The organism is Haematomicrobium sanguinis DSM 21259 (genome assembly GCF_000688395.1).
Lineage (GTDB): Bacteria > Actinomycetota > Actinomycetes > Actinomycetales > Micrococcaceae > Haematomicrobium > Haematomicrobium sanguinis.
Map to the genome: position 1 here is coordinate 1 of NZ_JIAG01000015.1, position 57,671 is coordinate 57,671.

Genomic DNA, 57,671 nt, shown 5'->3' on the forward strand with positions numbered 1-57,671 from the left:
GTCCACGAATGCGATCACCTGGGACCAAGGCCAAGAAATGGCTCACCACGCACAATTCACCATCGATACCGGTTGCAAAGTGTACTTCTGCGACCCGCACTCGCCCTGGCAGCGCCCGAGCAACGAGAACACGAACGGGCTCATCCGCGACTTCTACCCCAAAGGCACCAACTTCAACAACATTAGCGACGAGGACATCGCGAACACGGAACACCTCATCAACATCCGACCCCGCCGAATGCACGATTACCTCAGCGCAACCGTCAAACTGGAACAACAAATACAAGCAAACCGTGTTGCACTAGCCCCTTGAAACCGCCTCGGGGAAAGGCGTCAAACGTGGCAAATCGCAATATGAGTTCGCATGCTTTATGTGGAATCTGGAACCGGCGGGCGCTTAGTCGCGCGCTGACACGGTGAGAATGGCGTGTTCGACCGCGTAGATCGGGTCCTTGGCGCCGCCTTTGACCTCGAAGTCTGCTTGAGCGATTGCTTGGATGGAGCGTTTGATACCGGGAGCGGTGAAGCGGCGGGCGTCGCGCTTTGCCTGGTCGACTTGCCATGGTGCCATACCGAGTTGTTTCGCAAGCGCAGCGCTGGGGCCGTGAAAGTCGAAGACGGAGGCGATTTGGCGCATGCGAATAGCCAAGGCCGCGACGATGGGGACGATATCCACCCCCGTGTCGATCGCGTGGCGCAGGTTTGACATTGCTACTGCACGTTGGCCGGTAACCGCGGCGTCTGCGACTTTGAATGCTGTGGCTTCTTGGCGGCCGCCGTAATAGTTGTCGACATGTGCTTTTGTGACGGTGTCGCTGACGTCGGAGAGTAGTTGCTGCACCGCAGCTGCGAGATCTGGGAGTGAAGCACCAACCGCTTGGACCAACGCGAAACCGGCTTCTTGTTCCATGCGGCGGTTCTGGGCCGCGACTTCGAGCCGCACGAATTCGAGTTTCTCGGCGTCTTTTTTGAGCGGTGTTGCGTCAATGACGGGATGGGTCGATTTCTTGATGGAGTCAAGCAGTTTCTTCCCGCGCATACCGCCTCCGTGGCGGATGACCAACACGACACCCTCTTCAGGTTGATCGAGATAGCTTAGTGCGTCCGTGAGGAAATCATCACTCATGCTGGCAGCGTTATCGGCGATGATGAGTTTGTCTGAGGAAAATAGCGAAGGGCTCGTCGCCAGAGAAAGATCGCCTGCCGCGTAGTTAGCAGCGTCAATATTGTGTTCCTCGACGTCGGGAGCACTTGTGCGGACTGCATTGCGTATTTGGGAGATCGCTCGCGAAGCGAGGAAGTCTTCGGTTCCGCTCACGAGCACTATCGGAGCCGGGCCGGCGTCGCGCCATGAGACGCCAGCGCTGACGGTTTTGCCTGCCGACGCGCCACGCTTGGAAGACCCACTCTTTTGTGCCACTACTCTCCTCGGTCGCTTGACGCCAGTACTCATTGGCTTCTGGAGACACCGATGCGACGCCACGGCCCTGCTTATCGTGTCGCATCGGTATTACCTAGCAAGTCTAAGTGAGCGAATCCGGTTCGAGGTCGCGCCGTGTTTATTGGCGTGGTGTGGGTGTGGGCGGTGGTGGGGTTGTGGTGGAGTTGGTTGCGGACGGGGTGTTGGGCGGGGTCGGTCCAGGGTGGCGGGATGAGCCAGGGTGTGTGGTTAGTGATGATGATTTTCCAGTGTTCCCGGTGGATCAGATGATGGTGATAGGAGCACAGGAGTACCCCGTTGTCCAGGTTCGTGGTCCCGCCTCGGGACCAGGGGTTCAGGTGGTGTGCTTCGCACAGGCTCATGGGTGTGGTGCAGTTCGGGAAGATGCAGCCCCGGTCCCTGGCGTAAAGGCCGGCGCGTTGGGCGGGGGTGAAAAGCCGTTTCGCCCGCCCGACATCCAGGGGTTGCCCGTTGCCGCCCATCACGACGGGGATGATGTTCGCCTCGCACGCCATTTTCCGTAACCGGCTGGCCGGGATCGGTCCGGTCCGCTCCAAGAACCCGACCCCGTGAGCGGACTCGAGTGCGCCGGTCAGGTCGTTCTGATCAATGATCGCGATCAGGGTTTGCTGAGAACGCACCATCACCCGAGAATCCAGGCCACCATCGCCACTAACCGACCCGGGCTCCGGCCCCGGACCTGCAGAAACATCGGCGGCCGCATCTGCGGTAGCGGGGCGCGGTGGCGCTGCTGGTTCGGGTTTGTGGGCCCCGGCCGGGTGCGCGAGCGCCCCGCCGTCCAACGCATCAGGCGCCGATTCTCCATGTTCGGCCGCGGCCGGGCCAATGCCGCCCTTCTTGCTGCTGGGCGAAGTGTTGGTACGGGGTGTGGTGGGTGGGTCGGTGAGCGCGAGTGCGCCGTGCCGGGCCGTGGCGATGAGGATGTCGAGGAGTTTTTGCGGGTAGGTCGCTTCCCACCCCTGCCTGGAGCGCTCGACCTGCCCACCGGTAGGTTCCACGCCGAGCATCGCCAACACCTGACCCACAGGCGTGTCCACACCCACACCAGCACCCGCGCTAGCACCAGCACCCGTGCCGGTACTAGCGCCCGTGCCGACGCAAGAACTCGGGCCCGAACCCGGAGGCAAGCTCACATAAATGTTGCTCCGCGGCCACCGCAAACTCATCCACATCCACACCCGATGACTCACCCTCAAACGCGGAACCCATCGATCTATGGGACCGGATACTTTTCACCGCCTCGTGGATCACCACCGCACCATCGATCCCGACCTCACCAGCGGCCACCAGTTTGGCCAACTCCGGTTCTTTCGCGTCCCGAGGCGACCCGTCCATATGCACCCGCGGCGCGGTCACCTCCGCCAACGCCAACCGGTTCGCCGCGTCCCGGCCCCGAATATGCAACGTGTTGACCATCAAGTCCTTCGTGGACTTATATTCCGGACGTAACGGCTCATCCTCCCACCCATACGATCCGCCCCGCGGACTGGAGGCCACATGCTCGCTCTCCAACAACCCGGCCAACCGCACCTGCACCGAACCCAGCACACGGGATAACGCTTCAACCTCTAGCGCGGCATCCAAAATATCCCGCCGCGGCGCCCCCACCCCCACCACACCCAACTCATCCACCAGACCCCGCAACACCGCGGACACGTCCGCCAACCCCGCCACACCCGAAAACACACTCGCCACCCCAACACCAGCCACAGCATCAGCATCGGCATCGGGGGCCGCTATGGGATCGACACCAGCAGGCTCCGGGGCGGCATTGTGGCCGGAAACTGGATGTCGGTGCCGGCTGTTAACGTCGGGACCATGAGCAGAAGAACCGTTACCCGAGGACACTCCCGTCGCCTCGCGCGCACCGTTGCCCGCAGCAACCGGACCGGTGACAGTCGGGGTGTCATCCCCACGAGTGTCACCGGCTTTCCGGTCCGGGCGTTGCGCCCCGAGATTCAGGTCTTCCATACCACTAATACTACTCTCATGTGAGGCACGCCACAACTTATTTCGAATAATTCAACACCATTCTTCAACCACCCGTTTAAGGTTATCCATATTGACCTTTTACGTAATTCATGCTGTGCGCTTATTGGGAATTCCTGCAGTAAACTTGTGCCCTGACAAAGTGACGTCCAAGAAGCCGCTCGGCAGCGATCCGAACCCAGCAGCAGATACGCACCCCGGCGAATCTTCGCACCACTAGCGTGCTCAGCTACCGAAACACGCAACAACTCACGGCTCAAACTAAGCTCACAACACCATCGCCCGCAATACCTAGAATTTCGTCCAAACCTTGCCCGGTCGCCGTCGACTCTAGGTAGCTCCTCCGCGCTCACGTCCAGCATTAGATTCAGCATTACCGAGCTATTTCCAGTTAACCAATTGAGATCCGCCCTGATCGGTCCGCAAAATTCGTGCACCAACCCTTTCAAGCGCAGATAATATTTCCGGGCGCGGATGGCCATAGTCGTTGTTGAGCCCCGCGGAAATCAAAGCGATTCTCGGGCGAATCGCCTCGATCATTTCAGTTCCCGACCCGGCCGACCCGTGATGCGCCACTTTCAACACCTGGATGGTTGTCCAGAAACCCGGACTTTGACTTCGTAGCAACGGCGCCGCAGCCTCCGCTTCTATGTCGCCTGTAAACAGCGCGGACGTGACGCTACCCGGTGGCACTCCAGATACATCGACCCGGACAACTAGCGAAGAATTGTTCTCCACCGAGCCTTCCGGAGACGACCCTCCACCGGACGCGTTTGACGGCAACGCCCGCAGCGGCCAGAGCACGCGCCACGCAATGGCGGCATCTGCCTCACTTCTCCCCTGCATCCCGGCCAAACCTTGCTCCACCGGAATGCCTCGCAACCGCGCCACATTCACGACAGCTTGCAACACCGACTCCGACCCCGAGAACACGACCCGACCCACAGTGAAATTTTCCAGCACGCTCTTCGCGCCACCGATATGATCTGCATGGGCATGCGTCAGAAATAGCACCTCGACCCTCGATACCCCCGCCCGTCGCAAGCACGACGTCATCGTCTCCGGTTCCACTCCCGCATCGAAAACCAGCGCTGAATCATCGCCCGTGCGCACAAAAGCCCCGTCGCCCTGGCCCACATCGCACGCGACGACGTCCGCAGACCGCAGTCCTCCCGGCAGTAATGGAACCAGCGGGGCCAACAACCAGGTGAGCGCAAACGCCCCCAGTGCGGCGATCACAGCGACGCGGGGCCGTGCGAGCCCACTTCGCGCCGTCCGACGAACCCCAATAGATCCCTTGCCAGAGACGCCCCCGCGATGCTTCGCTCCCCGACCCCGCCACGTCCAGCGACTCGTCAGCCGCACAGAAAAATCCCGCGCGAAGCGTGCAAGGTGCGGCCACAGCCCAAATGCCCACACCACAACGGCAGTCACCCCGAGCAGCGCCAACGCAATTCCGCCCCAGCCTTCAATCCATGGAATCTTTGCCAGCGGCCAATCGGCAATCTGACGTGCGACGGCGAAAATCACCTCGGTGCCCCAACCCGCCGGAATAGCAATCACCTGGGCGAACCAACTTGCAGCGCCCTCGGCTTGCGGCACACCGATGGCCGCTAACGCAACGCCAGCTTGCGCCGTCACCATGGCCAATATCCCCAGCACTGTAATACCCGGGACGAATATCCCGACTAACAGATTCGCCACGACGGCGTAGGCACCGACATAGTTCTGCAACCCGAGAAGAATCGGTGTGCACGCGATCTGAGCGGACAGCGGCACCGAGATCGCGACGGCCAACCACCCCGGCATCCACGCACTCAGTCGCCGCGCCAACGCGGGAGCTAGCACAATCAATCCCAGAGTTGCCGCCACCGAGAGCGCGAATCCATACTGTATGGCTAGCCACGGGTCGATCATGAGGAGGACAACCACCGACATGACTAGCGCGTTGAACGCCACTCTCCCCCGGCCATTCATGATGGCCAGTGCCCCCAACGCTCCCATGACCGCCGCCCTCACCACTGAAGGCTCAGGACGCACCAACACCACGAACCCGGCCAGGGCAAGAATCCCAAGCACACTCGCAAGAAATCGCGGTGCCCTCATCAACCGCAGACACAGCCAGACGAAAGCCAAAATATAGGTACAGTTGGCGCCGCTCACCGTCAGCAAATGCGTCAGCCCAGCAATTTTCATGTCCTCGGACAACGCTGGGGAGAGGTCGCGCGTGTCTCCGACCACCATCCCCGGCAGCAATTGACGTGCGCCGCCCCCTAATTTTCCGGCGATGTCTCGCAGCGAATTTCGCCAACCAACCGTCGCCTCCATAAGGGCGTCCGTGTTTGCCACGACCGGCGGCGCCCGCACCCCTACGGAAAACAACGAGCGACTGGGCTGTTCCTGCACCCGAAACACGCCAAAACCCGAAACACGTGTGCCTGGCGCCAACTCACTCCACGTCGGCGGCGTAAACAGTGATACTCGTTCGCGAACAGGCATCTCCCCGACCCGCACCAGCGAGGCTTGAATGACGTACCCGCGAGGAGCCACCGATCCGGGCGCACCACCGCCTGAACCGCCCGAACCATCGCTACCAGCGCCAGCGGGTGCCCCAAACTGCGAGATGGACAGCGCCACGGGATCGCCCTCGATGACCGCAGAAAAGCGGGCCCCGCTGCCCGCTGCCTCCAGCACAGAAGCAGCCACCGCCGCTCGCTGAGCCCCCATAGATCCCAGCGCAATTGCTTGCACGCCCACTAGCAGCGCAGCCACAATGACATGCATCCCGACCGTCCGCATCCACGGCCAACGCGGCACCAAGACACCCGATAGACCGAGCAGCCCGGCGCCCACGACGACCCAGCCAAGCACCCACGCGAACGAATACAGCGCCACGATTGTGGACACCCAAAGCGCCAGCGCTAGTGGAACAAGTCGAAGGTCGCGGATTCGTGTCAGCTCAGAAGAACCTGATGCCACAGCACTATTCCGCGAACCCATCGTCCTCAGACACTCACCCGATCACGAAGCCGCCCCATCAACGCGGGCCCGATCCCAGAGACGTTGTCCAGTTCCTCCACACTGCGAAACCCGCCATTCTCGTCGCGCCACTGCACGATACGTTCGGCCAGCGCGGGCCCGATCCCGGGCAATTCCTGCAAATCGTCACTGGAGGCGCTATTGAGATTCACTACACCGCCGGACCCGCCGGAACTACTACCGCTAGCAGCCCCGGGTCCTGCCGCAATTCCGGGCGGCACATCCTCCCCCACCTGCGGCACGTAAATCTGCTGCCCATCGCTCAGCTTGCTCGCCAGGTTCACTTTGAGCGCGTCGGCCTCCTCGGTAAGCCCACCGGCCGCCTCAACCGCATCCTCTACCCGTGAATCGGAACCCAGCGCATACACACCCGGAGAGGCAACCGCACCCGTCACATACACCTTGATCGCGGATGCAGTACCGGCACTCTCGGATGCGCTGGGACGTGGCAGGGGCGAGCCCGTCGACATTGGCTGCGCGCTCTCGGAACTCACCACGTCACCGAGCGCAACAGGCTCGGCGGCACTCGCCCCCAACCACACGTTCCTAAAAACGAGGGCCAACGCAATCGCTGCCAACACAGCCGCAGCAATGATGAGCGCCGGCTTGAATTTCCAGCGCACGCCCGGCGAGCGAACCCGTTGACGCTCGCGCTCACGAATGTGTTCAATCATCCCTTGAGGCTAAAAGACCTCAATTGCGCACAGCACCCTAAAACATCGCAATTGTGGACAACCCAGTAAAAAACCGTGCCTGTGTAGGAGCATGCCTCGCTAAGACAACGCAGCGCCCCTCTTGGACACCACCACGGCAATCACTCCCGGCCCTGCGTGGGCAGCGAGCACCGCGGGCATCGGCACAAAGCGCACGTCCATGCCGCCGGTGCTCGCCAGCGTCATGCCCAGTTGCCGGGCTTGCTCGGTAGGTTCGCCCGCCTTGCCGAAATAATGTACGACGGCGATGCCGCCTTCCGCGACGTCCTCGCCTAAGGCGAGGGTCGCCAAACGGTTCATCGCCTTACTATTAGAGCGCACCTTTTCGATCGGCACGATATGCCCCTCGACGAGTTTCAACAGCGGTTTGACGTCGAGTAGCTGACCAAAGAATCCGGCGGCAACGCTGATACGGCCGCCCTTGCGCAAGTAATCGAGGCTAGGCACCAGAAACAGAAGCGTCGAATCCGCCGCCACGGTCCGCGCCACCTGGGCCACTTCGGCCGCGCTCTTGCCGCTGTCCGCCGCTTTGAGCGCGGCCAGCACAGCCAAACCCGCACCGGAAGCCACCGAGCGCGTATCAATAATCGTGACTGGCACGGGAGCGGCCTGGGCGGCAAGTTTCGCCGAGTCCACCGTCCCGGAGAGGTCAGAGGATAAATGGATCGACACAATGTCGGTATATCCGGCCTTGGCGAGCTCCCGGTAAGTGCGTTCAAAGGCACCGGGCGAGGGCCGCGACGTTTTGACCGCCCCGCCCTCGGCAAAGGCCATCGCGAGCGGCTCAAGAACATCGTCCTTACCCTCGTCAAAGATGTGTTCGCCAATCATGACCGGCGTCGCGACAACCCGCAGACCCTCGTGGCCAAGAACCCCCGGTTCCAACTCGTCCGAGAGCGCCACAGTACTGTCGGTGACGATCGCCACCTTGGACGCGGCGGCCTCGGTACCGGAATCCTTGACCCGCCCGCGCCCCAGCCACCCGGCCGGGCGCGGCAACCATCGAGAAGTGCGGGGCTGCTTCGCGCTCATGCTGAAATCCTACCGACCCTCTCCGAACGTCATCTCCCTATTCCGGGACAATATTGACGAGTTTGGGTTCGCGCACAATGACCTTGCGGATCCCACGTCCGTCCAGGAATCGCTTAACGCCATCCGAGGCTAGCGCGAGCGCCTCCAACTCGGACGCACTAATCTCAGGGGACACCTCCAGGCGCTCACGCACCTTGCCCTGAATCTGCACCACCGCGGTAATCGTGTCCTCGACCAGCAGGCTCTCATCCACCTCGGGCCACGGCGCACGGGCAATCGAGGGCTCATGCCCCAACAGCTCCCACATATCCTCGGCGGTGTACGGCGCAAAGAGGCTCAACAGAATCGCAATCGCCTCGGCCGCTTCCTGCGCGGCGGGGTCTGATGCGTTGCCGTCATCAATAAACTTGCGGGCGACATTCACCAGTTCCATGGCGCGGGCAATCACCACATTGAACTTGCCGGACTCGACCAACTGCGCCGCATCATGCACGGCCTTATGCGTGGCCGAACGCATCGCACGGTTACCCTCGCCGGCATCCGCCTCGGTAGCCTCGACGTCACGCGCCACACGCCAGGCGCGCGCCAAGAACTTGCCCATGGCCGCGGGCGAGACGTCCGCCCAGTCCACATCATCGGCAGGCGGCGAGGCAAAAACCATCGCCATGCGCACAGAATCGACGCCAAAACGGTCCAATTCTTCGCTCAAATCCACGCCGTTGCCGAGCGACTTGCTCATGGCCTTCCCCTGGTTCAGCACCTGGCCCTGGTTCAGCAACGCCTTGAACGGCTCGGTGAAGTTCACCATGCCCATATCGAAAAGCACCTTGGTGAAGAAGCGCGCATACAGCAAGTGCAAGATCGCGTGCTCCACGCCGCCCACATACTGATCCACCGGCAGCCACTTATTCACTTGGTCCTCGGCGAAGGGCTCCTTGTCATCGCGCGGGGACGCGTACCGCAGGAAGTACCAACTGGAGTCCACAAACGTGTCCATCGTGTCGGTATCCCGTCGGGCTGGGCCACCGCAGATCGGGCAGGTGACATTGACCCAGTCGGTTGCCGACGCCAACGGCGACTCGCCCTTGGGCGCCAACTGCTCGCCGCGCAAATTTGTCGGCAACTCCACCGGCAACTGGTTATCCGGCACCGGAACTTCTCCGTCGATTTCGCAGTGAATGATCGGGATCGGCGCCCCCCAGAACCGCTGCCGGGAGAGCAGCCAGTCGCGCAGGCGGTAATTGACGGTCGCCTCCCCGGTTCCGCGGGATTCCACCAACTCGGTGGCGGCGGCAATGGCATCCTGCTTATTCAGTCCATCCAAAGGACCCGAATTCACCATGACGCCGTCACCAGTGGTCGCCACACCGGACACGGCAGGGTCTTCCTCTCCGGTATCCACCACCATGCGAATCGGCAGGTCAAAGGCGCGCGCAAAGTCCAGGTCGCGCTGATCGTGCGCGGGAACGGACATGATGGCGCCGGTTCCGTAATCGGCCAACACGTAATCCGAGGCCCAGACCGGGATCTCCTCGCCGGATACCGGGTTGATCGCAACCCGCCCCAACGGCACGCCGGTCTTTTCCCGGTCCGAGGACTGCCGGTCAATATCGGAGAGCGTCTTAATGGACTCGCGGTACTCCTCCAGCGCCGCCCGCTGCGAAGGCGCAACCAAATCCATGGCAACCTCCGAGTCTGCGGCCACCACCATAAATGTGGCGCCAAACAACGTGTCCGGGCGAGTTGTAAACACGGTGACGGACGCTTCTGGGCGAGCATCGCCGTCGTTCATCTCACCCACGGCCGGGATCTGGAAGGTCACGTGCGCGCCAACGCTGCGCCCAATCCAGTTCCGCTGCATCAAGAGCACCCGCTCGGGCCACTGACCCTCCAACTGGTCCATGTCATCAAGCAGGCGGTCGGCGTAATCGGTGATCTTGAAGTACCACTGATTCAGGTTCTTTTTGGTGACCATGGTGCCGCAGCGCTCGCACGCGCCATTGACCACTTGCTCGTTGGCGAGCACGGTCTGATCCTTGGGGCACCAGTTGACCGGCGAGTTCTTGCGGTAGGCCAAACCGCGCTCATAAAAACGCTTGAACAGCCACTGTGTCCAACGGTAATACTCGGGGTCCGAAGTTTGCAGGCGGCGGGACCAATCCAGCGAGAGCGCGTAGCGGCGGAAACTCTTCGCCTGAGTCTCAATGTTCGCGTACGTCCATTCACTGGGGTGCGCGTTGCGCTTGATCGCGGCGTTCTCGGCGGGCAGCCCAAAAGAATCCCACCCCACCGGGTGCAACACGTTCTTACCGCGGTGCATCCAGTACCGCGCCACGACGTCCCCCATCGCGTAGGCCTCGGCGTGGCCCATGTGCAGGTCGCCAGATGGGTAGGGGAACATGTCGACCACGGTGAAGCGCTCGCGCTCGGTGTCCTCGTTGTCCGCCACGTACACGTTGAGCGCGTCCCAGACCGCGGGCCATTTCGCTTCCATGCGCGCGGTGTCATATTCGCGGACGTCGGTCTCCGTGTTCAACTCTGTGCTCATCACTGCCCTTTATAAACCGTGGGTGTTCCATCTTCTTCATGCCCCGTGCGCGGTGCCTGGACTCGTGCGCCCGGCAAGCCCTTTTGGGCAAACAAAAACCCCTTGCGCACAAGGGGCGGCCGCGTCACTCGATAGAGCGCCGCGGCTAGCTAAGAAGAAGCAAGAAATGCATGGGAATAACTATAGCTCACCCCCAAGTTTGCATCGGTGAAATCTAGCGATATTCTCCTATTGGCAAACCCGTGTCCGCGCCGGAGAATGCCGCGCCGAGGAGGAGTGCTCCCACGGCCGATTCACCCTCATCCAAGCAGAGCGAGAGGGTCCGTCATTCTGGTAGGTAAACCGTTATGACTACGTTTGATGCAATGGAGCCACGCCCACAAGATTTGGGCGAGCAAACCGTAGATTTGGTCCGTAAATGGCTAGGGATTGCGCCCTATTCCGCTGCGGACCGCCCCAAAGTCAAGGCGTCCAAGTCCGCCGAACTTCTTGCCGAAGTTCTTAAAGATCCCGTGGGTCTGGACTTCACGCTCGGGTTTGTGGACCGGGTCATTCGGCCCGAAGACACCCGGGTGGCCGCGCGCGAACTCGCGCTACTGGCGAAGAAGGCACCGACCTTCCTGCCCTGGTACATGAAACTCGGTGTGAAGCTCGGCGGAGTGCTAGCACCTATCCTTCCTGGAATTGTGGTGCCGATCGCCCGCGCCGTGCTGCGCCAAATGGTGGCGCACCTGATTGTGGATGCGCGCCCCAAACAGCTGGGCAAATCGATCGCGAAGCTGCGCGATGAGTCCAGCCGCCTGAATATCAACCTGCTGGGCGAAGCCGTTCTTGGCAACCAGGAAGCGGATGCCCGCCTGCGCGGCACCCGTGAACTCCTGGAACGCCCCGACGTGGATTACGTATCCATCAAGGTGTCCTCGGTAGTGTCCAAGCTGAACATGTGGGCCTTCGACGAGACGGTGGACAAGGTCGCCGAGCGCCTCACCCCGCTCTATGAGTACGCCGCTCGCGAGGTCGCCGCCGGCCGCCCCAAGTTCATCAACCTGGACATGGAGGAATACCACGACCTCGACCTCACCGTCGCGGTCTTCAAGAAGATCCTGTCCAACCCCGCCCTGTCTGGGCTAGAAGCCGGAATCGTGTTGCAGGCCTACCTGCCCGACGCGCTTGGTGCACTCCAGGATTTGACCGCCTTCGCGACCGAACGCCAAGCTGCCGGCGGCGCCGGAATCAAGGTGCGCGTGGTCAAGGGCGCCAACCTTGCCATGGAAAACGTCGACGCGAAACTGCACGGCTGGGAGCTGGCACCGGTTGCCTCCAAGCAGGACGCCGACACCAACTACAAGCGGGTCTTGGACTGGGCGCTGCGCCCCGACCATGCCGCGGCGGTGCGCATTGGCGTGGCCGGGCACAACCTCTTCGATATTGCATTCGCGCACATTTTGGCCGAGGCCCGCGGGGTCTCGGACCGGGTCGAGTTCGAGATGTTGCTTGGCATGGCCGAGGAACAGGCGCAGGAAATCCGCCGCGATGTGGGAGCCGTGCTGCTCTACACCCCGGTGGTGCGCCCCCAGCAGTTCGACGTCGCCATCAGCTACCTGATTCGCCGCCTGGAGGAGAACGCCAGCCAGGAAAACTTCATGTCCGCGGTCTTCGAGCTGGAGAAAAACCCGACGCTCTTTGATCGGGAGCGCGACCGGTTCTTGAAGTCTTTGGCGGCCCTTGACCTGAGCGTGCCTGGGCCGAACCGCCATCAGGAACCCGTGCGCATGGAGCGTGACGCCTCCGGCCGCTTCGCCAACCAGGAGGATTCCGATCCGTCCTTGCCCGGCGTCCGCGCCTGGGGTGCCGAGATTCTCGGCCGTGTCCCGGGCTCGCAATTGGGCGTGCAGTTGGTTGCCGATTCTCGCCTGGATTCAAAGAACGACGTCGATGCCGCCATCCAGCGCGCCCTTGCCGCCCAGCCGGGCTGGGCAGAATTGGGCGGGGCGGGACGCGCGTCGGTGCTTCGCGCGGCTGCCGAGAAATTGGCCGCTCGACGCGCCGATTTGGTGGAGGTGTCCGCGTCGGAAACCGGCAAGACGATTGCCGAGTCCGATCCGGAAATCTCCGAAGCCATCGACTTTGCCAACTACTACGCGGACCTCGCCGAGGAACTGGATGCGGTTGAAGGCGCACGCTTTGTGCCGTCCAAGCTGACGGTAGCCACTCCCCCGTGGAACTTCCCGGTTGCCATTGCCGCCGGTTCCATGTTGGCGCCGCTGGCCGCTGGCAGCTCTGTGATTGTGAAGCCAGCCCCCCAGGCTAAGCGCTCGGGTGCCGTGGTGGTTGAGGCGCTCTGGGAAGCCGGAATACCGCGCGATGTGTTGCAGTTTGTGGACGTGGAAGAAGGTCCGATCGGCCAGCACCTGATCGCCAATGAGGCGGTTGACTTGGTGATTCTCACCGGTGCGTATGACACGGCCAAACTTTTCAAGTCGTGGCGAGCCGATTTGCCGTTGTTGGCAGAAACGAGCGGCAAGAACGCGATTGTGGTGACCCCGAGCACCGACCTGGACCTCGCCGCAGCCGATGTGGTGAAGTCCGCCTTTGGGCACGCCGGACAGAAGTGCTCGGCCGCGTCCTTAGCGATTCTGGTGGGTTCGGCCGCGTCCTCCGATCGCTTCCGCACCCAACTGGTGGATGCCGCGTCCTCTCTGGTGGTTGCCTACCCCGAGGATGCGACGAGCGAGATGGGGCCGATCATTGAACCGGCCGCCGGCAAGCTCAAGGACGCGTTGACGACCCTTGGCGAGGGCGAATCCTGGCTCGTGGAACCGCGTCAGCTGGATGACACCGGCCGCCTGTGGTCACCTGGCGTGCGCACTGGCGTCAAGCCGGGCAGCTACTTCCATCTGACCGAGTTCTTCGGTCCGGTTCTTGGCATCATGGAAGCGAAAGACCTGGATGAAGCGATTTCCTTCCAGAATGCGACGGATTACGGTCTGACCGCCGGAATCCACACAATGGACTCGAGCGAGCTGGCGACCTGGTTGGAGAAGGTTCAGGCCGGAAACCTGTACGTGAACCGCGGGATCACCGGCGCGATTGTGCGCCGTCAGCCCTTTGGCGGCTGGAAGCGCTCAGCCATTGGCCCGGGCGCCAAGGCCGGTGGCCCTAACTATCTTGTGCACCTGGGTTCCTGGGAACGCGAAGAAATTGCCACCGATCCGGTGGACGTGGCGTTGTCTGCCCCGGTTCGCGGGTTGGTTGATGCGGCGGCAGCTGACCTGTCCGAGTCCGAAGTGGCGTTCTTGGAGCGTTCGGCCGCTAACGATCAGCGCCAGTGGTCAACTCGCTTTGGCATCAACGCGGACGTGTCCGGGCTGGGCGTGGAGCGCAACGAGTTTCGGTATGTGCCGGTTCCGGTGACCCTGCGGCTCAACGCTGCCGGGTCGGTGTCGGACCTGGTCCGAATCGTGGCCGCCGCAATCCGCTCCGGCGCCCACTTTTCGGTGAGCAGCGCGCATGAGGTGGGCAACGCCGTCGTACGTGTGATCGAGGAGGCCGGCGGTTCGGTGACTATCGAGACCGACGATGCCTTTGCCACCCGTGTTGCGGCGGAGAAGCCGTCCCGGGTGCGGGTCATCGGCGGCGGGTACACGGAGCTGTCCGAAGCGGTCAACGGGTCGCCGGATGTGGCGATTTATGCGGGCCCGGTGACCGAGGCGGGACGGATTGAGATGCTGCCGTTCTTCCACGAGCAGGCGATTTCCATCACCGCGCACCGGTTCGGAAACCCGGATAGCATTTCGGATAAGGTGCTCTAGCCGCAGAACATGAAGAGGGGCGGTGCCGATCAGGGATCGGTACCGCCCCTCTTTTGTGTGGGGATTTCTGCGGATAAGACTGATTGCGCCTGCTAGCCGGTGTTAGCTGCCTGCGGGCTTGAGCTTGCTGATCGCAAGGGCGGCGTTGGAATAATCGTCGACCGCCTTGTAGTCGACGTCGCTGCTCCCGTATTCGGGGAAGCCAACCCAATTCTTAGTGCTCAGGAGGAGCTGGGCACCGCCGGAGAAGAATGGGATGGTTGCGGCATCGTCGGCGTAGAACTTCGCGATGATGCCCATTTGCTTCTTGATGCCCTCAACGTCCGAGGGATCAAGTTCCTTGAGGTCCTTCAACGCCTTGTCGCCCTCGACACCGATGTCCCAGTAGCCCTGGTTACCGATGCCGGGAACACCCCGCATGTTGCGGAAGTATGCCTGGTAAGCGTTGTACGGGGAGCCGCCGAAGTTGGTATTGCGAATGGCAAGGTCAAAGTCGCCACCCACCGGATCGGCCTTCTCGCCTTCCTTAGGCTGTGGAGAGACTCGGGTTTCAAAGACCTTGTCATTGAGTTGGGAATTCTTCACCTTGACGCCAAGGACGTTGCTCCACTGTTCTACAAGCATGGGAGCCATGACTTGTTGAGTGGGATCCGAAACGACACTGAGAATTTCGAGAGGGTACTCCTTGCCATCTTTCTCCAAGTTTCCCGATGCGTTGACGGTGAAGCCCGACTTCGCGAGGGAGTCCTTCGCGGACGCCGTGTCCTGAGTCAGTTCCTTGTTGTACGGGTCCGGGGCGAACTCCTGGTAGAGGCTCAGGGTCAACCCGCTAGCCGTAGGAATCTCATATCCGGTCGCTACCGAATCTCGAATCACCTTTGGATCAACCGCATCGCGGAAGGCGCGGCGTAAATCTGCGTTGTCGAAGGGTGCCCGGTTGCACTTGAAAAGCACCCCGTTTGCCGAACCGTCCGGCAGGAACTGGAACTGGTTCTCCTTGGCCATGGGGACGAAGGACTTTTCAATTCCTGGACCGCCGCCGAGGTGCCAATCAACGTCGCCCTTGGTCATGACGGCCTGGACATTGGCGACAGTGCCTTGTGGCACCACCTCGATTTGCTTGAGGTCGCCAAAGTCGCCGCCCCAGTAGTCGTCCCGGATTTCAAACACGACGCGCTGCGGATCAAAACTCTTGAGCTTGACGGGACCGGTGCCAATCGCGTCCTTCTCCAGGAAGGTTTTGCGGCCCTCGCTGTACAGCGGGAACTGCCCGTAAATGTGTTCGGGAAGAATCGGGTAGTACAGGGCGAGGTTGGTGTCCTGCTGAGTGTTCGGGTAGTTGTACTCGCACACCACCGTGTAATCATCTGTCTTGTAGACCGGCTTGGCCAGGAAGTCGCTCTTGAAGATGTCTTCCTTGTTCTGCGGACCCGGTTTTCCAAAGACTTCGTTGTAACTGTAAATCACGTCATCGGCATTGAATTTCTCACCATCATTCCAGGTGACGTCCTGACGCAATTTGTAGGTCGCGGTTTGACCGCCGTTGGAGTACTCGACGCTTTCGGCCAGGCACGGCTTCAAAAGGCTCCTGTCGGTGGAAATCCGCATGAGGGGCTGGAGCACCAGCCCGAGCATGGGTGCCGCACTGACACCTTCCGAGTTGTTGTAAATGTTCCAGTTCTGGAAAAACTGGTTCGAAGCATTGACGCCGGCTGAGAAGGTGAGAATGCCGTTTTTTGCCTTCTCAGTTCCGCTTTGGCCCACGATATTGCCGCAACCGGCCAGGCCCACGGCGCCAATGGCTGCCGTGAACGCCAGAAAGTTCCGGCGAGACACTTGACTCTTCATTCTTTCTCCATTTCAGGTGGCTCATCCGTCAGTGATGAGTTGGTGATGCAAAGGTGCTTTCTTTTTCCCTGTCAGAACCTTTGTAATGCGCCGGGTTTGGCGCCGCGGATATGAGTTGTTTGGTGTATTCGTGTTGGGGGCTGCCAATGATGCGGTCCGTTGGGCCCTCTTCCACCACTTCGCCCTTGTACATGACGACAATGCGGTCTGAAATGTAGCGGGCGCTGGCGATATCGTGGGTGATATAGAGGAGACCCACGCTCTCGTCTTTTCTCATTCGCATGAGAAGATTCAAAATTTCCAAGCGGATGGACGCATCGAGCATGGACGTCGGTTCGTCGGCGATGAGCACCCGGGGCCGCACTGCCAGCGACTTTGCGATCGCGACGCGCTGCCGTTGACCACCAGAAAGGTCGGAGGGAAACCGTTCCAAGAACGATGCAGCTGGTAGCAAATTGACCTTGGTGAGGAGGTCTTCTTGCTGCGCTCGAATGTCTTTGCGGCTTTTGGCTATGCCGTGAATCTGCAACGGACGCGCAAGGATGTGGCTGATGCGCTTGAGTGAATTCAGCGAGTTAAATGGGTCCTGAAAAATCATCTGCACATCTGCGTAGTACGATTTTGGAATTTTTCCCTTATTCGGTACAGATTCTCCGCGGAAGAGGAACTCGCCCTCGGTTGGTTGGTAAATTCTGGAGAAGACTCTGGCGAGCGTTGACTTGCCGGATCCGCTTTCTCCCACGAGAGCCACAATTTCACCTTGGTGAATCGCAACATTGACCTTGTTGAGTGCGCGGACGGGCTCGGTACTGCCAAAGCGGCCCGGAAACTCCAAGGTGAGTTCTTTAGCCTCAAGGACGGGGACTTTAGCGGTCGCGGTAGTATTCTCGATCACGACGCGGCCTCCCTTTCTTCGAAGTTCATGGCAGCGGATTCTTCAGCGAAGTGACACGCCACGAGTTCGCGGTTCTTGAGTTCAAGTTCTGGAGTGATACGAACGCAAATCTCCTGGGCGAGCGGGCACCGCGGAGCAAAAGCGCAACCCGGCGGCAAATTGGCGAGGTCCGGCGTTGTGCCTTCGATCGATTTCAACGCGTGAACGGGTTCGCTTAGCGCCGGGAAAGCGTCGCGTAGTCCCCGTGTGTAAGGATGTTGCGCCCGCTCGTAGAGCGTCTTGGGGGTACCAACTTCCACAATTTTTCCCGCGTACATGATGGCAATACGGTCCGAAATTTCCATCAGCAGTGAAAGGTCATGCGTCACGAAAACAATGGCGAAACCGTATTCCCGCTGCAACTCGAGGATTTGGTTCAAGATGCGCCGTTGCAGAATAACGTCGACCGCGGTGGTCGGCTCATCCATCAGAATCAGCGACGGGCGACATGCCATAGACAGAGCAATCAAGGCGCGTTGTTGCATTCCGCCGGAGAACTCGTGCGGATATCCGTTCAGACGCGCGGGGTCGATTCCCACCAGTTCCATGAGACGGCGCGCTTCGGTGAGCGCCTCATCCTTAGACAGTTCCGAATTGTGTTTTTGCAGAACATCAATGAACTGATCCTTGACCCGCATGACCGGGTTGAGACTCGCCATGGCGCTTTGCATGACAATGGATATTTCGTCCCAGCGGTATTTTTCTAGCTGCTTTTCGTTGAGCGCCGCCAGATCAACCGAGTCAGCATCTCTGTTGCGCGAGCGAAAAAGTATCTGTCCACCCGAAGTCACGGCCGGCGGTCTTTGTAGGCGACCGAGAGCATTGAGCAATGTCGACTTTCCGCTACCCGACTCACCCGCAACACCCACAATCTCGCCGGGATAGATGTCTAGGTTGATGTCTTGGCAACTTGGCACAGTGCGGCCGTCTCGTAAAACGTAATCCACGTAGAGATTGCGCACACTCATGATTGGTTCGCTACCTGTTTCGTGGTTTAGAGGATAGAGGCTCATGTACCCACCTTCACTTCCTGCGCGCGCTTCTCCGGTGTCACCGGATCGTGTTCGACTTTGCGCGAGTATTTGCGCCACAAACGCAGACGCTTGGAATCAAGTTGCGGGTTCACCACTTCATCGATACCGAAGTTGATCAACACGGTTGCGAACCCAATGATTGCAATGCACAAACCAGGAGGAAAGAACCACCACCATGCACCGATAAAGAGAGCGTTTTGAGCCATCGCATAATTCATCATGAGCCCCCAGCTTGCATCTTCGGCACTGCCCATACCTAGAAAAGCAAGGGCGGCTTGCGTCCCGATACCCGCAGCGAAGAGCAACATCAAGTAGGGCGTGAGCACGCCGAAGAGGTGTGGGAACGTCTCGGCGAAAACGATTCGGGCCTTGCTTTCGCCGATGGTAGTCAATGCCGTATTAAAATCGCGGTTGCGCAGCGAAAGGGTTTGCCCGCGAATCACACGTGCCCCGGGAGCCCACTCAAAAATGCCGATGACGATAGCCACAATGAAGATATTCGCGTTTTGAAAGATCGCCGCCAAGATCACAATGATGGGGAACGAGGGTATTGTGCCTACGAGAAGGATGAAGCCGTTAATAACTTGGCCCCACCACCCCTTTGCGTAGCCCGCCAGCATTCCAAAGAGCACCGACAGTCCGAGGCCTATCAGCATGGACACCACGCCTACTGTCATAGAGATTCGGGTGCCCGTAACGAGCCAGGCGAGGACATCTTGACCGCTCGTCGTGGTGCCCAGCCAGTGTTCTGCACTTGGCGGCTGGCCAATCGCATTTCGGTCGACATCAAACGGACCGTAGCCAAATACGGCTCGAACAATCCATTCGCCAAAAATGGCGACGAGGGTGAAGAAGACAAGGATGCCGACGCCAATTTGAACATTTCCTATGGAGAGGAATTTTTTGAACATATCAGCTCTCCCTGATCCGGGGGTCGAGTAGGCCGTACACCGAGTCCATGATGAACGCGAAGACAAGCGTAAAGATCGTTGTCACCAGCAGAATGCCTTGTAGTAGCGGGTAGTCTCGATTAGCTTCGGCAACGCCAAGAACCTGACCTACACCGGGATAGGCAAAGACACCTTCGGCGAGCACGACCGCGAAGAGGATTCCTCCCATCGATCCTGCGAGTGCTGTGATACTCGGCAGAATCGCGTTACGAGCTGCGTAGCTGTTTCGGACTCGTTTAGCACTGAGTCCCTTTGCCCGGGCTAGTTGTACGTAATCTTCGTTGATGGTGGTGATCATCATGTTTCGCATGCTGAACATGGTCTGGGCAAATCCCACCAGGACCAGCGTGAACAGCGGGAGAATGCTATAGACCAGCACGCTCAGCAAGAAGATTGGGTCGAGGAAGTTTACTGTCAGAGCAGTGTTGTAGGCGCCTTGCCCAGGGAACCATTGAAGGGTGTATGAAAACACCACAACAATAAGAATGGCTAACCAGAACGGCGTAATGCGACCGATAAACATGGCAATCGGCGTCAAAATCGCGTCGAACTTGCCACCAGGCTTCCAGCCAACCTTGATACCTAGATAGGTTCCGACTATCCAGCCGATCAGCGTAGAGGCTAGCCCAAGGTAAATGGTCCAGGGCATGGCTCTAAAGATAACTTCGACGACCGGTTGCGGATAGAAATAGGTAGAGAGCCCCCAGTCCCCTGAAAACAGCTTTCCGACGTACTTAAAGAAGGACACGAAGATGTTTTCATTGGGATCGCCGTAACGATCGAGAATGGACTGTACTTCTAGCGGTCCCGGGGGTCGGCCCAGCTTTTGCGTGAGAGCGAAGATTTGCTGTTGAGCCGGATCTCCCGGAATCAGCCTAGGAAGGATGAAATTGAGAACAACCGTCGCAATGAAGAGCCCGATGTACATGCCGCCCCTGCGCAAGAAAAAAGTCAGGCTTTGATTCCGCGTGCCCTTCTTTTTACGTCGGCGTTTGGCAGTCGCGAGCGTCTCGGCATTCTCTTCCTCAGGCAGCTCAGTACCGGCCTCAATCATCCAAAATCTCCTTCCTCAACCGCATCGACGAGTTAGATTTGCGCGGCCAATTGCTCCGACCATTCGTCTCGTAAGTGAGTTAGCTCACAACTTATCCGGTTTAGTTCGACTCCGCAAGTTCTTTCGGCACGTGTTGCCTCTAGAGCGGCAGTTCTGGCGAGCCCGATCAAACCACGCGCCTCAATTCATTGCCATACTTTGGATCGAACGTCTTGCCAGGTCGCATGAACCGGTTTAGCCTTGCTTTCACGGCGCCCCCGAGGGCTACTAAAGCCCACGCGCCGGTTCATGGAACAAGGAAGTGACACATGAAAACTGTCATTCGAAAAAGTGCGGCGCTCCTCGCGGCGCTCGCTCTGACGATTCCCGCATCCTCATCATTTGCCGCCGCCGAGGCCACCTCTACCCAAGAAGAGGCCGCTAGTGGTCAGATCTTTGGCGGCTACTACCGCACCTGGGCGGACAAAACAGTCGACGCCTCGTCCAATGTCACCATGGATGAAATACCGGCGAGCGTGGGTCTGGCCATGGTGTTTCCCGATTACACTCCCCCGGGTAGCCCCTATTGGACGGCACTCAAAAACACCTATGTACCAAAATTGCATGCCCAAGGCACAAAAGTGGTACTCACCAAAGGCTGGACGCAACTCGTTGACACGAGCCAGCCAAACACGCAGGCCGGTTATGACGCCGTTGCGCAACGCATCCTTGACAACGACATCAACCCCTATGGACTCGATGGCCTAGACGTCGACTTCGAAACCAGGAGCGTCACTACCGAACAGGTACAGCGCGTCGTCGGCGTCATGAAAGCGGTCAAAGCGAAAATGCGCAGCGACCAACTCCTCATCCTGGACACCAACCTTACTGGGTCTACCGGGGTCTTCCGCGGCGTCGCAAGCAGCATCGACTATCTGCTCCTGCAGGCATATGGTCGTGATCCGGGCTCGCTCCAAGGAACCTGGGACACCTTCAAAGACGCGATTCCGCCCAGCAAGTTTATGATCGGCGTCTCCCTCCCGGAGGGTGCACCGAACCCTTCGCCGTGGTATGACGCCACTGCGCCGTTCGATAGCAGTCGCGCCGCCGCCTATGCCCGCTGGCAACCGGCGGAAGGCACCAAAGCTGGGATGTTCGTGTACGCGCTTGACCGCGACGCTTTCAAAATCAATGGCGACATGAGCAAGGTGAACTTCCCTTGGTCTACTAACCTCAAGGCCATCATGGACGGTACCTACGTGCCGGGAAGTTTCGCAGGCTAGCCAGCGAAGCCCTGCACACTCGAAATCGACTGTGCAGATAATGCACGTTTTAACGGCGTGTCGCGTGCGTGTTTTGCACAGTCGATTTTAAGCGCGACGGCGGGTGGTCGCCTTTCATTGCGAAAGGCGACCACCCGCCGGGCTACTTGGGGTGACCGACAACTCATGTCAGCCGATCACAATTGACTACTTGACGTCTTCGTCCACCCAGTCGAAGGTCTTGGACACGGCCTTCTTCCACAAACGCATCTGACGTTCGCGCTCGGCCTCATCCATCTGCGGCTCCCAGCGCTTATCTTCTTGCCAGTTCGCCTCCAGCTCACCCAAGTCAGACCAGAAATCGACTGCGAGACCGGCGGCATAGGCCGCGCCCAGTGCAGTCGTCTCGGTGACTTTGGGCCGGACCACCGGCACGCCCAACAGATCCGCCTGGAATTGCATGAGCGCATCGTTGGCGACCATGCCGCCATCCACCTTGAGTTCGGTGAGCGGGACTCCCGAATCGGCGTTGACCGCATCCAGCACTTCGCGGGTCTGGAAGGCGGTAGCCTCCAATGCCGCACGGGCAATGTGGTTCTTGTTCACGTAGCGAGTCAGGCCCACAATGGCACCGCGAGCATCCGAGCGCCAGTACGGCGCAAACAGACCAGAGAACGCCGGCACAATATACACGCCGCCGTTGTCCTCCACCGAAGCGGCCAGCTTCTCGACCTCCGGCGCGCTGGAGATGATGCCCAACTGATCGCGCAGCCACTGAATGAGCGAACCGGCAACCGCGATCGAGCCTTCGAGCGCATAGACGGTGTCCTGATCGCCAAGCTTGTACCCGACGGTCGTCAACAGCCCATTTTCCGACTTCACGATCTCTTCGCCGGTGTTGAAGATCAGGAAGCAGCCGGTGCCGTAGGTATTCTTCGCGTCTCCGCGCTTGAACGCCGCCTGGCCGAAGGTCGCCGCCTGCTGGTCTCCCAAGATGCCGGAGACCGGGGTCTCCCGCAACAGCTGGGAGGTGTGTACGGTGCCGTACACCTCGGAGGAAGACTTGATTTCCGGCATCATTGACGCCGGGACACCAAACGCGTCCAAGATCGATTGGTCCCACTCCAAGGTCTTCAGGTCCATGAACATGGTCCGCGAGGCGTTGGTGACGTCGGTGATGTGCACGCCGCCGTCGGGGCCGCCAGTCAGGTTCCAGACAACCCAGGAGTCGGTGTTGCCGAAGATCAGATCCCCGGCTTCCGCCTTTTCCCGGGCCCCGTCCACGTTATCCAGGATCCACTTGATCTTGGTGCCGGAGAAGTAGGTCGCAAGAGGCAAACCGACGGTGTCCTTGAACCGCTCGACTCCCCCGTCCTGAGCCAGTTCATCGACAATGTCCTGGGTGCGGGTGTCCTGCCAGACAATCGCGTTGTAGACGGGTTCGCCGGTGTTCTTGTCCCACACCACCGCGGTTTCGCGCTGGTTTGTGATGCCGACGGCGGCAATGTCATGGCGGGTCAGATTTGCCTTGGAAAGCGCGGTGCCGATGACCTCGCGGGTGTTATCCCAAATCTCGACCGGATTGTGCTCAACCCAACCGGCCTTCGGCATGATCTGCTCGTGTTCCTTTTGGCCCACGGAGACGATGTTTCCCTGCTTATCAAAAATGATGGCGCGGGAGGACGTTGTTCCTTGGTCGATCGCAATGACGTATTTACTCATAGTCAAAAACTCCTTTGTTCTTCTCGATTGAATTCAACGCAGATTAGCCGACTGCAACGGCGACAACGGGAGCGAGCAAACCGGCCAGGATGCCGCCGATGACCGGTCCCACTACCGGCACCCAGGCGTAGCTCCAGTCGCTCGAGCCCTTGCCCTTGATCGGCAAGAGTGCGTGTGCGATGCGCGGCCCCAAGTCACGTGCCGGGTTGATCGCGTAACCGGTCGGGCCGCCAAGGGATGCACCGATACCGACAACCAACAGCGCCACGGCCAAAGGTCCGAGCCCCGAGGGCGTCCCGGCGAAAAGCAGCACCACGAACACGAGCACGAAGGTTGCGATGACCTCGGTGACCACGTTCCAGCCATAGGAACGCACGGCAGGACCGGTCGAAAACACGGCCAGCTTCGCTTCCGGGTTCTCGGTGGCGTCAAACTGCTTTTTGTAGGCGAGCCAGGCGAGGGTCGCCCCGATGAATGCGCCAAGGAATTGCCCGGCGAAATAGACCATCATCGACACAAAGTCGATCGGTATTCCGGGCACAAACTCCGTTCCGCCGGTGACTCCGGCGTTGACTGCAATACCAATGGTGACTGCGGGGTTCAGGTGCGCACCCGAATTGACCGCCACATAAACACCGGCGAAAACGCCAAGACCCCAGCCAAAGTTGATCAGGAGCCAGCCTCCGTCAAACCCTTTGCTCGTGACGAGTAGCACATTGGCCACCACGCCGGCTCCGAGCAGAATCAGCATCGCTGTGCCGAACGTCTCGGAGACGAAAATATCCCAGAGTGTCATCTTCCTTGATTCCTCTTTCTTTATAGGTGCGCCTCAATGCGCTGTGTGGTGGAGAAGGTGCCCCAGTCCCGGTTTCCCAGCACCGATCCGCGTTAGCTTGCGATCAGGCTCGGTACCCGGACCTGGTGCCCTTCCTCCAAAACGGTGAGGGTGCGAACGATCTCCCTCTCTTGTTCATCCTTGTCCCAGCCGAGCTCTCCGGCAAGGATTTCGGCAATTTCACTGACGAGTTCTTGGGAGACAAGTCCGCGGAACGCCAGCGAGGTGCGCCGAATGAGAACATCTTCAATGTGTGCCACCTGCTCGCGCGCCACCAGGTAGCTCAACTCCGCCGTGCTCAACTCATGGGTCGAGGAAAGCAGACGGTCCTCGTGACTGCTCAGCCACGCGATGACCTCATCGGCCCGCGTGCCGTAGCGCTTGAGCAAGCCGGCAACCCGTGCCTCGCTCAGGGTGCCGGTACTACGCGAGGCGACCCATTCTTTCTGCTCGACCGGGGTGGCAGGGAAGCCGCGCCCGCCCCCGATAGCCACGCCACTCGTCGTCGTACTTCTGTTGAGCCCGAGCGCCGCAAGCGCCTCATTGGCCACATGCTCGCTGAGCGCGCGGAAGGTGGTCCACTTGCCGCCGACCAGGGACATCACGGTTTGGCCGGCGCTTTCGCGCTTTTCAATCCGGTAATCGCGCGAGACGAAGCCCGGTTGCGTGTCGTCGTGACGCGGCAGCGGGCGGACGCCGGAGAAACGGTAGACGATGTCCTCGCGGGTGACGCGGATCGCTGGGAAGACGTGGTGGATCAGGTCGAAGAAGTAGTCGACTTCCTCCTCGGTGCACACCGCCGGGGTGTCCATGTCCGCGTCAATGTCCGTGGTGCCGACCAGGATGCGATCGCCCATCGGGTAAATCAGCACGATGCGCCCGTCGGAATGCTCAAAGAAAATTTCGCGGCCGCGCGTTGCGGCGAGCAGTTCGGGGTGATCAAGCACAATGTGGCTGCCCTTGGTACCGCCCATGAAGCGGCTCGCCGAACCCATCGCGCCGTTGGTCTGATCGACCCACGCGCCGGTCATGTTGATCACCACGGGCGCCTCGAAGTCGAACACATCGCCGGTCACCTCATCCCGCAGGATCACCTTGGTGCCCTGATGTCCGACGGCGCTCACATAGTTGGACGCGCGGGCTGCGGTATGTGCCGCGAGCCCGTCCTTCAAAACATCCAGGGTGAGGCGTTCGGGATCGTGGACCGAGGCGTCGAAGTAGGTGGCGACGTATTTGACGTCCTCGCGCAGCTGCGGGAATTGCGCTTTGGCCTTCTTGGCGCCCATGAACTGGTGGCGCGGGACAGTCTTGCCGCCGCGGGAGAAGAAGTCGTAAATGGTGAGGCCGGCCTTGATCAGGAAGGCGCCGCGTTCGGTGGGTTTTCCGCTCTTGTGGGTCAGGAAACGCAACGGGGCGGAGAGGATGCCGGAGAACGTGGAGAAGATGGGGATGCTGGTTTGCAACGGCTTGACGTAGTGCGGAGCGATTTTGAGCAGACCGTTGCGCTCTTCGACCGATTCCTTGACGAGGCGGAATTCGCCGTTTTCCAGATAGCGGATGCCGCCGTGGATCATGTGCGAGGACGCGCCGGATGCGCCTTGGCAGTAATCGCCGCGCTCCACGAGGGCAACATTCACGCCCTGCATCGCGAGGTCGCGGAAGGTCCCGACGCCGTTAATGCCGCCGCCGATAATGAGCACGTCCGCCTTCGGGTTGGCCTTGAGTGCGGCGACTTCGGAGCGGGGTTGTTCGCTGCGGGTGGGCGCGGCGGCGTTGGCGGTGCCGTGCGTGGCGGTGCCTGATGCAGCGGAGCTGGCGGCGTTGGCGGTGCTGGTGGCGTCTTTGCGTGCGGCGGTCACGGGTACATCCTTGTTGCTCTCGGGTATCGAGTTGTCGGGATGCCCATCGCTGGATCGGGCTCCCAAGGACTATTCTGGTGAGAGTTGAGAAATACCGTCAATGCTCATGCACATATGTGCAGAAATGGGGTCGGAAAGATGCCAAAAGAGGCATATTTGGCCGGGTCGGGCTCGGATTTTGCACAGATGTCGCAGGATCGACGCACGCACAATGCCTTGCGGGCGGCGCAAATGTACTACCTGCAGGACATGACGATGAATGCGATTGCGCGGGAGTTGCGGGTGTCGCGATCCAGCGTGTCGAGGTTGTTGTCGCTGGCCCGCGGCACCGGCCTGGTGGAAATCCGCGTCAATAATCCCTTAGAGCGGGCGCCGTTGCTGGAGCAGCGCATCAACGAAATTTTCGGTGTGGACGCGCACGTGGTGCCGATTGCGGCGACGGCCAATCCCACCGAGGTGCTTGAAAGCGTGGCGATTCAGGCTGCCCGCACCATTGGGCCCTTGATCAGTTCCGATTCGGTGATCGGTGTGGCCTGGGGCTCCACGATCCACGCGGTGAGCCGGCACTTGAATCGGAAGCCCACTCAGGGGTGTACCGTGGTGCAGCTCAATGGCGCCGGAAACACGCAGACGAGCGGCATTTCCTACGCCACCGACATTTTGCACCGGTTTTCCGAGGCATACGGGGCGCGTGCAGAGCAATTTCCCGTACCTGCGTTCTTCGACAACCCGGAAACCAAGACCGCGATGTGGAAGGAACGGAGCGTGCGGCGCATTTTGGATCTGCAGGACAATATGTCGATCGCCATCTTCGGGGTTGGATCGACGGACTCACGGGTGCCCTCACATGTGTATGCCGGCGGATATCTGGAAGAAAAGGATTTGGCGGTCCTGAACCGGGAAGGGGCCGTCGGCGATGTGGCGACGAAATTCTTCCGGGCCGACGGCTCCAGTGACGGAATCTCAATCAATGACCGCTCGACCGGCCCCAATGCGAAACGGTTACAGCGCGTGCCGCAACGCGTGTGCGTGGTTTCCGGCGACACCAAGGTGCCTGGCTTGCGCGGTGCTCTGGCCGGGGGCATGGTGACCGATCTCATTCTGGATGAGGTCACGGCGGCGCAACTCATTGGCGGGGCGGCTCACGCCTAGTTCCTCGATAGACTGAATCTCATGTATCCCGAACGCACTCCCGACCGTGTCCTGACGCTCCGCTTCCGCGACACATCGCAACGGATGTGGGAATTCCTGCCGGTCGAGGGCGAGCGAGGAATCATTGGCGGGGCGCTGGAGTCAGACGCGCCCGAAGCCGAGGAGCCCCGCACAATCTTCGTGGTGCACGGTTTCCGTGGCAACCATCACGGACTGGACCGGCTCATCGCAGCGCTCCCTCAGTACCGAATACTGATCCCGGATCTGCCCGGCTTTGGCGAGTCCGAGCCGTTTGACGGCCCGCATGACGTGCAGTCCTATGTCGACTTTGTGCTCTGGTGCGCAGACAACCTCGATCTCGGAGCGAACCCGGTCTTGCTCGGGCACTCGTTCGGTTCCATTGTGGCTGCCCACGCGATTGCCCGCGGCGATGAACACCCCTTTTCGGCATTGGTGCTTCTGAACCCGATCAGCGAGCCACCGTTGCGCAGCCGCAACGCGGTGGGTGCGCGCGCCGCGCAACTGTATTACTGGCTGGGCGCCAAACTACCGGAATCCGCGGGCATGTCGCTGCTGAGCAATCCGGGCATCGTGCGAATCATGAGCATCATGATGGCCAAGACCCGGAACCCCGATTTGCGCCGCTACATTCATGGGCAGCATGCGCAATATTTTTCTGACTTCGCCAACCGACAGGTGGTACTGGAATCTTTTAACGCGTCGGTCAGTCATGACGTCAGCGAGGTTGCCGGCGAGCTCAACATCCCCACTCTCCTCATTGCCGGTGATAAGGATGATCTCGGCTCGGTGGAGACCCAAAAGGCGCTCGCTGGCAACATCGCCGAATCAACGCTTCGCATCATTTCCGGCGCCGGCCACTTGGTGCATTACGAAACGCCCATGCTCGCCGCCGTGATGATCGATGAGTTCCTGGACGCTCCGCAACAGGGCGCAACCCACATGGAGGGCCACGCCACCCGATGAAAATCGTCTACGATGCGCGCTTCACCCGTTTCGATTTCCCAGACGGCCTGACCCGCTATGGCGCCAGCATCATGGCCGAGCTCGCCAAAATCGCCGACGTCACGATGCTCATTAACGACGAGCGGCAACTCGATCTCCTCCCCGATCGACCCTGGGTCAAGGTGAATGCGCCCACCTCCATCTCTGAGCTATGGGTTGCCCGGAAGATCAATGAGCTCACGCCGGATGTGGTGGTGTCCCCGCTGCAAACGATGGGTTCCTGGGGCCGCGACTACGCCCTGATCCTGACATGCCAAGACCTGACCTATTACCAGTTCCCACAGGCCCCCGGTTTCTTGCCGAAGCCGGTCCAGTGGCTCTGGTTTTTGTACCACCAGATGTATTGGCCACAGCGCATCCTGCTGAACCGGCCGGAGATTGTCGCGACGATTTCCCGTACCACGGAACGGCTGATGCGCAAGCACCGCTTCACGAAGAAACCCATCCGTTTGGTGTCCAACGCGCCGCAACCGGCGAAGCCGCGCGATTCGGACGCGGGTCATGATATGAGCCTCGTGTACATGGGCTCGTTTATGCCCTACAAGAATGCGGAAACCATTATGCGCGCCGCTTCCCTGCTCCCCGAGTTCACGATTCACCTGCTCTCCGGGATACGCCCGGAACGCGAAGCCGAATTGCGGGCATTAGCGCCGGAGGCAACGAATGTGGTCTTCCACCGCGGAGTGACAGATCAGGAATATGACACCTTGCTCCGCCGCGCCACCGCGCTCGTCACGCTTTCTAAGTCTGAAGGTTTCGGCTTGCCCCTCATTGAAGCGATGCAGGTGGGCACCCCGGTGATCGCTTCAGACATCGAGATATTCCGCGAGGTCGGCGCTGACGCGGTGCGCTTTGTTCCGGCCGAGGATCATGAGGCTTTTGCCCGCGCGGCGAAGGAATTGAAGAACGACGGCGAGTGGCTGGCTTCCAGCCAGCGCGGACTTGTGCGGGCCAAGGCATATTCCTGGCGCGATTCGGCGGCAGCGTTGCGCAGTGCGGCTGGCGAGGCGCTCGCACTGCGCTCTCAGCGCAGAGCGGCCAAAAGAAGGTGACCTAGCTCAGTTCCGGGTGACGAGCGCTACCCACTCTTCCGAGGGGATGGGCAGTTCAAGGTCGTCTGGCAGTTCTTTCAGCGGTGCATCGTAGGTGGCAATCGTGATGATCTCATCCGCAGTGAACGGACCGTCCACCGGCGCCGCTGAAAGAGTTTCTTGCAACTTGACGAGGTCGCTTGCCTTGATGATTTCTGCCTGCTCCCCAGTGAACGGCTCGTCAACAGGCAAGCCAAAAGTTTCGTCCGAGTTGTGATCAACTGCCATTTTATGCCTTTCAGATCCGTGCCGGTGCCCACATCTGCGGGGCACTTCTCAAAACCTTAGTGTGAACTCCGCCGGCACGCTAGATCCTCAATAAATGACACGGGAGTCACAGGCCGTCGGTACTGTCCATGACGATCTTGACGCGATCTTCCGCGTCGCGTGCCGTGGGCGCCAGGTCAATGCGCCGCTGGCGCAGTGCGTGCGCAACGTCAGCGGCTATCCCATAGGAGTAAAGAACGACGGCCCGGTGATTTCCGCCACCCGCGTGTGGTTCAGCGGCGCTGGTCACGAACACCTGGGCGGATTCGGGGAGTTGCAAACCGTTCATGAATGCCGACACGGACTTTTGGGTGCCGGTCACAGTGGCGACCCTGCGGATCGGCGGCATACCGACTTCGCGAGCCTCCTCGAGTTCGCGTTCTGCCGCGCCGACCGGGGCCCATCGCACCAGGAAGCTTGCCGGGTGTTGGTGGCTCGACACCACAACGGCTTCTCCCCCGTCGTGCTGTGGTCTCGCGCGGATTGCGGCGTTGAACCAGTTCCGGACAACTTGTGCTTGCGCGTCCAGCGCGGTCCGTGAAAGAGACTTGTCGCCGTCGAGAAGCACTACCGCCGCGTAACCGGCCTCGCACTCCGGTTCGGCGCCCGGGGTCGCAATAACAATCGCCGGATCATCGCCAACCGCATCGATAATGTGTGTGCCTGCGGACTCCAGCACTCGCGCCTCGGGGAAGGACCGTGCGAGCTCTTGCGCCGTACGCGCAGACCCGACGGTGGTCAGGCGCACCGTATCATTGCCGCACTCGGGGCAATCGAACGGATCGGCAACCCAACCGCACGCCGGGCACTCGGGCTTGAGACCTTCGCCGCGGAGCACCAACGAGGTTCCGCACTTTTCACAGAGAGCCGCGCTGCGGCAACGTGTGCACGCCAACGCGGGGGCATAACCGCGACGCGCCACCTGAACCAGTACCGGCCCTCGCTCTAGCCCGTTCTTGATGGCAAGCCAGGCGCGGTGCGGTAGTCGCGACAAACGTGCCAGCGGATCGCGTTCCTGCTCAAAGTCATCCGCCGTCGAGACGACTTGGGGCGTGCCAGCACGGATTTCCTCTCGCGACGGCGCGAGCTCGCGCAACCACCCGTTGTCCACGAGCCGTTGCACTTGAACAGAGCGGCTCGGCCCCGTGAAGAGCAGGTCGGTATCGTCAAGTTGGGAGCGTAAGAGCGCGACTTCGCGCGCATGAAAATAGGGCGCCCTCGGGTCCGTGAAGGAGGGGTCTTCGTCATCAAAAACGCCAATGAACGCGACATTTCGGCACGGCGCGAACAGTGCCGAGCGGGTCCCCAAAATAACCCTGGCCTCGCCGTGCAACACCCGCAAGAACTCGCGGTAGCGCAGGGTGGGGCCGTCGTCACTGGAAAGCACCGCAATGTCCGCAGGGTCTAGCCCTCGCTCGGCGGCGAGCTCCGCCGCCCGTTCCTTGAGGACATCCAGATCGCGCGCGTCCGGAACCACAACAATCGCGGCACCCTTGGCGCCAACGGCATCGAGAGCCCGGACCAAAAGCTGATCAAACCGCAGCCGCGAGTTCCCCGTCGGGTTCAGCGTAATCGTCGCGCCGCGCTGCGGTGACCGCGCCGTCGGCGCATCCAGTTCCGGAACATCCAGAAATTCCTGATCGACCCGGGCAACCCGCGGCACCACTGCGCTGCGCAACACATCGGAGAGCACCCCCACGTACCGGTCCGCGACGGCGCGCGCGAGCCGATACACCTCTGGGGTCAACACCGGCTGGGGCGAGACGACCTTGCGAATGTCCTGAACCTTCACACCGGGCTCGGGCGATGCTACCCGCTCGATAATGTAGCCAAACATCGCACGTCCGCCGAAGACCACTTTCACCCGGACGCCAGGTTGCGCCTCGGCATCCAGGTCATCTGGAACGGAGTAGTCGTAGAGCTTGTCCAGCGCCGGGACGGGAGTGTCGAGGGCAACGCGCGCGATCGGTAACGACGCACTACTCACGGAAGGAGGCTCACTCGGTGTCTCTTGAGGTGCCTGATCGAAGAGCGCGTCTCCCCCGCCGTTCATGGGCACACGCTACGCGCCGAAGTATGCGCGCAGTTCATCCACCTTGTTGGTCTGTTCCCAGGTAAAGGTGTCGCCCTCGCGGCCAAAGTGCCCATGCGCCGCCGTCTTCTGATAGATCGGCCGCTTCAAATCCAGGGCGTTAATGATGCCGAGGGGCCGCAAGTCGAAGACCGCCTCGACGGCTTCGCTAATCTTGGCCGGATCCACGGTATGCGTGCCGAAGGTCTCCACATAAATCCCGACCGGGCGAGCCACACCGATCGCGTAGGCGACCTGAATTTCGGCGCGCTTCGCTAATCCTGCGGCGACCACATTCTTCGCGACCCAGCGCATCGCGTACGCGGCCGAGCGGTCCACCTTCGACGGGTCTTTCCCGCTAAAGGCGCCGCCGCCGTGCCGGGCCATACCGCCATAGGTATCGACAATGATCTTCCGTCCGGTCAATCCCGCATCACCCACCGGGCCGCCAATAATGAACGCACCCCCGGGGTTCAAAATGTGCTTCATGCCGGAGGTGTCCAGTCCCGACTTCTCCATCACCGGTGCCACGACCTGTTCTGCCAGGTCGGAGCGCAACTCCTCCAGGTCTACACCTGCCATGTGTTGGGAGGACACCACCACGGTGTCCACCGACACCGGGACGTCGCCGTCATATCCGACGGTGACCTGTGTCTTTCCATCGGGCAAGAGGTAGGGCAAGGTCCCGTTTTGCCGCACCTCGGTCAGCCGCTCGGAGAGCCTGTGCGCCAAGAAGATCGGGGTCGGCATGAGCGAGGGCGTCTCATCGCTGGCGTAGCCAAACATGATGCCTTGATCGCCCGCGCCCTGCGCGTCATACGGGTCGACGTTGCGACCTTCGCGCACTTCCAGCGAATTGAACACACCGTCAAAAATTTCCGGGCTCTGCTGGCCGATGGACACCGAGACGCCGCAACGTGCCCCGTCAAAACCGTTGGCCGAGGAGTCATAGCCGATATCCAAAATGGTTTGCCGCACTATCTGCGGAATCTCGACGTAGCCTTCTGTCGTCACCTCGCCGGCGACATGGACCAGTCCAGTCGTGGTGAGGGTTTCGACGGCGACCCGGGATTCCGGATCCGCCTCAAGCATCGCGTCCAGAATGGCATCGCTGATTTGGTCGCAAATCTTGTCGGGGTGGCCCTCGGTCACGGACTCGGAGGTGAATTTGCGCAAGTGTGAATTAGTGGGGTTTTCGGTCACCGTCTCACTCTATAACTTCGCTAGGACATTGACCGAAGCCATGTTGCGCTAGGTTCCCGTGATTTATCTCTCGCGCCCCGAGACGGCTTCGGCGACCCGAGCGAGTACCGCCCGCGCCACGTCCGTCTTGCTACCGGAGACCGCCTCCGGTTCGGCGTCCTTGCTCAACAGCAGCACGGCGTTGGCGTCCTCGCCGAACACCTTCCCGTGGTCAACCTCGTTCAGCACCATCAAGTCGGCGCCTTTTGCCTCGAGCTTCGCCTGCCCATACTCAAGCGCAGAGCCGCGATCGTCACCGGTTTCGGCGGCAAAGCCGACAATGTACTGTCCTTCTCCGCCCGGGCGCGTCGCCCCCAGCTCGGCGAGAATGTCGGGGTTGCGCACCAGGGTGATGACCGGGTCCGCCTCATCGCCGCGTTTCTTCATTTTTGTGGCGGCGACCTCTTGCGGCCGGTAGTCGGCGACGGCCGCGGCCATAATAACGACGTCGGAGCTCGCCGCTTGCTCGAGGGTCACCTCGCGCATTCCCAGCGCAGATTCCACCTGGATCACTTCGACGCCGGTGGGTGCCGGGACATCCAAATGCGCGGCCACGAGGGTTACCTGGGCGCCCAGGTCGCGGGCGGCAGCCGCCAACGCCACCCCTTGTTTCCCCGAAGAACGGTTCCCTAAAAATCGCACCGGATCCAACGGCTCGCGCGTCCCTCCGGCGGTGACCAGCACGGATTTTCCGCTCAAGGCGAGCGGATGCGAAGGCGAGCTTTCTGCGCTTGAGGAGGCATCGCCGTCGTGCATTTGTGATAGCTGGAAGGCGGGAAGTTCACGGATAAATGCGTAGATGTCGCCCGGCTCGGGGAGGCGACCCGCGCCCGTGTCGGTGCCGGTGAGTCGGCCCACTGCTGGGTCCATCACGGCGACTCCGCGCTCACGCAACACGGCGACGTTGTCCTGGGTGGCCGGGTGCTCCCACATTTCGGTGTGCATGGCCGGGATCATCACGAGCTTGTCTGCCGCCATCAACATGGTGGCGCCGAGCAGATCGCTAGCCAGGCCCAGACGGGCTTTGGCGAGCAGGTCGGCGGTCGCGGGCGCGACGATCACGAGGTCGGCCTCGTGCCCGAGGCGCACATGGGCCACCTCATCCACGTCATCGAAGACGGAGGAGGTGACCTTGTGGTGGCTGAGCGCCTCCCAGGTGGCCGCCCCGACAAATTCCAGCGAGGCGCTCGTCGGGATGACGCGCACGTCATGGCCATCCTCGGTGAGAAGGCGAAGCAGGGAGGCAACCTTGTAGGCGGCGATCCCGGCGCCCACCCCGAGGATGATGTTCATGGTTGGGTGCTGTTACTCGGCGGCGCTCAGCTGCGGTTCCGGCTTGCTCGGGGTGCAGGTGAGCATACCTTCGTTGATTTCGCGTAGCGCGATCGAGAGCGCCTTTTCATTCAGGCGGGTGTCCACGAGCGGGCCGACGTACTCGAAAAGGCCCTCGTGCAGTTGCGCGTAGTAGGCGTTGATCTGACGGGCGCGCTTGGCGCTGTAAATGACCAGGGCGTACTTGGAATCGGTTTCCTTCAACAGGGAATCGATCGGCGGATTGATGATGCCTTCAAGCTGTACGGACACTAATTCTCCAAAGTTGTGCGGGCGTTCGGTGCCGCAACGGGGTGCGGGGTGATGCCCATGATTGAAACAAGCTCGGCCGAGGCGCGTTCAACGGTGTCATTGATGACGGTGAAATCGAACTCCGATTCGGCAGCGAGTTCTATTTTAGCGGTTTCTAGCCGTCTTTGCTGTTCCTCGGCGCTTTCTGTGCCGCGTCCCACAAGCCGGTGCACCAATTCTTCCCAGCTGGGCGGTGCGAGAAACACAAAATGCGCTTCCGGCATGGCCTCTTTCACTTGGCGTGCGCCCTGCAAGTCGATTTCCAGGAGCACCTTTTTGCCCTCCTGGAGGGCTCGCTCCACGGTGGCCCGAATGGTGCCGTACCGGTTGCGACCGTGCACCACGGCCCACTCCAGCATTTGTCCGCTCGCGACGAGTTCGTCGAAGCGTTCGGGACCGACAAAATAGTAGTGCACGCCGTCGATTTCGCCCGGGCGCGGGTCGCGGGTGGTGGCCGAGACGCTCAGCCACACCTCCGGGTAGTTATCCCTGATGAACGTGGAAACTGTGCCTTTGCCGACCGCTGTGGGGCCGGCCAAAACCGTCAGTTTCGTGTCGCTCACGCGTGGACCTCATTCTTTGCGTTTGGGGGATGAATGCCGATCCACATAATCTACCAAAGCGCGCTTTTGGTTGACGCCGAGCCCGCGGATCCTGCGGGTGGGTGCGATCTTGATTTCTTCCATGATGCCCAGGGCGCGCTTTTCGCCAATGCCGGGCAGGCAGCGGAGCAGATCCATGACCTTGAGGCGGCCGATGGACTCGCGTTCGGCGTCTTCATTGACAATCCTCGCGATGCTGAGAGTGCCGGCTCGCAACTGTTCCTTCACCTCGGCTCTCTCAGCACGAGCAATCGCTGCCTTGGCTCTGGCCGCTTTTCGTTGATCTTCTGTTAGCGGTTTCACACGCACGGGCCTCTTCCTATGGTGCAGGCACCACAAGTGGGGGAATCGCTTAACCTACCCTGAACCTACTACTTAGGCCGGATAATTATCAATGATCAATGTGTTGTTGCGGCGCTCTTGGGCCTTCCCTTTTCTTATTCTTGTGGCACATGGAGTCGTCAGAGTCTTCATTGTGCCCAGATACTGACGGAAGTAGACGGCGGGTTAGAGCTCAAGCTTGGCCGCTAGCTGATCTGAAATGAGAACCTGACAGGGTAGTTGGCTTATTTGGTCTGCGTTAATTGCGATCCTCCGCAGCCGTGCCGTTTGGGCATACTCTTCCCATGGAAAATCGGCGGGATCCGGCGCGTCTGCCTTAACGATCGTCAAGACTTCAGCGACGAAATCCGGAGTCGACTGTTTCCACGACACGGGGCGCTGGTACCCATGCTTGAAAAAAGACAGACCGCGGTCCATGTCGAGTCGGATAAGGGAGCGGTCAGCGAGGCGTAGGTATTGCGTAATCTTGATGTTCATTGATGGCCTGCGTGCATGACGGACGGGGTCATCAAGGTCGCACTCAATGACCAGACCCGTCACAGCTAAGTCACCAACAGTAAAAGGCAATCGCTCCACCTGCTCAGCGTGCAAAGACGCACCGCCGAGTGGAACGTAATCAACTTCGCTTTCACCAATCATGTTGGCGAACAGTACAGATCTTTTTGGGGTCCATCGTCCCAGCCAAATGGGTCATAAAAATCGGTCAATGCGGTGTCAACTCTACCCCGCCAGCCGACCATCCTTGAACTCGCGCATGTCTTGTGCGGTGTTGCCCAACGCCCCGTGCCCGAGCCTGGATATACACCTTTCACAGTACGAGTATCTTGAGTTATCCAAACACATCCTAAACTGCCGCACCCGAGAGCTTGCAGTTCCACAGTCACTGTTCCAGTTGCAGGGCAGTTGCCTCCGTCTCGTACCCAATAACCGTGAACGGATGCTTCCCCATTAGTCACGTGCGGATAGTCAGCGACGCCTCGCCAGTCGCAGCCCCACCACGACCACAGCGGAGTTAAGGATGGGGTCGAATTCTGGTCGGAAGCGCTGACATTTTCAGCCTCGTATCCGAAACTGCTCTTCGCCTCGGATACCGAAACATAACGGAAATCTGGACTATTCGCGACCCTGCCTGAAACCAACTGCGGTTCCATGTCTGCCGTCGGAGCCACATTTTCTGGACTCGCCGAAGCTACCCCTGGAAAGACGGTGAGTCCCGAGAAGAGTAAGAAAGCTAGCCCCGCCCTCTACGCCATTGTTGCGCGCATAATTTCGTCCTTCCGTGAGGGAACTTACCCATTGTGGTGTCACAGTTGCACGGATCGCAATATCTGACAAGACACTTCAAAGCACTTTAAGGTCCGTGAGTCACTTTCAAGGGAACTTTTACTCGAGTTGTACTTCGGTACCACGGGGCAGGAAATCAGTCTGTGACAGCGACATCGGCGGTAGTTTGGGCATGTCGGGCGGCGCGCTCGAGGGCGGCGGCGTCCGGGCCGGCGCGCAAAATGTCGCGGCTGGAGGAGACCAGCACGCGGTCCGCGTTGGCGCCGAACACCTGCTTGATGCTCGCCATGTCCGCACCCTGCGCCCCAAAACCGGGTGCCAAAATGATCCCGTTGAAACGCGTCAGGTCAATGTTCAGATCCGTGAGTGCAGTGCCAATGGTCGCGCCAATAACGACGCCGATGCTCCCCACCCGGGGGATGTCACCGTGCGTGGTGGTTGGCTGGGCGAGGAATTTCTCGTTCGCCTCGCTCACCTCATCCATCACGCGTGCGGCTACGGAGCGGGGCGCGCCAACGTGTTGGACGCTCTGGCCCTCCGGATTGGAGGTCAGCGCGAGCACAAACACCCCGCGCCGTGTTTCTTCGGCGAGGGCAATCGCGGGGCCCAGCGCACCGACGCCGAGGTAGGTGGACAGGGTGACCGAGTCGGCGGCGAGCGGCGAATCGTCGCTCAGCCACGCGGCGGCGTAGCCCTCCATGGTGGAGCCGATGTCCCCGCGCTTGGCGTCCGCGATCGTGAGCACATCCCGTTCCCGAGCTTCTTTCAGGAGCTCTTCCAAGACCGCGAAGCCGCGCGAACCGAAACGCTCATAGAGCGCGACCTGCGGTTTGATCGCAGCGCACACCGGGCCAACAGCCTCCAATACGCGCAGACTGAACTCGCGGGCGCCCTCGGCGGTGTCCGGCAGGCCCCACTGATCCAACAGGTTCGCGTGCGGGTCGATCCCGACGCACAGCGGACCGCGCTCCTCCATGCGTTGCAGAAGCCGTTCGCCAAACGGCGGGAAATTCGTCACCTGAAGTACCTCCGGGTTACTCGGCGGCAGCCGGGGTAGGTTGGGACGCGCCGTCGTTCATCTTGGAGTTGTCTGCACCCTCGCCAGCGGACCCCGCGTGGTCCTGGAGGCTCGCGACGTCCCAGGCGAAGCTGCGCTGGGCCTCAATGGCCTGGACCGCGACGTTGAACTCGGCGACCGTGGTGATGCACGGGACGCCGTTGGAGGTGGCGGCGGCCCGGATTTCGTAGCCGTCGCCGCGGGCCGCGCCGCCGGAGGGGGTGTTGAAGACCATGTCGATGGTGCCGTCGTTGATGAGGTCGACCACGGTGCCCTGGCCGTCTTCGCCGGTGCCTTCGCCGAGCTTGCGGACGTCCTTGGTGGCAATGCCGTTCTTGCGAAGCACCTCCGCGGTGCCGCCGGTTGCCATAATGGTGAACCCGAGGTCGGCGAGGCGTTTGACGGCCATGATGACCGCCCGCTTGTCCCGGTTCGCGACCGAGACGAACACGGTACCGTCGATGGGGAGGGCGTTATTGGCCGCGGCCTGGCTCTTGGCGAAGGCGGTGTCGAAGTGCTTGTCAAAGCCCATGACCTCGCCGGTGGAGCGCATCTCCGGGCCGAGGAGTGAATCCACGACGTGCCCGTCCGGGGTGCGGAAGCGGCTGAAGGGCAGCACGGCTTCCTTGACCGCGATGGGGCCGTGTTCGGCCAGGTCCATGCCGTCTCCGGTGGCCGGGAGGATTTTGTAGACGTCGCGTAGATGGCTGATCGGGACGCCGACGCCGATGAGGGCGGCGGCCTTGGCCAGTTGCACGCCGGTCGCTTTGGACACGAACGGCACGGTGCGGGAGGCGCGCGGGTTGGCTTCCAGAACGTAGAGGACGTCGGAGGCGAGGGCGAATTGAATGTTGATAAGGCCCTTGACCCCAACGCCTTCGGCGATTTTCAGGGTCGCTTGGCGCACCCGGTCGATGACCTCGCGGCCAAGCGTGATCGGCGGGAGCACGCATGCCGAATCGCCGGAGTGCACTCCGGCTTCCTCGATGTGTTCCATGATGCCGCCGAGGTAGAGCTCGTGGCCGTCATAGAGGGCGTCAACGTCGATTTCCACCGCGTCCTCGAGGAAACGGTCGATCAAGACGGGGTGGTCCTCGGTGATTTCGGTGGCGTTGGCAATGTAGCGTTCTAGGCTGGGCTCGTCGTAGACAATTTCCATGCCGCGCCCGCCGAGCACGTAGCTCGGGCGAACAAGGACCGGGTAACCGATCTCATCGGCAATGGCCTTCGCATCCTCGAAGGAGACAGCGGTGCCGTTCTTGGGGGCAATCTCGCCGGCCTCGGCGAGCACCCGGGCGAAGGCGCCGCGGTGTTCTGCCAGATCGATCGCTTCCGGGGTGGTGCCAAGGATCGGGACGCCGGCGGCCTGGAGGTCCGTGGCAAGTTTCAGTGGGGTTTGGCCGCCAAGTTGCACGAACACCCCTTGCACTCCCCCGGTCCGCTGTTCGGCGGCAATCACTTCGAGAACGTCTTCGAGGGTGAGCGGTTCGAAGTAGAGGCGGGTGGAGATGTCATAGTCGGTGGAAACCGTCTCCGGGTTGCAGTTGATCATGACCGTCTCATAGCCGGCCTCCCGCAGCGCCATGGTGGCGTGCACGCAGGAGTAATCGAACTCGATGCCCTGGCCGATGCGGTTGGGGCCGGAGCCGAGGATGATGACCGAGGGCTTTTGGTGCAGTTCCACCTCATCCTCGAGGTCATAGGCCGAGTAGTGATAGGGCGTGTAGGCGGCGAATTCGGCGGCGCAGGTGTCCACGGTCTTGTAGACCGGGCGGATGCCAAGCGCGTGCCGGATGCCGCGGACCACGGCCTCGCTTTGGTTGGTAAGTTCGCCGATTTGCTGATCGGAGAACCCGTGGCGCTTGGCCTCGGCGAGCAGTTCCGGGCTGAGTTCGGTACTCAGCCGGATGCGCTGGGCAATCTCGTTGATGAGCTGAATTTGGTCCAGAAACCAGGGGTCAATCTTGGTGGCGTCAAAAATCTCTTCCACACTGGCGCCGCCCAACAGGGCCTGTTGCACCTGGTAGATGCGGGCCGTTGTGGGGGTTTTCGCGGCTTCGATCAGGTCTGGGACGTCCAGGGCGTTGACCGGGGCGAACTGGAACTGGGAGCCCTTTTGCTCCAACGACCGTAGCGCCTTTTGCAGGGCCTCGGTGAAGTTGCGGCCGAGGGCCATGGCCTCGCCCACCGATTTCATGGTGGTGGTCAAGGTGGGATCGGCTGCCGGGAATTTCTCGAAGGCGAAGCGCGGCACCTTGACCACCACGTAGTCCAGAGTGGGTTCGAAGGACGCCGGGGTCTTGAGCGTAATGTCGTTCGGGATCTCATCCAGGGTGTACCCGAGGGAGAGCTTGGTCGCGATCTTGGCAATGGCAAAACCGGTGGCTTTGGACGCCAGGGCGCTGGAGCGGGAGACGCGCGGGTTCATTTCAATGACGACGACGCGCCCGGTATCCGGTTCCACCGCGAATTGGATGTTGCAGCCGCCGGTGTCCACACCGACCTCGCGGATGACCTTGATCGCGACGTCGCGGAGCTTCTGGTATTCCTTGTCGGTCAATGTGAGCGCCGGGGCGACGGTGATGGAGTCGCCGGTGTGCACGCCGACCGGGTCCAGGTTTTCGATGGAGCAAATGACAACGACGTTGTCATTCTTGTCCCGCATCATCTCCAGCTCGTATTCCTTCCAACCGAGGATGCTCTCCTCGAGGAGGACCTCGCTGGTGGGGCTGTACTGGATGCCTGCCCCGGCGATGCGGCGCAGGTCCTCCTCGTTGTAGGCCATGCCGGAGCCGAGGCCGCCCATGGTGAAGGACGGACGCACCACGAGCGGGTAACCGAGTTCGGCGGCGGCAGCGATGGCTTCATCCATGGTGTGCACGATGATGGATTTCGCCGATTCGGCGCCGCTGCGCTCGACCACGCCCTTGAACTTCTCCCGGTTTTCACCGAGTTCAATCGCTTCGATATTGGCGCCGATCAGTTCGACATCATATTTCTCCAGGGCGCCGTTTTTAGCGAGCGAAATCGCGGTGTTGAGCGCGGTTTGGCCGCCGAGGGTCGGCAGGATCGCGTCCGGGCGCTCCTTGGCGATGATCTTTTCCACCACGTCCGGAGTGATCGGTTCAATGTAGGTGGCGTCGGCGAACTCGGGGTCGGTCATGATGGTGGCCGGGTTGGAGTTCACGAGGATGACGCGCAGACCTTCATCCTTTAGAACGCGCAGGGCCTGGGTACCGGAGTAGTCGAATTCGGCGGCCTGTCCGATCACAATGGGACCGGAGCCGATTACCAGGACACTCTTGAGGTCTTCTCTCTTGGGCATTACTTTGTGGTCCCCTCTTGGGTGCGTGCGGTGTTCATGAGGTCGATGAACCGATCGAAAAGGTAGGCGGAATCGTGGGGTCCGGCCGCCGCTTCGGGGTGGTATTGCACCGAAAAAGCGGGCAGGTCCAGGCACTCGAGTCCTTCCACCACCTCATCGTTGAGGCTGACGTGGGAGACGCGGGCTCGGCCGTAACGCTCTTCGGGTGCTTGCAAAATCTCGCCGATCGGCGCGTTGACCGCGAAGCCGTGGTTTTGCGAGGTGATTTCCACCTTCCCGGTGTTTTTGTCCATCACCGGCTGGTTGATGCCGCGGTGGCCAAAGCGCAGTTTGTAGGTACCGAAACCGAGGGCGCGGCCCAACAGCTGGTTGCCGAAGCAGATGCCAAAGAACGGAATCTTTTTGTCGAGTACTTGGCGCAGTAGGGCAACCTGCTCGCGTGCCGCGATGGGGTCGCCGGGGCCGTTGGAGAAAAATACGCCGTCCACGTTGAGGTTTTCAATGTCCTCCAGGGTGGATGAGGCGGGGATCACGTGGACGCGCACCCCGCGCGCGGCGAACATTTTCGGTGTCATCGCCTTGATGCCAAGGTCCAGTGCGGCGATCGTGTGGGAGGGCTCGCCCTCGAAACCGTTCTCGGCCGGCTCCACCGTGTAGGTTTCGGTGGTGCTGACAACGTCGGAGAGGTTTGCGCCCTCCATACCGGGTTGGTTTGTGACCTTTTCCAGCAGCTCCGCAGGACTTGATTGCAGCGCTTCGCCAGAAAAGATGCCGCCGCGCATGGCGCCGCGTTCACGCAGGTGTCGGGTGAGGGCCCTCGTGTCGATGCCCTGAATACCGATGACGCCCTGATTGACGAGGGCATCATCAAGGGTGCCGGTGGAGCGCCAGTTGGATGGGCGCCGCGCGGGGTCGCGGACAATGTAGCCGGACACCCAAATGTTTTTCGACTCGTTGTCTTCCTCGTTGACCCCGGTGTTGCCAATGTGGGGCGCGGTTTGTACCAGGATTTGGCGGGCGTAGGAGGGATCGGTGATGGTCTCTTGGTATCCGGTCATAGCGGTGGCAAAGACAACTTCGCCGAGCGTTTCCCCGCGGGCTCCATAGGCCTTACCCCACAGGGTGGTGCCATCTTCTAAGATGAGGACCGCGGCGCTGTCAGTGTCAGGCTGTGCGGCGATGGTGGGCAGGCTCATGCGGATTCTTCTTCCATAGTGTCATTGGGGATGGGGTTCAGTAATGTCAGTGCGTGCTTCTTGTCGGCGTCCTTGCGGAACCGGAATGCGGTGTCGACTTCCCGCTCGCCGTAAGTCCACGAAATCACGAGCAGCCCTTCACGTTCCACGAATTTTCCAGCGGCACCGCTCGTGAGCTCCACCTCTGTGATGGCGTTGCGGTCAATGAAGATTTCCGGTGCTCCGGTGCGGGTAATGAGCACGCCCTCGGCGCCGATTCGCAGGATGGACTTGGATTTGAAGGCGAGTGAATGCACAACGATCCGGTCCAACCAGTCGCCGTGGCTCGTCGTGCTGACATATTCGCCCGGTGATTCCAGTTGCAACCCTGTGAGGGTGTCCGGGCCCTCAGGGAGCACGGGATAGTCCGATTGGCGGCGTCGCTTGCGGGTCCAGGAGAAGATCATCCCGCCCAGGAGCAGGGTCACCAGTACGACCCCGAAGGCGATCACAAGGGGCGCTTGTTCCATCACGGCCTCCCCGCCGGGGTGGCCAGTTCGGAGTTTGCCACGACGCGGTGGCCGCGGTAAAACGTGTGCACGAGGCGAGCGGGTAGTTCCATTTGGGCAAACGGTGAGTTGTTGCCTTGGGTGCTCATGGCGGCAGGGTCCGCGATCCAGCGTGCCTCGGGGTCAATCAGAATGATATTAGCCTCGGCGCCGACCTCGAAGTTGTGTCCTTGGTTCCCCAGACCGGTCAGCCGTGCCGGGGTGCGAGAGGTGATCTCGGCAAAACGGCGCCAGCCGATCATGCCGGTTTCGATCAGAGCCTTCGCGACGACCGAAAGGGCGGTCTCTAATCCGGTCATGCCCATGGCGGCCGCCATCCATTCGCATTCTTTCGACTCGTCCGGGTGCGGGGCGTGGTCGGTACCGATGACGTCGATGACCCCGTCGGCGACGGCTTGGCGGAGTGCCTGCATGTCTTCCTCGGTGCGCAGCGGCGGGTTCACCTTGTATACCGGGTTGTAGCTGCGGACCAACTCGTCGGTGAGGAGCAGGTGATGCGGGGTGACTTCCGCACTGACGCGGATTCCGCGTTCCTTCGCGGCGCGGATGATCTCAACGCTCCCGGCGGTCGACACGTGGCACACGTGGAGGCGAGAGTTGGTGTGTTCAGCCAAGAGCACGTCGCGGGCGATGATGGCTTCTTCGGCCACCGCGGGCCAGCCGACCATGCCAAGTTCCGCGGAGACGACGCCCTCATTCATTTGCGCCTTCTCGGTCAGACGCGGCTCCTGCGCGTGTTGCGCGATAAATCCGTCAAAGGCCTTGACGTATTCGAGGGCGCGGCGCATCAATTGTGCATCCCACACGCACATACCGTCATCGCTGAACATGCGAACCTCGGCGCGGGAGGCGGCCATCCCGCCAATGTCGGAGAGGCGTTCTCCGCCCAGTCCTACGGTGACGGCGCCCACCGGACGCACCTGGGTCCACCCGGCCTCGCGGCCGAGCCGATCGACCAGTTCGACGACGGCCGCGGTGTCGGCGACCGGAGCCGTGTTAGCCATGGCGTGCACGGCGGTGAACCCGCCGCGGGCAGCCGCTTGGGAGCCGGTCAGCACGGTTTCGGCGTCCTCGCGGCCGGGTTCACGCAAATGGGTATGCATGTCCACCATGCCCGGCAGCGCAACGAGTCCCGTGGCGTCAATGGTCTCGAGGTCGCTCACGTCCGTGGCCCTTGCGGCGGCATCGGCGCCGACCGCGGCAATGGCACCCTCGACCACCAGGATGTCTTGCGGGTCTTCGCCAAAGAGCGTTGCGCCAGTGATCAGATAATTGCTCATACGGGGACCTCGGTCTTTGCGTTAGGGGTCACGGGTGCATCCAACAGCAGCGTGTACAGGGCCGCCATGCGCACCGAAATGCCATTGGTGACTTGATTCAAAATCAGCGAGCGCGCCGAATCGGCCGCGAGGGAGCCAATTTCTAATCCGCGGTTCATGGGACCGGGGTGCATGATCACACTGTCCGGGGCGCTCGCATCCACCCAGGAACGGTACCGCGCGTCGTCCAGACCCCACTGCCGGGAGTACTCGGCCGCCGAGGGGAAGTACGCGGCGTGCATGCGCTCGGACTGCACGCGCAACATCATCACCACATCGGGTGCCTCACCCAGCGCGGCATCCAGGTTATAGGTAACCTCCGCCGGCCAGGAGTCCGCGCGTTGCGGCAGCAGGGTTGGAGGCGCGCACAAGGTGACGTCCGCACCCAAATTGTTGAGAAGCCACAGGTTGGAGCGGGCGACGCGCGAGTGCAAGACGTCCCCGACAATGAGAACCCTGAGCCCGTCGAGTGCGCTTCCGTGGCCGAAGCCGTCGCGGTGGCCGGCGAAGTGGCGGCGCATCGTGAAGGCGTCAAGCAGCGCTTGGGTGGGGTGCTCATGAGTGCCGTCCCCGGCGTTCAGCACGGCGGCGTCAATCCAGCCGGAGTGTGCAAGTTGTTCTGCCGCACCGGAAGAGGGGTGCCTGATGACCACAGCATCGGCTCCCATCGCCTGCAGGGTTTGCGCGGTGTCTTTCAGGCTTTCGCCCTTGGACACCGAGGAGCCCTTCGCGGAGAAGTTGATGACATCCGCGGACAACCGCTTTGCCGCGAGTTCGAAGGAGGTGCGGGTGCGTGTTGAGTCTTCAAAGAACAGATTGACCACCGTCTTGCCGCGCAACGCCGGGGTTTTCTTCTGCTCCCGCTCCCCCACCTGGGCCATCACGTCGGCGGTATCCAGGAGCGCGATCGCGTCCTCGCGGGACAGGCTCCGTGTCGAGGTGAGGTGCCTCATGACGGATCACCCCCGGCAATCACAACCCGGTCCTCGCCGTCCACGCCGTCAATGTCGCTCAGCCGGACCTTGACCACTTCGGAAGAGGACGTCGGGAGGTTCTTTCCCACGTGATCGGCACGGATCGGCAGTTCGCGGTGGCCGCGATCAACCAGCACGGCGAGCCGCACCGCGCGCGGGCGGCCATACTCGGTCAGCGCATCCAAAGCGGCGCGAATGGTGCGTCCGGAGTACAGTACATCGTCAACCAGCACGACGACCTTGTCATCGATCCCGCCTTCGGGGATCACGGTGTCCTGAACGGCTCGGGTGGGTTGGCGTTGCAGGTCGTCGCGGAACATCGTGACATCCAGTTGTCCCACAATGTCGGAGAGTCCCACCTCGGGGTGCACCTTCACAATGTTCTGGGCAATCTGGCGCGCCAGCGGAACCCCGCGCGAGGGAATGCCTAAGAGGACCACATCCGAGGCACCCTTGTTGGCTTCCAGGATTTCAAAGGAGATGCGCGTGAGGGCGCGGGAAATATCTGCACCGGAGAGCACGGTGCGTTCGGCGCCCAAGGAGGCATCGCCGTCGTTCATCTGCTGTGCGGAAGAATTCCGCTCATGTGGGCGCGCGTGAGCGCTCATGCCCGCTCCTTCCCCGCCTCTCTGGACGGAATTTAAAGGGTTGTGGCTTCAATTCACGGTATCACAGGAGTACACCGTGCCGGGACGCGTCGCAGCTAACCCATCAGCGTGGGCTTGAGCTTTTCGATCCGCCCCAAAAGGCCGTTCACGAAGGTCGGCGACTCGTCGGTGGAGAGCTCTCGGACCATCGCCACGGCTTCGGAGAGCGCGACCTTGTCCGGGGTGTCATCGTTGTAGAGGAGTTCCCAGACCCCAATGCGCAGGACGTTGCGGTCAACCGAGGGCATGCGCTCCAGCGTCCAGCCCTGCGCGTAGGTTGCGAGGTATTCGTCGATTTCCTCGCGGTGCGCGTCGACGCCGTTCAGGATTTCCACCGTGTACGGGTTGACCGGGTGGTCGCTGTTGGCGCGGTGCAGGGCCAGAATCTCCGCCGTGGGGACCTCGCGCTGCTCGGATTCGAAGAGCATGTCCAGGGCGCGGCGGCGGGCCTTGGTACGCGAGGGGGTGCCTTCACGCTTAGGCTTGGCGCCTGCGCCCTGGGGGTTGTGTGGACGTTCTGCGGCCACTAGCTAACGCGCCCGAGGTAATCACCGGAGCGGGTGTCGACCTTGACCTTGACGCCCTGCTCGAGGAAGAGCGGCACCTGGATTTCGTAGCCGGTTTCCACGGTGGCGGGTTTGGTGCCGGCCGAGGAGCGGTCGCCTTGCAGGCCGGGCTCGGTGTAGGTGATCTCCAGCACGACGCTCGCCGGGAGTTCAAGGTAGAGCGGGTTTCCTTCGTTCATGGCGACGGTGGCCTGCTGGCCCTCGAGCATGAAGTTCGCGGCGTTGCCGACAATCGGGCCAGGGATGGTGATCTGGTCATAGGTGTCATTGTCCATGAAGACGAAATCTTCGCCGTCCTTGTACAGGTACTGGTAGTCGCGGCGGTCGACGGTCGCGGTCTCCACCTTGGCGCCGGCGTTGAAGGTCTTGTCGACGACCTTGCCCGAGAGCACATTGCGCAGCTTGGTTCGCACAAACGCGCCGCCCTTGCCTGGCTTGACGTGCTGGAACTCGATGACGTTCCAGAGGTTGCCGTCCAACTTGAGGACGGTGCCGTTCTTAATGTCGTTAGTGGATGCCACGGTGTCGCTTTCTTTTGTGCGCTATGAGGGTGTCAGGATCAAGACCAGCCTATATCTTAGCGAATTTAAGCGTCGTTCTGGGTTTTCAGCGCCGTATATGCCGCTGAAAACCCAGAACGGCGCTTAAATTTGCCGGGGGCGGGTTAGTCGGCGACCTCTTGGAAGGCGGCGAACAAGAGGGACGTGTCGGGGACCTCGAGGATCGTGGGTGAGCCGATCTTATCCAGCACCACAAACCGCAACAGATCCCCGCGCGACTTCTTATCCCGGCGCATCCCTTCCAGGAGGGTTTTCCACCGGTCCGCCCGATACGTGGTGGGCAGCCCGTACGCCTCCAGGATCCGTTTATGCCGGTCCGCGCTCTCGTCGTCGAGTTTGCCCACCAGCCGCCCCAGTTCGGCCGCGAACACCAGCCCCACCGAGACGGCCGCGCCGTGACGCCACTGGTACCGCTCCGCCAGTTCAATCGCGTGCCCCAGAGTGTGCCCGTAGTTCAAATACTCGCGGCGCCCGCCTTCGCGCAAATCCGCGGAGACAATGTCCACCTTGACCTTGATGGCCCGCTCAATCAGTTCCCGCAACAGAGGCGAGCGCGGATCCTTGGCGGCATCCGGCGAGGCTTCCATCAGGTCCAAAATTTCCGGGTCGGCAATGAACCCGCACTTGATGACCTCGGCAAGGCCGTTCACCAATTCGTTGGCCGGGAGCGTGTCGAGGGCAGCCAAATCCACCAGCACCGCCGCCGGGGTGTGGAAGGAACCCACCAGGTTCTTCCCCTCGGCGGTATTGATCCCGGTCTTGCCGCCAACCGCGGCATCCACCATCCCGAGCACGGTGGTCGGAATGTGGATGACCTTGACCCCGCGCAGCCAGGTCGCCGCGACGAAGCCGGCAAGGTCGCTCACCGCGCCGCCGCCAACACTGATGATCGCGTCCGACCGCGTGAAATCGTTCTGTCCCAGCACTTGCCAGCAGAACGCGGCCACCTGGATGTGTTTGCCCTCCTCGGCGTCCGGGATTTCCGCGGTCAGCGCGGTAAAGCCTTGGGAGTCTAGTTGTTCCCGGACCAGATCCCCCGTTGCGCGCAGCGCCCGCGGATGAATCACCAGCACTCGTTTGACCCGCTCGCCAAGAAGCCCGGGCAATTCGCCGAGCAAATCCCGGCCAGTCAGGATCGGGTAGCTGGTCTCTGGGGTGCCTTCTACTGTGACGTCCAGTGTCTTCAGGTCTTCGCTCACGCTTTCGGGTTCTCCGTTTTCGTTATCGTCTCGTCCCGGGCATCGCCACCCAGGACCACATCCTCAATGCGATCCACAATCGCTTCCAAGTCCAGTCCGCGGGTGTCCACCCGATGGGTCATAGTCTGCTCGTAGAGCGGGCGGCGTCGATCGGCGAGCCGCTGCCAGTTCTCGGCCGCGTTCTGCGCCAAGAGCGGGCGCACCCGATCGCGTTCGATCCGCGGCAAAATGTGCTCCAGATCGGTGTCTAAGAAAATCACCGTCCGGGAGCGAAGCAACTGTTGCGTCCCCTCATCGAGCACGGCTCCACCGCCGAGCGCCAACACCAGAGGCTCCTTTGCCCGCTCAAATATCCGGGCGATTGTCGCAGCCTCAAGCTGCCGGAAATGCCGTTCCCCGTAAGCGCGGAACAGGTCTGCAATCGGCCCGTGCTTCTTGACCAGTTCCTGGTCGGCATCCACAAACGGCACCCGCCACCGGGCCCCCAGGGCGCGGGCCACGGTCGTTTTCCCGACGGCCATGAACCCGATCAACACCACATCGGATTCCAGTGCGCTCATGAAACGCCTTGTGAATCCAGCGCCTCGGGGATGTTCGCCAGGTAGCTTTCCAGATTGCGTTTCGTTTCGGCCACACTGTCGCCGCCGAACTTTTCTAGGACCGCGTTCGCGATTACTAGGGCCACCATTGCTTCTGCGACCACACCGGCCGCCGGCACCGCGGCCACATCGGAGCGCTGGTGGTGCGCCGTGGCGTCCTCCCCAGTGGCGACATCCACGGTTCGCAACGCTTTGGGCACGGTCGCGATCGGCTTCATGGCGGCGCGCACACGGACCACATCGCCAATACTCATTCCGCCCTCAATACCCCCGGCCCGGTTGCTCGCGCGCACGATCCTCCCGGACTCGTCCCGCACAATCTCGTCATGCGCTTGTGAGCCGCGGCGCGAGGCGGTCAGGAAACCGTCGCCCACCTCGACACCCTTAATTGCCTGAATACCCATGAGCGCCCCCGCCAGCCGCGCATCCAACCGGCGATCCCAGTGCACGTAGCTCCCCAGGCCCGGCGGCAGCCCGTACACGAGCACCTCCACCACACCGCCCAAGGTTTCCCCGTCCTTCTTTGCCGCATCAATCTCGGCGACCATCGCGTCCGAGGTCTCCCGGTCAAAGCACCGCAGCGGGTTCTGGTCCAAAGCCAAGACGTCATCCGGTCCGGGCAGAGGCGAGCCCTCTGGCACCGAAACCGTCGCTATCGAGACGGTGTGCGAGACCACCTGAATCCCCAATTGCGCCAAAAACCGCGCCGCCACGGCACCAAGCGCCACCCGTTCGGCGGTTTCCCGCGCCGAGGCGCGCTCCAGCACCGGACGCGCATCGTCAAAACCGTACTTTTGCATCCCGGTGAAATCGGCGTGCCCGGGTCGCGGCCGGGTCAGCGGGGCATTGCGCCCAAGGCCTTCAATCGCTGCCTCATCCACCGGGTCGGCGGACATGATCTGTTCCCATTTAGGCCATTCGGTGTTGCCCACCTCGATCGCGACCGGCCCGCCCTGGGTCACCCCGTGCCGCACGCCGCCCAAAAAGCGCACCTGGTCCTGCTCGAATTTCATCCGCGCGCCACGGCCGTACCCGAGACGGCGCCGCGCCAGAGCCTCCTGAATGTCCGCGCTGGTCACCTCAACCCCGGCAGGGACGCCTTCAACAATTCCAACGAGGGCCGGTCCATGGGATTCACCGGCGGTCAACCAACGCAACATAGCTTCCATCTTATGGGCGAGCGGCCTTAACCCTCACGCCGGGGGATGCCGATCGCGTCACACATCGCATTAATCGCGGACGCCGGCACCGCCCCATCCAGCCGCCCGAACACCCTGACCTGTTCGATCGCTTGGTAGAGCAGCATCTCCTTGCCGGACACCACGCTCCCCCCCGCCTGAGCGAAGGCACGCGCCAGTTCACTGGGCCACGGGTCGTAGGCGACATCCAACAGAACCCCGGGGAGTTCCGGGACATGGTGGGATAGCGGGTCGGCGGCGCGGGCAGGCAGGGTGGAAAGTACGACGGCGTGTCCCCCACTTTTCGGCCCCGGCTCACCGCGGCTGTGGGTTGCCAAAATGTCCGGTGTGAGCGGCGAAACCGTGAGGCTGGTTCCAAGTCGGGCCGCAAGGTCCGTGAGCTCCGTGGCCTTGGCAACATCCCGGAGCGCCAGCTCGATCGAACTCGCGCCCAGGCGGTGCGCGGCGGCCAGCGCTGCCAGTGCGGTCCCGCCTCCGCCAAGGATGAGGCAGGAGTCGACCTTTTTCACGCCCACATGCTCCAAGGAACGCACGATGCCGTGAATATCAAAGTTGTGCGCGCGAATGGTGCCCGCATTCGGGGAGGAGGCATCGCCGTCGAACATCAGGGTATTTGCCACCCCGATCAGGCGAGTGTTCTCATCGAGCCAATCCGCCCGCTGGGCGGCGACGCGCTTGAGCGGCATGGTGACCGAGAGCCCCAGCCAGCGACGCTCGCGGTCGGTGCGGAGCGACTCGAGGAAGGCTCCGAACGCGCTTTCCGTCACCTCGATGGCGGTATAGTCCGCGTTAATGCCGAGGTGGGAATAGGCGGCCCGGTGCAGGGCCGGTGAGAGCGAGTGCGCGATCGGGCTGCCAATGACGGCGGCCCGGGCGGGCGCGCTCACCTACTCGCACCGTCCGGCGTTGGCCGCGCACCACTGCTGGTACTTGTCGACATTGGCAAGGTGTTCCTGGTAGGTGCGGGCGAAGAGGGTCTCGCCGGTGTCTAGGTTGACGGTCACCCAGTAGTAGTAATCGTTTTGTTCCGGGTTGATCGCGGCCTTGAGCGCGTCCAGGCCCGGCGTGTCAATCGGGCCGACGGGCAGTCCGGTCATGGCAAAGGTGTTGTACGGGTTGCTCGTGTCCGCCTTCTCCTCGGCGGTGACGTTCAGCGAACGGCGATCAAGCCCGTAAATGACGGTCGCGTCCGATTCGATGCGTCCGCTGGTTTCCGGGTTGTCGCCCTTGAGCCGGTTCGTCAGCGCGCCGGCAATGCGGGCGTAGTCGGTCTGATTGCCCTCGGCCTGCACAATGCTCGCAAAGGTCAACGTCCGGTACTGTTCGGCCGGGTCTGTCACTCCCAGCTTGGTCAATTCTTCCTTGGTCTTGTCCACCAGGGTCTGGATGATGTCCTTGGCCGAGGTGCCCTCATCGAAGCGGTATTCGCCGGGCCAGAGATATCCTTCCAGGCTCTTGGCCTGGGCCGGGAGACCGAACTGTTGCGGGTCCTTATTCAGGGCCTCGAGTTCGGAAATGTCCACGTGCGCGCCGTCGGCAATCCGCTGCAGCGACTCGCCCACGCGCAATCCCGCGTCCAGCGGAATATAGGTGACGCGTGCGGCCTCGCTCAGGAGCGCCTCGACAGCGCCGGCGTTGCTCATTTCCTTGCGCATTTCGAAGTCGCCGGGCTGGATGGCGCGGCCGTTGGCGGTTTCGTCCAGGGTTTTCAAGAAGGCGTCCGAGTTCGCGACAATGCCCTGCTGCTGCAGGTTGTTGGCGATGGATCGGCTGGCTTCGCCTTCCTTGATCGAGAAGGTCACCGTTTCGGTGCCGGGGCCGGGAAAGTCGGTGGGTTTGCCGAGGCCGAACATGTCCATCACGCGCGGGGCGAAAAGGAAAATGCCGGTGACAAAGAGGACCAGGACGATTCCGAATACGATCGCTTGATTGCGTTTGCGGTGCTTGTGGCGAGGCGTGGTGGGGACTTCTTCGAAGACGCCGGGGCGCTCGTCGTGGGCCGCCACGGGCTGTGGGAGCATGCCGGTGGCTGGTTCGGCAGGAGTAGGCGAGGGTGCGGCCGGGGAAGGTTGCGGCTGCGACTCTGGCTGTGGCTTTGGCTCTGGTTGGGGCTGTGGCTGGGCCTGGTCTTGCTCCGGGCGCTGGGCCTGTGATTGCGGCTGCCGTGTCTGCTGTGTGGGCTCTGCATTGCGCGGCTCGCGGGCCGGCGCATCTTGTGCCTGCGCGCCTTCCTCGGCTTGCTGCCCCGGCGCGTTCTGGTCAAAGAATCCGCGGGCGCGCAAATCACGGCGGCGTACGGGCACATGCTCGGAATTCTGATCGTTGCGTTCAGTCATTCGGATGCCCGCCCGGAAGTAGCGTGAGCTTCGTCATCTGAACCGTCCTTTTGTTGCTGGGGGTTATCAACAGCACCCGCGGCGAGAACTATGGGGGTTCCAGCTGGCCGGTGGTGTCGCTTTTGGAAGTCTAGGGCTTGTTGCAGTATCTCAGTAGCCGCTAACTGATCGATGGATTTTTTGAAGTCTTTTGCGCTCACTCCGGCTTCGGCGAGGTTTCTGCGGGCCGTTGCCGAGGTGAGGCGCTCATCGATGAGACGCACTTCACACCCCGTGTCGCCGTGTTGCAGGTGAGCGGCCAATGTGTGGGCGTAGTCGCGCGCCATCGCCGTGGATGCGGACTCGCCACCGTTCATGGTCAACGGCAAACCGACATAGGCCACGACCGCACCGCGCTCTCGAACTTCGTGGCCGAGTTGGCGCACATCGAAGTTCTTTTTGAGGTCGCGCTTGAGGGTGCGCAAGGGAATGGCCGTCCGGGCACCAGGGTCTGAGACGGCCACCCCGACGCGGGCGTTGCCCACGTCGATGCCAAGAGCCACACCGCGAAGCGGGCTCTTAGCACCGGCACCGTGAATGTCGGGGTCGCTCACGCAACCACCTTGAGAATTTCTTGGCGTACGGCTTCCAATGCCTCGTCAATCTTCGAGGCGTCCTGGCCGCCGCCTTGGGCGAGATCGTCCTTGCCGCCGCCACCGCCGCCGAGGACGCCGGTTGCGGTCTTGACCAGGCTTCCGGCCTTCAATCCTTTTTCGCGGGCGCCCTCATTGGTCGCGGCAAGAACCATGGGCTTCCCGTTCACGGTTGCGACAAGGGTGATGACCGCGGGCGTTGAACCAAATCGGGAACGTATGTCGGTGACGAGCTGGCGCAAGGCATCGGCGCCGTCCAGAACGCCAATGCTGGCAATCAGAATCTTGACGCCACTCGACTCCTGAGCCTTCTCGGCGAGCGAACTCGCTTGTGCCAAGACTTGTTGCTTGCGCAAGGCGGCAAGTTCCTTTTCGGTGCTGCGCAGCTTCTCCAGAGTGCTGGAGATACGCTCCGCGAGTTGGTCGCTTGGGACCTTCAGCATGCCGGTGAGCTGGTTGACCAGCGCGCGTTCTGCGGCGAGGTGGCGGAAAGCGTCCAGGCCAACAAACGCCTCGACACGGCGGTTTCCCGATCCCACCGACTGCTCGCCAAAGAGGCTCAGCGTCCCCACTTGTGCGGTGGAGTTCACGTGTGTACCACCGCAGAGCTCCCGGGACCAGGCACCGTTGATCTCCACCACGCGCACTTCGTTGCCGTAGTTTTCGCCAAAGAGCGCCATGGCGCCCAGCGCCTTGGCCTCGTCCAGGGCCATGACCTTGGTGGTGACCTCGAAGTTGTCGCGGATGGCGACGTTGCTCACTTCTTCGATTTCGCTCTTGGTGCTTTCGCTGAGCGCTTCGCCCCAGCCAAAATCGAAGCGCAAATACCCGGCCTTGTTGAAGGAACCGCGCTGGGTCGCTTCGGGTCCCAGGATTTGGCGTAGGGCGGCGTGTACCAGGTGCGTTGCCGAGTGCGCCTGCTCTCCGGCGTGGCGGCGCTGCTGATCCACCGCTGCCACCACGGCGGCCTCGGCGCTCACCTCGCCTTCCCGTACGCGCGCCTTGTGGACGTTGAGTCCGCGGATTGGGCTTTGGACATCCAACACTTCAAGAACAAAGCCGTCGCCGGTGATCAACCCGGTGTCGGCGGCCTGACCGCCGGACTCGGCGTAGAACGGGGTTTGATCGAGAACCAGCTCGATCTCCTGGCCGACACCGGCGCTGGGCACGAGTAGCCCGCCGGAGAGAATCCCCTTGACGCGAGCGTCGCTGGTGAGCTCGTCATAACCGGTGAAGACGGTTTTGCCGTTCGCGCCCAATTCCTTGTAGACGCTGACATCGGAGCCGCCGAGCTTCTTTTGGCGGGCGTCCGCCTTGGCGCGCTGACGCTGTTCCTCCATGAGGGAACGGAAGCCCGGCTCGTCCACGGCCACACCGGCCTCTTCGGCCATTTCCAAAGTGAGGTCGATCGGGAAGCCGTAGGTGTCGTGCAACATGAACGCGTCCTGGCCGCTCAACGGCGTTCCGGCGGCCTTTGACGCGCTCACGGCTTCATCCAGGCGCTCGGTGCCGGAAGCGATGGTTCGCAGGAACGAGTTTTCTTCGGCATACGCGATCCGGCTGATGCGCTCGAAGTCCTCGGCAACCGCCGGGTAGAAACCCTTCATCGCGTCCCGGGACACCGGCAGCAGTTGCGGCAGCGAGGGCCCCTCAACACCGAGCAAGCGCATGGCGCGGATGGCACGGCGCAAAAGGCGTCGCAGCACATAGCCGCGCCCCTCATTGGACGGGGACACACCGTCCGCGATGAGCATTAACGACGCGCGAACATGATCTGCCACCACGCGCAAACGCACGTCGTCGGCGAACTCGGGGTCCTCCGGATTTTCGGAATGAGTGTATTTCTTCCCCGACAGGCGTGCGGCCTCTTCGATGACGGCGAACAATTGGTCCGTCTCATAAATGTTGTCCACGCCCTGAAGCAGCATGGCCAGACGTTCCAAGCCCATACCGGTGTCGATGTTCTTCTTGGGTAGCTCGCCCACGATCTCGTAGTCGTTCTTGCCAATGCCGGCGCCGCGTTCGAACTCCATGAACACGAGGTTCCAGATTTCCATGTAGCGGTCGTCATTGACCGCCGGTCCCCCGGCTTCGCCGTATTCGGGTCCGCGATCATAGAAAATTTCAGAATCAGGCCCTGCAGGTCCCCCGGCCTGGCCGGTATCCCAGAAGTTCTCTTCCTTGCCCATGCGCTGAATGCGCTCCGCCGGGAAGCCCACAACCTCGGTCCAGATCCGGAAGGACTCTTCATCATCCCGGTAAATGGTCACCCACAGCCGATCCGGATCCAGCCCATAACCGCCTTCCTCTTGAGAGGTTGTCAACAGCTCCCAGGCGTAGGGAATTGCCTTTTCCTTGAAGTAGTCGCCAAAGGAAAAGTTGCCCATCATTTGGAAGAAGGTCCCGTGCCGAGCCGTCTTGCCGACCTCGTCGATGTCGGGTGTCCGAATGCACTTTTGTACACTGACCGCGCGCTCAAAGGGCGCAGGTTGAGCACCGGTGAAGTAGGGCACAAAGGGGATCATCCCGGCAATGACAAACAGCACCGAGGGATCCGGTGACACGAGGGACGTTGATGGCACCGCGACGTGATTCTTCTTGACGAAGAAGTCAATCCAACGCTGTGCGATCTCGTGGGTCTTCATGGAGGTTTCTTGCTCTTCTCTTCACGTGTAAATGGTTGGCGTGCCGGGGTCGGCTTGAGGCGCTGCGCCCAGGTTTAGGCAGCGGGGTCCTTAAGCCCCAGCTGTTCGCGCAGTTGCGTTTCGCGCTCGCGCATGGAGGCGGAGAGCGTGTCGAGGAATCCGCCGACGCGGTCCTGCACTTGCCCCACCGCGCGATTGATGTTGGTGGGTTGAACGTTGTCGCGGGCCTGGTTGATCTTGATGGTGATCATGACGCCGAGGCTCACACCGACGCCGACCCAAAAGATTCGTTTCATCATGGGCGCCTCACCTGCTGTGCTTTCCGGAGGCCGAGCGTCCGCGTTCTGCGATGGCGCGGCGCACCCCGTAGGTGAACGCGGACACCTTGATCAAGGGTTGGCCGAGCGTCGAGGCCATCAGCGAGGAGAGCGCGGAGAGATTGGCGCTGGCGTCCGAGACATTGTTGGAGACCACGTCGACCTTTTTGATCTGGTCATTGGTCAGTGTGACGGTTTGAGTGACTTCCTCGACCAAGGGGGTGGCCCCGTTAGCCAGATCGCCCATGCCCCGGCGCATTTCGTCAATAAATCGACCGAGTTTCACAATGGGAATCGCCGCGAGAAGGACAAAGAGAATAAATCCTCCCGCCCAGATGAGAGCGGCAATGTCACCGGGGGTCATATCTGCTCCTCTTCACAGCATTAGCTAGCCGACGTTAAACCGGTCAAGGCGGTTGCGTTATCAAAAAGCAACCTTACCGAATATTCCTGGCCGTCGTGGCGATCAGCCTTCCACTGCGCGCCGAGCTTAAGCGACGCGCCGCAATGGATCGGCATAGCGCGCTGGGTTGGCCTGAACCCTAGTTGGCCCGAACCTTAGTTTGCCTGAACCCTAATTGTGACTTGACTCGTGAAACAGCACAGCCCGCGGCGCAGGGGCCGCGGGCTGTGCGTGTTGCAAAGTCGAGTCGAGGGACGCGTAGTCCCGCTCACTTAGCGTGCGTAGTATTCCACCACGAGCTGCTCTTCACAGGTCACCGGAACCTCGGCGCGCTTCGGGCGGCGAACCAGGCGAGCCTGCAGCTTCTCCAACTGCACATCCAGGTAGCCCGGGACGTCGGGAAGGACGTCGCGGTGCGCGCCGGCGGCGGCAACCTGGAACGGGGTCATGGTTTCGCTGCGCTGGTGCACGTGGATCAACTGGCCCTCCTTCACACGGAAGGAAGGACGGTCCACACGCTGGCCGTCAACAAGGATGTGACGGTGCACCACGAGCTGACGCGCCTGGGCGATGGTGCGGGCAAAGCCGGCACGCAAGACCAGAGCGTCAAGACGCATTTCCAGAAGTTCAATGAGGTTTTCACCGGTCAGGCCCTCGGTGCGGCGAGCTTCCTCGAAGACACGGGTCATTTGTGCTTCGCGGATACCGTACTGGGCGCGCAGACGCTGCTTCTCGCGCAGACGAACCGCGTAGTCGCTGTCCTGCTTGCGCTTGTTGCGGCCGTGCTGACCCGGTGCGTAGGGGCGGCGCTCAAGATACTTGGCGGCCTTGGGTGTCAAAGCAATACCAAGGGCACGCGACATGCGTGCGGTATTGCGGGTACGTGCTCGAGTTCCCACGTTTCCCTTTCGATTTTCGGCGCGTTTTTACTGGCCTCCAGGAGGGAGAGTTGGGATTGCCGGAATCCTTGTACTACAGCGCACCGGTGCCGAATAGGAATTCGGGCCCCAGGTGGCTTGCCAGCCAGCTAACTATCTTAGCAGAAAATCAGCCTTTTCCGGTGCCCGCACCCTTGCCGCGCACAATAGAGCGTATGGTTTCCAGGCGTTCGGCGATGGCCCGTTCGGCGCCGATGTTTTTGGGTTCGTAATAGTCCACCCCAACCAGATCATCCGGGGCGTATTGTTGGGTCGCGATCGCGTGCGGTTGATCGTGCGAATACACATACCCTTTCCCGTGCCCGAGCTTTTGCGCGCCGGGATAGTGCGCATCCCGCAAGTGCGAAGGCACCCCTTTCCCTTTACCCGCCCGCACATCGGCTACGGCGCGGTTGATGGCGTTATAGCTCGCATTGGATTTGGGCGCCGTCGCCAAATGCGT

At 61.4% G+C, this 57,671-nt stretch carries 49 protein-coding genes (1 of these 49 running past the window's edge); 6 read left to right on the forward strand and 43 right to left on the reverse strand.

Going from position 1 to position 57,671, the window contains the following annotated elements; translation table 11 throughout:
- Positions 1-313 (forward strand): IS30 family transposase (locus O148_RS0112315; protein WP_026531165.1); only part of this gene is annotated, 313 nt, incomplete at its 5' end.
- An 84-nt stretch (positions 314-397) separates the two neighbouring features.
- Here the strand turns inward: O148_RS0112315 and holA are convergent.
- The 7 genes from holA to leuS form a co-directional block, all read right to left on the reverse strand.
- Positions 398-1,420 carry a DNA polymerase III subunit delta gene (gene holA, locus O148_RS0112320; RefSeq protein WP_026531166.1) on the reverse strand — a complete coding sequence of 341 codons (1,023 nt, stop codon included), beginning with the start codon at positions 1,418-1,420 and terminating at the stop codon, positions 398-400.
- Between the two features lie 71 nt (positions 1,421-1,491).
- Positions 1,492-2,499 carry an HNH endonuclease signature motif containing protein gene (locus O148_RS0112325; protein ID WP_240470866.1) on the reverse strand — a complete coding sequence of 336 codons (1,008 nt, stop codon included), beginning with the start codon at positions 2,497-2,499 and terminating at the stop codon, positions 1,492-1,494.
- A gap of 43 nt (positions 2,500-2,542) precedes the next feature.
- A complete protein-coding gene (locus O148_RS0112330) occupies positions 2,543-3,433 on the reverse strand; it encodes a hypothetical protein (protein ID WP_026531168.1) in 891 nt (296 codons plus the stop codon).
- Between the two features lie 399 nt (positions 3,434-3,832).
- Complete coding sequence (locus O148_RS0112335) at positions 3,833-6,358, reverse strand: ComEC/Rec2 family competence protein (protein WP_026531169.1); 2,526 nt, start codon at positions 6,356-6,358, stop codon at positions 3,833-3,835.
- A 98-nt stretch (positions 6,359-6,456) separates the two neighbouring features.
- Positions 6,457-7,164, reverse strand: coding sequence for a ComEA family DNA-binding protein (locus O148_RS0112340; protein WP_084157300.1), 708 nt, complete (start codon positions 7,162-7,164; stop codon positions 6,457-6,459).
- A 99-nt stretch (positions 7,165-7,263) separates the two neighbouring features.
- Positions 7,264-8,235 carry a DegV family protein gene (locus O148_RS16445; protein ID WP_035746075.1) on the reverse strand — a complete coding sequence of 324 codons (972 nt, stop codon included), beginning with the start codon at positions 8,233-8,235 and terminating at the stop codon, positions 7,264-7,266.
- Positions 8,236-8,272: 37 nt separating this feature from the next.
- Complete coding sequence (gene leuS, locus O148_RS0112350) at positions 8,273-10,783, reverse strand: leucine--tRNA ligase (protein WP_026531171.1); 2,511 nt, start codon at positions 10,781-10,783, stop codon at positions 8,273-8,275.
- A 347-nt stretch (positions 10,784-11,130) separates the two neighbouring features.
- Here leuS and O148_RS0112355 point away from each other — a divergent pair, with 347 nt between their 5' ends.
- Complete coding sequence (locus O148_RS0112355; RefSeq protein ID WP_026531172.1) at positions 11,131-14,595, forward strand: bifunctional proline dehydrogenase/L-glutamate gamma-semialdehyde dehydrogenase; 3,465 nt, start codon at positions 11,131-11,133, stop codon at positions 14,593-14,595.
- Between the two features lie 102 nt (positions 14,596-14,697).
- On the opposite strand, the gene O148_RS0112360 is transcribed toward O148_RS0112355, so the two are convergent.
- Genes O148_RS0112360 through O148_RS0112380 form a run of 5 tightly spaced genes read right to left on the reverse strand, consistent with a single transcriptional unit; the run spans position 14,698 to position 20,415 of the window.
- Positions 14,698-16,443, reverse strand: coding sequence for an ABC transporter substrate-binding protein (locus tag O148_RS0112360; RefSeq protein WP_026531173.1), 1,746 nt, complete (start codon positions 16,441-16,443; stop codon positions 14,698-14,700).
- A 28-nt stretch (positions 16,444-16,471) separates the two neighbouring features.
- Positions 16,472-17,338 carry an ABC transporter ATP-binding protein gene (locus tag O148_RS16450; RefSeq protein ID WP_051620177.1) on the reverse strand — a complete coding sequence of 289 codons (867 nt, stop codon included), beginning with the start codon at positions 17,336-17,338 and terminating at the stop codon, positions 16,472-16,474.
- On the reverse strand, positions 17,335-18,468 hold the full coding sequence (locus tag O148_RS0112370) for an ABC transporter ATP-binding protein (RefSeq protein WP_240470867.1): 1,134 nt from the start codon (positions 18,466-18,468) through the stop codon (positions 17,335-17,337). Before O148_RS0112370 ends, O148_RS16450 begins: the two co-directional genes overlap by 4 nt.
- The gene (locus O148_RS16455; protein WP_051620178.1) at positions 18,387-19,322 is read right to left on the reverse strand and encodes an ABC transporter permease; all 936 of its coding nucleotides are present in this window, start codon (positions 19,320-19,322) and stop codon (positions 18,387-18,389) included. The genes O148_RS0112370 and O148_RS16455 overlap by 82 nt, the downstream gene beginning before the upstream one ends.
- A gap of 1 nt (position 19,323) precedes the next feature.
- Entirely contained in the window at positions 19,324-20,415 is a 1,092-nt protein-coding gene (locus tag O148_RS0112380) for an ABC transporter permease (protein WP_051620179.1), read from the reverse strand.
- 308 nt (positions 20,416-20,723) lie between these two features.
- Here O148_RS0112380 and O148_RS16460 point away from each other — a divergent pair, with 308 nt between their 5' ends.
- On the forward strand, positions 20,724-21,677 hold the full coding sequence (locus O148_RS16460) for an EndoS/ChiA family endoglycosidase (protein WP_051620180.1): 954 nt from the start codon (positions 20,724-20,726) through the stop codon (positions 21,675-21,677).
- 186 nt (positions 21,678-21,863) lie between these two features.
- Here O148_RS16460 and glpK read toward each other — a convergent pair whose 3' ends face one another.
- The 3 genes from glpK to O148_RS16465 all read right to left on the reverse strand — a co-directional run bounded on the left by glpK (position 21,864) and on the right by O148_RS16465 (position 26,072).
- Positions 21,864-23,378, reverse strand: coding sequence for a glycerol kinase GlpK (gene glpK / locus O148_RS0112390; protein ID WP_026531176.1), 1,515 nt, complete (start codon positions 23,376-23,378; stop codon positions 21,864-21,866).
- Positions 23,379-23,421: 43 nt separating this feature from the next.
- Entirely contained in the window at positions 23,422-24,174 is a 753-nt protein-coding gene (locus O148_RS0112395; RefSeq protein WP_026531177.1) for an MIP/aquaporin family protein, read from the reverse strand.
- Positions 24,175-24,266: 92 nt separating this feature from the next.
- Positions 24,267-26,072 carry a glycerol-3-phosphate dehydrogenase/oxidase gene (locus O148_RS16465; protein WP_084157302.1) on the reverse strand — a complete coding sequence of 602 codons (1,806 nt, stop codon included), beginning with the start codon at positions 26,070-26,072 and terminating at the stop codon, positions 24,267-24,269.
- Positions 26,073-26,258: 186 nt separating this feature from the next.
- Between O148_RS16465 and O148_RS0112405 the strand changes: the two genes are divergently transcribed.
- Genes O148_RS0112405 through O148_RS0112415 form a run of 3 tightly spaced genes read left to right on the forward strand, consistent with a single transcriptional unit; the run spans position 26,259 to position 29,299 of the window.
- Positions 26,259-27,224, forward strand: a complete 966-nt coding sequence (locus tag O148_RS0112405; protein ID WP_026531178.1) for a sugar-binding transcriptional regulator — start codon at positions 26,259-26,261, stop codon at positions 27,222-27,224.
- Positions 27,225-27,245: 21 nt separating this feature from the next.
- Entirely contained in the window at positions 27,246-28,208 is a 963-nt protein-coding gene (locus tag O148_RS16470) for an alpha/beta fold hydrolase (RefSeq protein WP_051620181.1), read from the forward strand.
- A complete protein-coding gene (locus O148_RS0112415) occupies positions 28,205-29,299 on the forward strand; it encodes a glycosyltransferase family 4 protein (RefSeq protein WP_026531179.1) in 1,095 nt (364 codons plus the stop codon). The genes O148_RS16470 and O148_RS0112415 overlap by 4 nt, the downstream gene beginning before the upstream one ends.
- 6 nt (positions 29,300-29,305) lie before the next feature.
- Here O148_RS0112415 and O148_RS0112420 read toward each other — a convergent pair whose 3' ends face one another.
- From O148_RS0112420 to O148_RS16505, 28 genes are all read right to left on the reverse strand, one after another.
- Positions 29,306-29,566, reverse strand: coding sequence for a class III extradiol ring-cleavage dioxygenase family protein (locus O148_RS0112420; protein ID WP_026531180.1), 261 nt, complete (start codon positions 29,564-29,566; stop codon positions 29,306-29,308).
- 106 nt (positions 29,567-29,672) lie between these two features.
- Entirely contained in the window at positions 29,673-31,592 is a 1,920-nt protein-coding gene (locus O148_RS16475) for a primosomal protein N' family DNA-binding protein (RefSeq protein WP_075204366.1), read from the reverse strand.
- A 75-nt stretch (positions 31,593-31,667) separates the two neighbouring features.
- The gene (gene metK, locus O148_RS0112430) at positions 31,668-32,879 is read right to left on the reverse strand and encodes a methionine adenosyltransferase (protein WP_026531181.1); all 1,212 of its coding nucleotides are present in this window, start codon (positions 32,877-32,879) and stop codon (positions 31,668-31,670) included.
- A 63-nt stretch (positions 32,880-32,942) separates the two neighbouring features.
- The gene (gene coaBC / locus O148_RS0112435) at positions 32,943-34,211 is read right to left on the reverse strand and encodes a bifunctional phosphopantothenoylcysteine decarboxylase/phosphopantothenate--cysteine ligase CoaBC (RefSeq protein ID WP_026531182.1); all 1,269 of its coding nucleotides are present in this window, start codon (positions 34,209-34,211) and stop codon (positions 32,943-32,945) included.
- 12 nt (positions 34,212-34,223) lie between these two features.
- Positions 34,224-34,502: a DNA-directed RNA polymerase subunit omega gene (rpoZ, locus tag O148_RS0112440; protein WP_026531183.1), complete on the reverse strand. Its 279-nt coding sequence runs from the start codon at positions 34,500-34,502 to the stop codon at positions 34,224-34,226.
- Positions 34,502-35,104, reverse strand: a complete 603-nt coding sequence (gmk, locus tag O148_RS0112445) for a guanylate kinase (protein ID WP_026531184.1) — start codon at positions 35,102-35,104, stop codon at positions 34,502-34,504. Before gmk ends, rpoZ begins: the two co-directional genes overlap by 1 nt.
- A gap of 9 nt (positions 35,105-35,113) precedes the next feature.
- Positions 35,114-35,452 (reverse strand): integration host factor, actinobacterial type, encoded by a 339-nt coding sequence (mihF, locus tag O148_RS0112450; protein ID WP_026531185.1) that lies wholly within the window; start codon positions 35,450-35,452, stop codon positions 35,114-35,116.
- A 198-nt stretch (positions 35,453-35,650) separates the two neighbouring features.
- Complete coding sequence (locus tag O148_RS0112455; protein ID WP_026531186.1) at positions 35,651-36,124, reverse strand: hypothetical protein; 474 nt, start codon at positions 36,122-36,124, stop codon at positions 35,651-35,653.
- 781 nt (positions 36,125-36,905) lie between these two features.
- Positions 36,906-37,787: an orotidine-5'-phosphate decarboxylase gene (gene pyrF, locus O148_RS0112460; protein ID WP_026531187.1), complete on the reverse strand. Its 882-nt coding sequence runs from the start codon at positions 37,785-37,787 to the stop codon at positions 36,906-36,908.
- A gap of 16 nt (positions 37,788-37,803) precedes the next feature.
- The gene (gene carB, locus O148_RS16480; protein ID WP_051620184.1) at positions 37,804-41,151 is read right to left on the reverse strand and encodes a carbamoyl-phosphate synthase large subunit; all 3,348 of its coding nucleotides are present in this window, start codon (positions 41,149-41,151) and stop codon (positions 37,804-37,806) included.
- Positions 41,151-42,347 carry a glutamine-hydrolyzing carbamoyl-phosphate synthase small subunit gene (gene carA, locus O148_RS0112470; RefSeq protein WP_026531188.1) on the reverse strand — a complete coding sequence of 399 codons (1,197 nt, stop codon included), beginning with the start codon at positions 42,345-42,347 and terminating at the stop codon, positions 41,151-41,153. Before carA ends, carB begins: the two co-directional genes overlap by 1 nt.
- Positions 42,344-42,856, reverse strand: coding sequence for a PH-like domain-containing protein (locus tag O148_RS0112475; RefSeq protein WP_026531189.1), 513 nt, complete (start codon positions 42,854-42,856; stop codon positions 42,344-42,346). Before O148_RS0112475 ends, carA begins: the two co-directional genes overlap by 4 nt.
- The gene (locus O148_RS0112480; RefSeq protein WP_026531190.1) at positions 42,856-44,175 is read right to left on the reverse strand and encodes a dihydroorotase; all 1,320 of its coding nucleotides are present in this window, start codon (positions 44,173-44,175) and stop codon (positions 42,856-42,858) included. Before O148_RS0112480 ends, O148_RS0112475 begins: the two co-directional genes overlap by 1 nt.
- Complete coding sequence (locus O148_RS16485) at positions 44,172-45,167, reverse strand: aspartate carbamoyltransferase catalytic subunit (protein WP_051620185.1); 996 nt, start codon at positions 45,165-45,167, stop codon at positions 44,172-44,174. The genes O148_RS0112480 and O148_RS16485 overlap by 4 nt, the downstream gene beginning before the upstream one ends.
- Entirely contained in the window at positions 45,164-45,748 is a 585-nt protein-coding gene (gene pyrR / locus O148_RS0112490) for a bifunctional pyr operon transcriptional regulator/uracil phosphoribosyltransferase PyrR (RefSeq protein ID WP_026531191.1), read from the reverse strand. Before pyrR ends, O148_RS16485 begins: the two co-directional genes overlap by 4 nt.
- Before the next feature lie 143 nt (positions 45,749-45,891).
- On the reverse strand, positions 45,892-46,362 hold the full coding sequence (nusB, locus tag O148_RS0112495; RefSeq protein WP_276203072.1) for a transcription antitermination factor NusB: 471 nt from the start codon (positions 46,360-46,362) through the stop codon (positions 45,892-45,894).
- Positions 46,362-46,922 carry an elongation factor P gene (efp, locus tag O148_RS0112500; RefSeq protein WP_026531193.1) on the reverse strand — a complete coding sequence of 187 codons (561 nt, stop codon included), beginning with the start codon at positions 46,920-46,922 and terminating at the stop codon, positions 46,362-46,364. Before efp ends, nusB begins: the two co-directional genes overlap by 1 nt.
- A gap of 143 nt (positions 46,923-47,065) precedes the next feature.
- A complete protein-coding gene (aroB, locus tag O148_RS0112505; protein WP_157374634.1) occupies positions 47,066-48,148 on the reverse strand; it encodes a 3-dehydroquinate synthase in 1,083 nt (360 codons plus the stop codon).
- Positions 48,149-48,156: 8 nt separating this feature from the next.
- Positions 48,157-48,720, reverse strand: coding sequence for a shikimate kinase (locus tag O148_RS16490; RefSeq protein WP_051620186.1), 564 nt, complete (start codon positions 48,718-48,720; stop codon positions 48,157-48,159).
- Entirely contained in the window at positions 48,717-49,919 is a 1,203-nt protein-coding gene (gene aroC, locus O148_RS0112515) for a chorismate synthase (protein ID WP_026531195.1), read from the reverse strand. Before aroC ends, O148_RS16490 begins: the two co-directional genes overlap by 4 nt.
- Before the next feature lie 26 nt (positions 49,920-49,945).
- Entirely contained in the window at positions 49,946-50,845 is a 900-nt protein-coding gene (locus O148_RS0112520) for a shikimate dehydrogenase family protein (RefSeq protein ID WP_026531196.1), read from the reverse strand.
- Complete coding sequence (gene mltG, locus O148_RS16495) at positions 50,846-52,294, reverse strand: endolytic transglycosylase MltG (RefSeq protein ID WP_240470868.1); 1,449 nt, start codon at positions 52,292-52,294, stop codon at positions 50,846-50,848.
- Complete coding sequence (gene ruvX, locus O148_RS0112530) at positions 52,291-52,887, reverse strand: Holliday junction resolvase RuvX (protein WP_169737537.1); 597 nt, start codon at positions 52,885-52,887, stop codon at positions 52,291-52,293. Before ruvX ends, mltG begins: the two co-directional genes overlap by 4 nt.
- Positions 52,884-55,571, reverse strand: a complete 2,688-nt coding sequence (alaS, locus tag O148_RS0112535) for an alanine--tRNA ligase (RefSeq protein WP_026531198.1) — start codon at positions 55,569-55,571, stop codon at positions 52,884-52,886. The genes ruvX and alaS overlap by 4 nt, the downstream gene beginning before the upstream one ends.
- 74 nt (positions 55,572-55,645) lie before the next feature.
- Positions 55,646-55,870: a hypothetical protein gene (locus O148_RS0112540; RefSeq protein WP_026531199.1), complete on the reverse strand. Its 225-nt coding sequence runs from the start codon at positions 55,868-55,870 to the stop codon at positions 55,646-55,648.
- A gap of 7 nt (positions 55,871-55,877) precedes the next feature.
- Positions 55,878-56,252 carry a DUF948 domain-containing protein gene (locus O148_RS0112545; protein ID WP_026531200.1) on the reverse strand — a complete coding sequence of 125 codons (375 nt, stop codon included), beginning with the start codon at positions 56,250-56,252 and terminating at the stop codon, positions 55,878-55,880.
- 311 nt (positions 56,253-56,563) lie between these two features.
- Positions 56,564-57,190 (reverse strand): 30S ribosomal protein S4, encoded by a 627-nt coding sequence (gene rpsD / locus O148_RS0112550; RefSeq protein ID WP_026531201.1) that lies wholly within the window; start codon positions 57,188-57,190, stop codon positions 56,564-56,566.
- 148 nt (positions 57,191-57,338) lie between these two features.
- Positions 57,339-57,671 carry the 3' portion of a replication-associated recombination protein A gene (locus O148_RS16505; RefSeq protein ID WP_084157308.1) on the reverse strand. 981 nt of this gene lie beyond the right edge of the window, so the window shows 333 of its 1,314 coding nt (coding positions 982-1,314); its start codon lies beyond the right edge, outside the window; its stop codon occupies positions 57,339-57,341.

Coding starts and splice junctions, on each gene's coding strand:
- O148_RS0112330 (WP_026531168.1), bottom strand. CDS start 3,433: ATGGAAGACCTGAATCTCGGGGCGCAACGCCCGGACCGGAAAGCCGGT.
- O148_RS0112340 (WP_084157300.1), bottom strand. CDS start 7,164: ATGATTGAACACATTCGTGAGCGCGAGCGTCAACGGGTTCGCTCGCCG.
- O148_RS16445 (WP_035746075.1), bottom strand. CDS start 8,235: ATGAGCGCGAAGCAGCCCCGCACTTCTCGATGGTTGCCGCGCCCGGCC.
- leuS (WP_026531171.1), bottom strand. CDS start 10,783: ATGAGCACAGAGTTGAACACGGAGACCGACGTCCGCGAATATGACACC.
- O148_RS0112355 (WP_026531172.1), top strand. CDS start 11,131: ATGACTACGTTTGATGCAATGGAGCCACGCCCACAAGATTTGGGCGAG.
- O148_RS0112360 (WP_026531173.1), bottom strand. CDS start 16,443: ATGAAGAGTCAAGTGTCTCGCCGGAACTTTCTGGCGTTCACGGCAGCC.
- O148_RS16455 (WP_051620178.1), bottom strand. CDS start 19,322: ATGTTCAAAAAATTCCTCTCCATAGGAAATGTTCAAATTGGCGTCGGC.
- O148_RS0112380 (WP_051620179.1), bottom strand. CDS start 20,415: ATGATTGAGGCCGGTACTGAGCTGCCTGAGGAAGAGAATGCCGAGACG.
- O148_RS16460 (WP_051620180.1), top strand. CDS start 20,724: ATGAAAACTGTCATTCGAAAAAGTGCGGCGCTCCTCGCGGCGCTCGCT.
- glpK (WP_026531176.1), bottom strand. CDS start 23,378: ATGAGTAAATACGTCATTGCGATCGACCAAGGAACAACGTCCTCCCGC.
- O148_RS0112395 (WP_026531177.1), bottom strand. CDS start 24,174: ATGACACTCTGGGATATTTTCGTCTCCGAGACGTTCGGCACAGCGATG.
- O148_RS0112405 (WP_026531178.1), top strand. CDS start 26,259: ATGTCGCAGGATCGACGCACGCACAATGCCTTGCGGGCGGCGCAAATG.
- O148_RS16470 (WP_051620181.1), top strand. CDS start 27,246: ATGTATCCCGAACGCACTCCCGACCGTGTCCTGACGCTCCGCTTCCGC.
- O148_RS0112415 (WP_026531179.1), top strand. CDS start 28,205: ATGAAAATCGTCTACGATGCGCGCTTCACCCGTTTCGATTTCCCAGAC.
- O148_RS0112420 (WP_026531180.1), bottom strand. CDS start 29,566: ATGGCAGTTGATCACAACTCGGACGAAACTTTTGGCTTGCCTGTTGAC.
- coaBC (WP_026531182.1), bottom strand. CDS start 34,211: ATGAACATCATCCTCGGGGTGGGCGCCGGGATCGCCGCCTACAAGGTT.
- O148_RS0112455 (WP_026531186.1), bottom strand. CDS start 36,124: ATGATTGGTGAAAGCGAAGTTGATTACGTTCCACTCGGCGGTGCGTCT.
- carB (WP_051620184.1), bottom strand. CDS start 41,151: ATGCCCAAGAGAGAAGACCTCAAGAGTGTCCTGGTAATCGGCTCCGGT.
- carA (WP_026531188.1), bottom strand. CDS start 42,347: ATGAGCCTGCCCACCATCGCCGCACAGCCTGACACTGACAGCGCCGCG.
- O148_RS0112475 (WP_026531189.1), bottom strand. CDS start 42,856: ATGGAACAAGCGCCCCTTGTGATCGCCTTCGGGGTCGTACTGGTGACC.
- O148_RS0112480 (WP_026531190.1), bottom strand. CDS start 44,175: ATGAGCAATTATCTGATCACTGGCGCAACGCTCTTTGGCGAAGACCCG.
- O148_RS16485 (WP_051620185.1), bottom strand. CDS start 45,167: ATGAGGCACCTCACCTCGACACGGAGCCTGTCCCGCGAGGACGCGATC.
- pyrR (WP_026531191.1), bottom strand. CDS start 45,748: ATGAACGACGGCGATGCCTCCTTGGGCGCCGAACGCACCGTGCTCTCC.
- O148_RS16490 (WP_051620186.1), bottom strand. CDS start 48,720: ATGAGCGCACTGGAATCCGATGTGGTGTTGATCGGGTTCATGGCCGTC.
- aroC (WP_026531195.1), bottom strand. CDS start 49,919: ATGTTGCGTTGGTTGACCGCCGGTGAATCCCATGGACCGGCCCTCGTT.
- mltG (WP_240470868.1), bottom strand. CDS start 52,294: ATGACTGAACGCAACGATCAGAATTCCGAGCATGTGCCCGTACGCCGC.
- alaS (WP_026531198.1), bottom strand. CDS start 55,571: ATGAAGACCCACGAGATCGCACAGCGTTGGATTGACTTCTTCGTCAAG.
- O148_RS0112540 (WP_026531199.1), bottom strand. CDS start 55,870: ATGATGAAACGAATCTTTTGGGTCGGCGTCGGTGTGAGCCTCGGCGTC.
- O148_RS0112545 (WP_026531200.1), bottom strand. CDS start 56,252: ATGACCCCCGGTGACATTGCCGCTCTCATCTGGGCGGGAGGATTTATT.